Here is a 57,671-nt window from a genome sequence, read left to right on the forward strand (position 1 = left end):
TCCGACGGATCGCCCCACGGTAGCGAGATGTCCCGGGACGCAAGGAAATCGGCCACGCCGCGGTAGCGCGGTTTGCCGTCGACGTAGCGCAGGTAGTCGTCGTGGGTGAACGGGGTGAGCCGTTCACCCCGGGCACCGGCGCGCCGGGCGAGGAAGTCGTCGAAGAGCTCGGTCCAGGCCGCGGCGTGCATCGACGCGCTGTCGGTGACGACCCCGTCCATATCGAAGAGCACAGCGTCGTGGCGGCGCGCATCGATCAGCGCTGCGGTATCGGCGTACACACCTCCCAGGTTGGCTGGCGCGGGGATTGTCCAGCAAGAGAACAAAGTCCCCGCACCCTCGGGGGGTGCGGTACCCGGTGGTTCGGGACCTAGGACTCGTTACACCGTCGCCACGCGCGCCTACCGTGAGCGCTATGACCGTTCTGCCCACCGGCGTCACCATCGAGAAGGCCGTGCTGCTGGCCGGTCGTGCGCCGTCGCTGCACAACAGCCAGCCGTGGCGGTGGACCTTCGACGGGGCCGCGCTGCGCCTGTTCGCGGCTCCGGAGCGGCTGCTGCCCGCCACCGATCCGTGCCGCCGCCAGTTGCTGATCAGCTGCGGCGTCACGCTCGGCCACCTGCGTGTCGCCATGGCGGCGGCGGGGTGGCGCTGCACCGTGGCGCACTTCCCCGACCCGAACAATCACGATCACCTCGCCACCGTCACCTTCCGTCCCGCTCGGATCGTCACCGACGCCGATCGGGAACGGGCCGACGCCATCGTCCGGCGGCACACCGATCGGCTGCCGTTCGCCGCGCCGAGGAGATGGGACGAACTCGAGACCGTGCTACGCACGGTGGTAGATCCCGAGGACGCGGTCGTGAGCGTGCTCGGTCCGGAAAGTCGCGCCCGACTGGCGCACGCCTCCGGCCTCACCGCCGCCGTGCGCCGCTACGATGCCGGGTACCAGGCCGAATTACGCTGGTGGACCGGGCATTCCGCAGCGGCGGGCGGCGTGCCCCGGACAGCGCTGGCCAATCCGGAGGAGCAGGCGCGCGTGGGTATCGGCCGAGCCTTCCCCGCCGCCGCGACGGCCTCGCGCCGCGCCGAACTCGATACCGACCATGCGGCCGTCCTGGTGCTGTCCACCCTCGGCGACACACCCGAGGAACTGCTGCGCTGCGGTACCGCCCTCTCCACGGTGCTGCTGGAATGCACCGTCGCCGGATCGGCGACCTGTCCGCTGACCCACCTCACCGAGGATCCACGCGGCCGGGCCGTGGTCCGGGAACTCACCGGGCGGGGCGACCTGCCGCAGGTGCTGGTTCGGGTGGGTACGGCACCGGAGCCGGAATCGGAAACCGTCTCGGAGACCGAGACGGTCACGCCGCGCCGCCCCCTGGCCGACATCTTGGCCATGCCGAGATGAGCACGCCCGAGAAGGAGAGCCCGATGAAACACCGGGTCAGCATCTGCCGCACGCCCCCGCAAACCATGCTGTGCCTGCCGCGTGCGATCAGAGCGGACCGGGTGGGCACGGATATCGCGGAGGGAATGCGCGAACTGGTGACCACCGCGCAGCGCGCCGAACTCACCACCATCGGCGCGTCGACCATCACTTTCCGCGAGCCACCGGCCGCGGACGGCTCCACCGTCGTCGACTTCGGCGTCGTGGTGGAACCCGCGCCCAAACTCGGTCCCGCGTCGGGTGCGACGCTGCTGCTGGAACCGGACCGCATGGTGGCCCGGATCTGTTACCGCGGCGGCTACCGGGAGCTGGAAGCCGTGCACAGATCGCTGCGGGCGTGGTTGCGCGACAACGGTTATCGTGCGGCCGGACCCGCACGGGAAGCCTATCTCGTCGGCCCGGACGAGGTGTCCGACCCCCGGGAACTACTCACCGAGATCACCATCCCGGTCGTTCCCGCGCCGAGTATCGCGCTGCTGCTGGACGAACCGTTCGCGACGGCGCTCGACTGGACCCGGAAAGTACTGCGGGAGTACGACTTCGAAGTGGTCGGCGATCTCGATGTGCGGGCGCTGCTGCACGCTCGGCTGGGCGAGCCCGTCGAAGACTACACGATCCTCAGCGCCTGCCATCCGGGGCTGGCCCAACGGGCGTTGGCGGCCGACCGCGAGGCCGGACTGCTGCTGCCCTGCACCGTGGTGGTGCGCGCGGTCGAGGGCGGCACCCAGGTGGAAGTCGCCGATCCCGAGGTGCTGGCGGCCGCCCTGCCGCTGGCGGACCTGCTGCCGGTGGCCGCCGAGACCCGGCGGCTGCTCATCGCGGCGCTGACGGCGGCGCGCGAGACCGATCAGGTCACCACCAGTGCGGTGACCCCGAGGTAGATCACGATCGACAGCAGATCCTGGATCACGGTGGCCAGCGGCCCCGACCCGAACGCGGGGTCGATGCCCAGGCGCGACAGCGCCCACGGCAGCACCATGGCCACCACCGCCGCCACCGAACAGGCGGCCAGCAGCGCGATGGCCACGGCGGCGGAAACCTCCGCATCGCCCCAGACCGCCAGGGTGAACGCATACGATACGACCGCGACCAGCAGACCGATCACTGCGCCGGTCACGGTTTCACGCACCACGATCCCGCGGATGCCGACCCCCACCGACAACCCGCGGACCACCAACGCCACCGTCTGGGTGCCGACCGCGTCGGCCAGATACACCACGCCCGGAATGAAGAAGGCGATCAACACCTCCCGCTCGAGCTGCCCCCGAAACGCGTCGACCACGCCCGCGGCCAGCATCGCGCCCACGAAACCCACCGCGAGCCAGGGCAATCGGTGCCACAGTCGCCGGGCCACCGGCTCGGTGGTGGCCGTGCGCGCCGTGGATGTCGAGGCCAGATAGCCCGACAGCCGGGCCACGTCCTCATCGTGCTCCGCCAGCAGCAGTCCCAGCAGCCGTTGCGGCGGGATCACCCCGAGCCACCTGCCGTCCGCGTCGACGACGGCGAGGCCGGGCTCGTCGTGGCGCAGCGCCTCCCAGACCGCCGCTTCCTGATCGTGGTGCCCCGCCACCGTCGGCGGGTCCGTGTCCATCACCTCACCGACCGGGCTGTCCGGCGGCGCGGCGAGCAGCCGTTCGATGGTGACCAGTCCGGCAAGGTAGCCGTCCCGGCAGACCACCACCACCGCCGCACTGGCGAACCGCCGGCCCCGCATCCCCGCGAGCGCCGCCCGCACCGTCTCCGCCGGTTCGACGACCGGGACGTCCCGCGTCGCGTGCGCGGCCGCGGTATCGAGGACATCGGCGGCGATCATCCTGCTCTCCACAGCCGAACGCTAGCCCCCGGCACCCCCGCACGCCAGCGCTCGCCTCCTACCGCTCCCGCGCGCATACGCCCGACCGACTTCGCGCCCGCGAAAGGACCGCCGAAATACCTGCGGCCGCCTGCCTTTCGGCCCTGGGCCGCGAGTCGCGACCGGAGTGGAATCGAGCACGAGGAGGTTCGTCATGATTGTGGATACCGTTCTGGTGGCCTACGGATCCAAGCGCGGCGGCACCGCTGAGATCGCCGAGTGGATCGGTGACACGTTGCGCGCCGAACACGTCACCGCCGAGGTCCGATCCGCCGCCGAGGTGCGTTCCCTCGAACGCTACGGCGCGATCGTGCTGGGCGGGGCGCTGTACGCGGGCCGCTGGCATCGCCACGCCCGCGGCTTCGTCCGTCGCTTCCATCGCACCCTCCCGGACCATCCGGTATGGATGTTCGGCAGTGGGCCGCTGGATGATTCGGCCGACCGGGTGGACCCGGACGAGATCTTCGGCGCCCGTGCCGTCCGCAAGGCCGCCGCACGGGTGAACGCCCGCGGCTACACGATCTTCGGCGGGCGACTGCTCCCGGACGCACGCGGCTTCCCGGCGTCGGCGATGGCCAAGAACTCCGCCGGTGATTTCCGCGACCGTGCACGCATCCGAGCCTGGGCCGCCGCGATCGCCACCGACCTGTCCACACCGCCCGCGCGGTGAAGCCCACGTCGGCGGCAGCGGTGTTCGGGGTCGGTGCGGCGGTTCGGTTCGTCACGGCATTGGCGGGCGATACGGTGCGTGCGGTACGCAACGAGGCCGCCGGGCGACAGATCTGGGCGCGCGACGGTCGCGCCCACATCGAGGCCCGCGGGGTGCATCACGTCGACGCGCCCGCGGACTATCCCGCCGCACTGCGCAGCGCGGTGGGCGCACTCGACGGGGTGCGCTGGGTGGCGGTCAACGGGATCCTCGGCGACGTGATCGTCGACTTCGATCCCGAGCGGGTCAATGTGGCGCGTCTGAGCGAGACCGTCGCCCACGTGGAGCACGAGTACGCCATGACCGGTCGGCCTCGGGACAGACCGCTGCATCCGGCCAGCTTCGAACCGATCTTCGATGAATTGGTCGCGCTCGGCGGCGATCTGGCCGGAGCCGTGGTCGGACTGGTGGGACGGCTTGCACCCACGCTGTCTCTTCCGCCCGAGTCGATCGCCGCCGTGCACGCGGTCGATCTGATTCCCGGCTTGCGCACGGAACTCGACAGCCGATTCGGAGCGGTGCGGGTCGATGCCGTGCTGTCGCTGGCCGGTTCGGTCGTCTCGGCGGCCAGCCGCAATCCGCTCTCGGCGCTGGCCGATGCCGGGCTGCGCGCGGTGGAACTCCCCGCCGCCCTGGCCCGCCGCCACGCCTGGGAACGGCGGGCGGCAGAGCTCACCGCTACCGCCCGCGCGGCGGCCGCACAGGCACAGCCAGCACCCGACGCCCGTCCGACACCCCTGCCGCCGGGTCCCGTCCAGCGGTACGAGCGGAAAGCGGGTGCGGTCACGGTGAGTGCGGCGGCCCTGCTCCTTCCCGTCGCCGGGCTCACCCGCGCCGCACGGGCCATTGTGATCGGTGCGCCACGCGCCGCCGATATGGGTGCTGCCGCCTATACGGCCGCGCTCGCCCGCACCCTGTGCGATCGTGGTGTGCTGGTTCGTGATCCGGCCGCGCTGGCATTGCTCGACCGCATCGACACCGTGGTGATCGACGCGCAGGTGCTCGTCGACGCCGAGGGCAGACTCGATCCACTCACCGACGCGGTGATGGCCGCCGCCCACCGCGTCGGCCGCGTCGTCGTCGCACCCCGCAGTTCCGGGCTGGCCGAGCGAGTCGGCGCCGATGACAGTCTGGGCGGCGGACCCCACCTGGCCGCGTCGGTGCGGGAACTCCAGGCGCAGGGACATACGGTCGCCTTGATCGCGGGGCACAATGCCCCCGGATTGGCCGCCGCCGACTGCGCCATCGGCATCCTCACCGACGGCCGTACCCCACCGTGGGCGGCCGATATCCTGTGTGGCCCCGGCCTTTCCGAGGCATGGCTGCTGCTGCGCGGCTGCGGTGCGGCCGGAGGCAACAGCGCGCGTGGGGTGCGACTGGCCCTGCTCGGCTCGATATCCGGGGCGGTGCTGGGTCTGCTCGGCCCGCAACGCGGGGCCTGCCAGCGCGGCACCTTCCCGGTCGGACTGGCCGCGTTGGCGGCCGTCGCGACCGGCATCTGGTCGGTCGGCGCACTGGCCCGGCAAGCCCCACCCGCGCCGAGCGACAGCACGCCCTGGCATGCCATGCCCGTGGACGAGGCGCTCGCCGCCCTCGGCACCGGTCTGCCAGGATTGACCGATCAACAGGCGGCCCAGCGGCGCATCGCGCCCACGGATATCGCAGAACCCGCTGAAACCCTGTGGCGGGCAACACTGTCCGAACTCGACACCCCGCTCACCGCACCGCTGGCCGCGGGTGCGGGTGTGTCGGCGGCCAGCGGATCGGTGTTCGACGCCGGACTGGTCTTCCTCGTGATGATGGGCAACGCGCTGCTGGGCGCGGTGCAGCGGACGGCGGCCGGTCGCGCGGTGCGCCGCCTCGCCGAGATCGGTTCCCTGCAGGCCCGGCTGCGGCGACAGGAGCGGGAAAGCATCACGCCCGCCAGCGAACTCGTGGTCGGCGATATCGTGGTGCTGCGAGCGGGTGATGCCGTACCCGCCGACTGCCGCCTGCTCGACGCGGACCATCTCGAGGTGGACGAATCCAGTCTGACCGGTGAATCGCTGCCGGTGCCCAAGGATCCCGCACCCGTCGACGCCGCCGAGGTGGCCGACCGCGCCAGCATGCTGTACGCGGGCACCGATGTGGTGGCCGGCAGCGGCACCGCCGTGGTGGTGGCCGTCGGCACGGAGACCGAGACCGGCCGCAGCGGGCGGCTCGCCGACAGCGGCGAGTCCGCCAGCGGGGTCGCGGCCCGCCTCGACGACCTCACCCGGCTCTCCATGCGCGTCTCGGTGGGCGCGGCCACCGCCGTTCTCGGTATCGGGCTGCTGCGCGGACGGCTGTCCGCCGCTGTGGGTTCCGCGGTCGCGCTGGGGGTGGCCGCGGTGCCCGAGGGGCTGCCGTTCGTGGCGACCGTGGCCCAACTGGCGGCGGCGCGACGGCTGTCGACGCGCAATGTGCTGGTGCGCACGCCCCGCACCCTGGAAGCGCTGGGCCGCGTGGACACGGTCTGCTTCGACAAGACCGGCACGCTCACCGAGGGGCATATCCGCCTGCGCCGGGTCGGTGACGGCACGGTGGACGAGGCGGTCGACACGCTCACCGGTGCGCGACGCGACGTGCTGGCCGCCGCGCTGCGTGCCACCCCCGTCGGCCCGGAGGGGCAGCCCCTCCCGCATCCCACCGACCGCGCGGTGGTGCGGGGCGCGGCTGTCGCCGCTATCGAGCGAGACCATGCCGAGCCGGACTGGATCATGGTGCAGGAGTTGCCGTTCGAACCCGGTCGAGGGTTCCACGCGGTGCTCGGCCGCACCGACGGCCGCCACCTGCTCAGCGTGAAGGGCGCACCGGAGATCATCCTGCCGCGCTGTATCGGCCGCCGCCGCGGCGATACGGTCGCCCCGCTCACCGATGCCGACCTCGACGAATTGCGGGTCACCGTGGAACAGCTCGCCGAGCGGGGCTTCCGGGTGCTGGCGGTGGCCGAGCGCGCCGCTTCCCAGCGCGGCGAACTCGACAGCGACCGCATCGAACGCCTGGTGTTCGCCGGTCTGCTCTGCCTGGCCGACCCGGTGCGGCCCACCGCCGCCGTGGCGGTGCGCGATCTGCGCGCCGCGGGCGTGGACGCCGTCATGCTCACCGGTGACCATCCGCGCACCGCGCTCGGTATCGCCACCGAACTCGGGCTGCGCACCGGCGGCCGGGTCATCACCGGTGCGGAGGTCGAGACCCGAACCGAGGCCGAACTGGCCGAACTCGTCGCCGAGACAGCGGTATTCGCGCGCGTCTCACCGGTGCACAAGGCCGCCATCGTGGGCGCGCTGCGCCGTGCGGGTCACACCGTCGCGGTGACCGGCGACGGCGCCAACGACGCTCCGGCCATCCGATTGGCGGATGTCGGCATCGCGCTGGGCCCGCGCAGCACACCGGCCGCGAAACAGGCCGCCGATATCGTCGTCACCGACGAACACATCGAGACCATCGTGGACGCCGTCATCGAGAGCCGCGCCATGTGGCGTTCTGTGCGCGACAGCGTCTCCATGCTGGTCGGCGGCAATTTCGGCGAGATCGCCTTCACCGTCGGCTCGGCACTGCTGGACCGGAGTCCGGCGCTCAACGCCCGCCAGCTGCTGGCGGTCAATCTGCTCACGGACCTGCTGCCCGCCCTGGTGGTGGCCGCCCGTCCACCGCGCGGCATCACCCCGGCCATGCTGTTGTCCGAGGGGCCGGATTCGGCGGTAGGCACGGCATTGCGGCGCGATGTCACCGCCCGTGCGATGGCGACCGGTACCGCGGCCGCGGCCGGTTGGCTGACCGCGCGGCTGCTCTGCCCGCCCCGGCAGGCCGGGACCGTCGGGTTCGCCGCTCTGGTCGGCACCCAGTTGACCCAGACCGCCCGCGATTCGCACGGCGACCCCCTGGTGCTCGCGGCCGCCCTGGGTTCCGCCGCGGCGCTCTTCGCACTCGTTCAGTTTCCGCCGACCAGCTATTTCTTCGGCTGCCGCCCGCTCGGGCCGCTCGGGTGGGGTATCGCCACCGTGGCGAGTGTCGGCACCGCGGTCGCCGCCCACCGCCAACGTTGATCCAACGCCACGTCGGCACGCGGACCGAGCGGTCGATGCGCTGTCGCGCTCCCACGCGACCATCGTCCCCACATCCCGGGACCGTGGCCCCTACATCGGTCCGTTCGGCGCTGATCGAATGGACCGAACAGCTCGACGTAGAAGGAGAACCACCGTGACACGCAAAGGTATTCGTCGTGGAGGCCGGGTATGACGCCGAATCGGCGGACCCGGGCACTGTGGTTCGGCGTCGTCGCGGCCGCGATCGTCGGGCTGATCGACGCCGCGACCGGGCGCACCTGGGATCTGGTGACGGTATTCGGCATCATCGGGCTGCTCGGTGTGCTGGGGCTGGTGCGGTTCGGAGGTCGAGCCACGCTGTCCGTGCGGACCGATCTGGCGCGCTGGCTGGCACAGCGGGCCGCCGAGGGCGGGGAGCCCGTGCACCGGGTGACCGACCGCGCGGTCGCCGCGTACCGGGCGGGCATCGTCGGCGACGACGAGAGGCAGCCGTGACGCGCACGGCCGATCGCGGCGATGTCCGCGCCACGGCCGCCGATACGGTGCGGGTGCTCGATGGCAGCGGTGCGGGCGGGGAGGAGGTCGGCGGTAAGGCCGCCGCCTTCGACCGGCTGGTCAGGTGGGGAATTCCGGTGCCGGCCGCCGCCTGTGTCACCGCCGCCGCCTATCGAGCGGTCGCGCGACGGCCCGAGGTCGCGGCCGTGCTGGCGCGGCTGGCGGATGGCGAGCAGGTCGAGACCGCGGCCGTGGACGCGGCATTCCAGCAGGCCGGACTGCCCGGCGACATCGCCGCGGCGGTGCGCGATATCGTCGCGCGGATCGGCGACGGCCGACCGGTGGCCATTCGCTCGTCGGCGACGGTGGAGGATATGGCCGCGTCCTCGTTCGCCGGACAGTACGACTCGGTGCTGGATGTGGACCCGCACGACGGCGCAGCGGTGGAACACGCCGTGTTGACCGTGTTCTCGTCACTGCACCACCCGGCCCCGCGGGCCTACCGCGCCGCACTCGGCATTCCGGAGGACGGGGTGGCGATGGCCGCGCTCGTCATGCCGATGGTCCCGGCGCGGCGCAGCGGCGTGCTGTTCACCCAGGATCCGACCGCTCCGCCCGGAACCGTGCGCATCGAAACCGTCACCGGTCTCGCCGACGTGCTGGTCTCCGGTAAGCAGACGCCGCGGGTGCTGCGGCTCGACCACGGCACCGTACCCGCCGACGCCGCCCCCGAGATCGCCCCGCTGCTCGCCGCGGCGCGCGAGATCGAACGGCGCGCGGGCTGCCCGCAGGATGTGGAATGGGCGTGGGACGGCACCCGGATCTGGATCGTGCAGGCCCGGCCGATCACGGTGACCACCGCCGCGGACGATCCGTTCGACAGTCCGCCTCCGGATCCGGCCGACCGCGAACTGACCACCGCGGGCATCGCCGAGATGCTGCCCGGCGTCCTGCCGCCGCTGCGCTGGGAGGTGTGCTCCTTCCTGGTCGAGGAGGCGCTGCGCACCCTCCTGGACGGTCTCGGCGCACTGCCGGCCGCCACGCCGACCACCGCGCACGGGCTGCTGCGGCGGGTGCACGGCCGCGCCGCCCTGGACGCCGCCGCCACCGGCGTCGCCCAGGGCGTGTCCGGGTTGCCCACGCACTCCGGCGCGGCGGCGGTGCGCCACCGGCTGCGGGCCGCGGCGGTGCGTCGGCATGCCCGCTTCGACGCCGATGTGGCGATCCAGGCGAGCGGTGAGATCGATGCCCGCGCCAGGATTCTCGACTGTCTGCCGCCGCACGAGCTGCTGCGCTACCAGCTGGCGCTGATCGACCTCGCCACCCGCGCCATGGCCGCCGAGATCAGCGTGGCCGCCGACGCCGGGGCCATTCACACCGGGCTGCGGGCGGTGCTGCGCCGCTACGTCCCCGCGGAGCGGGCCCGGCGGCTCGCGCACGCCCTGGTGGTTCCGGAACGGGTCATCAGCGCGTCACCGCGGGCGTCGGCGGCGATCCCGGCCGGCCCCACCTGGTTGGAGCTGGGTCGAAAACCCCTCTCCCCCACCACGGTCGGTGACCGTGCCGCCGCCTTCGACCAGGTCATGACGACGCTCGAGCAGACCGAACGCTGGCCGAGTGCCGCGGTGCCGCGCTGGCTGCGCCACCGGCAGATCCAGCGGCTCGCCCACGAGGCCGCCGAACAGCTCGAACGCCGGGAGCGCGCCAAGAAGGCGATCCTGTTGCTGGGCGGGGAGATTCGGCGCGTGCACCTGGAGATCGGCCGCCGCCTCACCGCGCGCGGCACACTGGCCGAACCGGCGGAGGTGGAATTGCTGCGGGTGCGGGAACTGCGTCCCGCGCTCGTCGACGGCGCACCGCCCGCCCCGGCCACGCTCGCGCACCGTCGCCGCTGGCTGGCCCGCCAGGAACAGCGCGATCCGCTGCCGCAGCACTTCCGCGGCGTTCCCGGCCCCACCGCGACCGCGGTGCCGACCGGACGGCGACTCACCGGTTGGGCGGCGGGCAGCGGCCGATTCCGCGGCACCGCACGGCATCTCGACGCACCCGAGCAGTCGATCGGCACCGACGAGGTGCTGGTGGCGGTGACCACCGACCCGTCCTGGGCGCCGCTGCTCATGCGCTGCGGCGCGATGGTCATCGAACAGGGCGGCCCGCTCTCGCACGCGGCGATCCTGGCCCGCGAGTTCGGTGTACCCGCCGTCTTCAACCTGCCCGGTGCGGCGCGCGCCCTCGACGGCCGCCCGGTGGAGGTCGACGGCGACACCGGCATCGTGACCCTGCTCGACGAAGGACCCCCCGATGCGCACCCACGCTGACGACCGCCGCCGCGCCGAACTGTTCGGCGGCACCGGCTCCCACATCTTCGTCCCCGCCATCATGGGTGTGGGACTGCTGTTCTGGCTCGCCAGTGAACTCCGCGAACTCGTGCGCACCAGCGGCGATGCCTCGCGGGCCAAGCGCGCGGGCATCGACGGGCACGCCGTCGCCCGCTTCACCATGGGCCCCGGCACCCCGGATTCGGCCGCGCGCCGCGGTCTGCGCCCGCGTCCGGTGTATCTGCTGATCGCGATCACGCTGCTGGGCGGGGCGCTGTACGTGACCATCGGTTCGATCGCCAACTTCTTCCAGCAGCCCGGGTGGGTGGCCGATATCGCCTGGCTGCTGATCGTCTCGCTCGCGGTGGCGGGCGCGGCGGTGTACTACGGCGTGATCGCGGCGATCGTCTTCGCCCGCTATCCGCGCCCGCCCGCCCGGTGGAGCCGGGCACTCACCAATTCGCTGCTGACCACCCGGCCGGTGGACGGTGACGAGTGGCTGGGGCGCCCCGGCTGGCGTCTCGGCGCGGGCTTTATGGCCGCCACGGCCGCGGCGGCGCTGCTCTCGCTCATCCTCGGCGCGTCCCCGTACGTGGTCGAGGGATTCGACGCCTACGTCGAGAACTGGTTCGCTGGACTGTCGATCCCGTTCTGGACCGACTTCACCGATCGGGCCTTCGCCACCCCGACGGTCCTGGTGTATGTCGTCCTGGTCGGCTTGGCGGCCATGCGCTGCCGCGCCCTGGCGGTGGCCTACGCCGCCGCGACCGGTTTCGGTCTGCTCGCCAGCGTGACCTTGCGCGTCCTCGTCGACCGGCCGCGCCCGCTGGACGGACCGATGGCCGGAGCACTGGATTCGTATCCCTCTGGGCATGTGATCCAGGCGGTGATCGTGGCCGGACTGGTGCCGCTCGCGGTGGCGACGCTGCTCGATCGGCGCGGCGTCGTCACACCGCTCACGCTGATCTTCGGCACGGTCGCCGTCGGCGCGGCGGTGAGCCGGGTCGCCGACGGCTGGCATTGGCCCACCGATGTGCTGGGCGGCGCGGCCGTCGGTCTGGCGCTGGTGTTCGGGGCGCGCTGGCTGATCGCCATGCCGCGCGCCCACGTGGCCTGCCGGGGCTGTCCGTGGTCGCCGGTGCAGCATCGGCACCCACCGCGCGGAGTCGTTCACCTGACCATGCCCGCCGCCTCGGTGGTCCGCATGCTCGCGCACGTCTCGGCCGCGGCCGTGGCGGTGACGCTGGCCGTGCTCACCGTGACCGTCGGCATACCGGCCAGCGAGGAGGGTTTCGTCTTCGGCTCGGCCGTCGAGAAGCCCGCGCAGCTGGCACTCGCGGGCGTGGTGTCGGTGGGAGCGTTGCTCGCGTGGCGGTGGGAGGCGATCGGCGCGGTGCTCATCGCCTTCGCGGCCACCTGTCTGGGTATCTTCGCCGCCATCGAGTACCAGCCGAGCTACGCCATGGCGTTGACGGCCGGGGCCATGGTACCCGCCGTGCTGCTGTGGCTGAGCTGGCAGCATCGGCGCACCGCCGGGGAGCTGGTGGCGCTCGCGCTGGTCACCGTGCTGCTGTTGGCGACCACCTGGTTCGGGGCGAATCGGGTGTACGCCATCCAGTTCGGGCCGACGCATCCGGACAGTTCCGCGCCCGCGCTGGCGGTGGACCGGGTGGACTGGGTGTGGTCGGGTGCGCTGCGCGCGGACGGCATCGCCGTCACCGCACGCCTGGCCGACGGATATCGGACGGCCGGGCTGCGGATCACCGCCGCGGACGGCTCCGGGACCGTCGACACCGCGGCCGTGGCCGCGGGGGCACACCGCGTCGTGCGCATGGATGCCGCGGGGCTACGACCCGATACGTCCTACCGGTACACGGTGGTGGTGGACGGCGAACCCGACACCTCCCGTGGCACAGGCCGTTTCACCACGCCGTCGGTGGGCCCGATGTCATTCCGGTTCACCGCCGGGGCCTGCGCCCGGGTGGGCTCCAACGGCGCCGTGTTCGACGCGCTCAACGCCGAGAATCCGCTGTTCCACCTCGCTCTCGGCGATCTGCACTACGGAAATATCGAAAGCACCGAAACCGGACCGTTCTTCGACGCCTATGACCGGCTGCTCACCCAACCGGGCCAGGCCGCCTTCTACCGCAGCGCCCCGATCGCCTACGTCTGGGACGACCACGACTACGGGCCCAACGACGCCGGAGCCGAGGCCCCCGGCCGCGACGCCGCCCGCACGGCCTTCGGCACCACGGTCCCGCACTACGCGTTCCCGTCCCCCGGCGGCACCATCAACCAGGCGTTCACGCTGGGGCGCGTCCGTTTCCTCCTCACCGACACCCGTTCCGCGGAAACCGACACCACCATGCTCGGCGCCGAACAACTGGCCTGGCTCATCGACGAGATCGTGCGGTCCAGCCGCACCCACGCCCTGGTGGTGTGGGGCAATTCGATGCCGTGGATCGGCGCCGCCGAACCCGGATCCGACAGTTGGGCCGGACATCCGGACGAGCGAGCCCGCATCGCCGACGCCATCGCGGCCGCCGGGGTGCGCAATCTGCTCATGGTGGCGGGTGACGCCCATATGGTCGCCATCGACGACGGCACCAACAGCGACTACTCGACGACGGCCGGTCACGGTTTCCCGGTCCTGCACGCCGCGGCCCTGGACCGGCCCGGCAATGTGAAGGGCGGGCCCTACAGCGAGGGCGCGTACCCGGGCGGCGGGCAGTACGGGGTGGTGGACGTCGCCGACGACGGCCGCACGGTGACCGTCACGCTCACGGGGAAGCGTTGGGATGGAACGGTTCTGGTCGACTACGAGTTCACGGTGAGCGCTGGCGCGGCGTAGCGGGTGGAACCGCGACGGGCAGATGCGGCGCCGTCCGCGTCGCTGTGGGTCCGCGCCGTACAAGGTCCCCCGACGTTGTGGCTGGGCGGCATGGTGGGGCCGCGCCGCTCAGGGCGCGATGAGGCGTACTCCGGAGACCAGGGTGGGTTCGATGATGATCACGGTATCCATGACGCGGTCGACCCACGGGCGTAGCAGCCGCTCGTAGCGTTCGATTCGATCCGGATCGGTGAGGACGCGGGCGAAACCGGTGACGACGACGGACCAGCCCGCGCGGCGAATCGGATCGATGTCGTCGGCCTCGAAGGCGACGACCGTGTTCTGGCGGGCGCGCACGGTGGCGCTCAGGCCGGAGTCGACCCGGGTGCGCAGCACCACGATCTCCCCGTCACCGACCAGATGGTTGACCGGGCGAATGGCGGGCAGCGCATTGCGGGTGAACACCACACGGCCGAACGGCACCGAGGCGAGCAGACTCATCGCCTCGGCTCGGTCCAACTCCACCAACTGGTGTTCCTGCTCGGTGGAAAACACGCGGCGGTCGCCTCCCTGTTACCTCTACTCGTCAACAGTCATCCATCACACCAACCGCCGCGAGTTCGCGACAGGGGAAAAAGTCCTCTCCGCACAGTTCGAGACCCGACTCACGCACCACGTCCCATTCGGTCGAGCACGATGACCGGAACAACGCCTCGACCTCGTCGTCGCGACACCCGATCATCCGAACGACGCCGTTGTCGTCCGCCTCGCCCGAGGCACCGGATCGATCCTTCGCATATCTCAATGGTCCGCCGGTCGCCCGGCTCGCCGTAGGAGCGATGGTCACCGGCGGCGCCGCCCTTCGGCGACGCTTCGGACCGGTCGCGTCCTCGCCGGGTGGGGACCTTGGTCCCATCGCGAGCGGACGACGATCAGACCGGGCTGGGGCTGTGCCGACGCACCCGCGCCAGCAGGGTCCGGAACTCCGCTTCGACGGCCTCCGCCAGCACGGAGAGGTCCGCGGTGCTGTCGTAGTCGCCGGTGATGCCGAAGTTCAGCTGGTCGTCGTAGCTGAGAATGGCGATGCCGGTGCGCACGCGCAGCGCGATCGGCACCGCGGGCAGCAGTTCCAGGACCCGCCTGCCGTACATGGTCAGCGGCCGACGCGGACCGGGCACATTGGTCGCGACCGCACCCACTCCGCGCTGGGGCAGATGTCCGAGCAGTCGCACGCCCCAGGCGACGGGCGCGAAGGGCAGCCAGTCCGCCAGCGCCAGCAGCGACTTCTCGGCGTGCGGCGCACCGCTGGCCTTGTGTCGCGCGAGGTGTTCGTGAATGGTGGTCAACCGTTGCACCGGATCGGCGAGATCGAGCGGAAGCAGCGGCAGCATGGCCGACACCCGGTTGTCGGGAACGTATTTGGCGGTGTCGGGGCGCATGGAGACCGGCACCAGGACGCGCAGTGTCTGCGCGGTGGGCTGTTCGCCCCGGCGCAGCAGCAGGGTGCGGTAGGCGGCGGTGACCGCGGCCAGCACCACATCGTTGACGGTCGCGCCGAATGCCGCGCCGATCTCGCGGGCCTCGCTCAGCCTGGTGCGGGCGATGGCGTAGCGGCGCTGGCGGCCGATGGCCCCGATCAGCGACGACGGCGGCGCGGGCGTGACGGCGGCGTAGGCCACCGGAAGCAGACCGGTCACCAGGCCGAGCAGCTGCCCGGGCAGCTCCAACGGCAGTCGCGCACCCTGGCGCAGGGCGTCGATCCAGCTCGCACCGGCGGACTCGGCGGCCGTCGCCGCCGATCCAGCGGGCTCGGCGGCCGCGGGCGCGCCCGGCTCCGAGGCGGCCGTCTCGTCGCACAGGCTCTCGAACAGCGATACGCCCGAAACCCCGTCCACCAGGCTGTGATGCGCCTTGATGAGCAGGGCCCAGCGCTCGTTAGCCAGCCGTTCCACCACGACGCACTGCCACAGCGGGTGATCGCGGTCGAGCCGCTCCGCCAATTCGGTCGCGACGAATTCGCACAGGGCCGCGTCATCCCCCGGATCCGGCAGCGCGGTCCATCGGATATGGTGCGCCACATCGAAATCCGGGTCGTCCTCCCAGACGGGGGCGACCAGGTCGAGGGGTCCGCGCCGGACCCGCTGCCGCAACCGCGGCTGCCTCGCCAGCCGACCCGTGATGGCCGCGACGACTTCCGTACGCGTCGGCGGCGGACCCGAGAGGATCGCCACCGCGCCGATACCGAGGCTGACATGCCGGTCGGCGTCCTCGAGCTCCATGAAACTGGAATCCAGCGGGTGTAGTTCGGTCATCGTGCGGGCCTGTCCTGCGAAGTGGGCCACCGGTTTTCCGGCATAGTCCAGCGTCGCGCAGTCAGTCACCGCGCACACGGGTCGAACGCAGGACATCGTGGGGACCTTCGTCCATCCCCGCGCCCGCGGTGAGCTCCCGATACAGGTCCAGAATGCGGCAGCGCGACCCCGGCTGCGAGCCCGGCGTCCCCAATGCCGCTGTGGCCGCCGCGATTCCGAGCCGCACCGCGTCATCGAGTCGATAGCCGCGAACCAGACCGACGGTGGTGCCGCCCACCATGGCGTCACCGGCCCCGATACCGCTGCGCACGCCCACCTGTATCGGCGCGTACCACCGCTCGGTATCCCGGGTGACCGCGAACGCGCCCGACGCGCCCAGCGATACCAGCACGATCTCGCTGACGCCGCTGTCCACGAGGCCGCGTGCCGCCGCCACCTGGTCGGCGCGCCCGATGAGCGGGCGTCCGACATGGTCGGACAGTTCCCGCACACTCGGTTTCATCAGATGCACGCCGCCGCGCATCGCCCGCAGCGGCGCGCCCGAGGTGTCGAGCACCAGGCGCACGTCGAGATCGGACAGGATATCGGCGAGCCACTGGTAGAAGTCGGCCGGAACGCCCGGCGGCAGCGTGCCGCTGGCAATGACGTAGCGGGCATTGCGGGCCAGCTTCTCCACCGCCGCCAGGCAGCGGTGCTGTTCGCGGTTGGTCAGGCGGGGCCCGGGGAATACGAAACGGTACTGCTCGCGCGTGTTCTCGTCGGTGACGGCGAGATTCTCCCGGGTGTGTCCGGCCACCGGAACCTTCCGGTAGGCGACTCCGGCGTCGCGCACCAGTTCCTCGAACTGCGCACCCGCCGGGCCACCCGTCGGGAAGACGGCGGTGACCGGCACATCCAGCGCCGCGACCGTGCGCGCGGCGTTGACGCCGCCGCCACCGGGATCGAATCGCGGTGGCGTACAGCGCATCTTGTCGGTCGCCACGAGACGTTCGGTGCCGGTCGCGATATCGATCGCGGGGTTCATCGTCAGCGTGACGACCGACATGGTTCACCTACTCGCCGGATTTGACTTCGATCGACTTCGCCTGCGACTGCGGCTCGGCCATGGGCACCGTGACGGTCAGTATGCCCTTCGCGTAGGTGGCGTCGATGGCGTCCTCCTGCGCACCCGGCGGCAGTGCGACGGTACGTACGAAGGAACCGTACCGGAATTCCGAGCGGCCCTTGTCCTCTTTGCGTTCGGTGCGCTCGGCCTTGATGGTGAGCTGACCGTTCTGCACGGACACCTGGGCGTCGGCGGGGTCGATGCCGGGGATCTCGGCGCGAATGACGTAGCGGCCGTCCTCGACGGTGTCCTCGACCCGCAGCAGGTGCGCGCCGAACATCGGGACATCCGGCGGCAGTACGGAATTCCACAGATCGGCGACATCGGGCAGCAGCGAACCCGGGTGACGGTGTACGGACAACAGACTCATTTTCTCTCCTCGGTGAACGACCGCAGGGCTACCGCGGTGACCTTGTACTCCGGACAATCGGTGACCTCGTCGGCGGACCGCGAGGTGAGCTCGTTGGTAGGGGCCTGCGGGAAGTGGAAGGCGGTGAAGACCTGTCCGGGCGCGACCTCGTCGGTGGGGCGCGCCGACAGCACCATCCGGCCGCGGCGGCTGCGGATCTCCACGGGATCACCCGCCGCCACCCCGAGCGCTGCCGCGTCATCGGGTGCGATGTCCAGGGTTTCGCCCGCGAGCAGTTCGGCGTTGGGGGTGCGCCGGGTCATGGATCCGGTGTTGTAGTGCGCCAGTCGGCGACCCGTCACCAGGACGAACGGATACTCCGCGTCCGGCTCCTCGCCCGGCGGCAGATATGGCCGCGCCGCGAGCGCCGCACGGCCGTCGGCGGTGGCGAAGCGGTCCAGGTGCAGGACGGGGGTGCCGGGGTGGCCGGGGTCCGGGCACGGCCAGTGCAGCGGTCCGACCCGGTCCAGCCGATCGTGCGAGATCCCGCCGAAAGCCGGTGTGAGGCGAGCACATTCGTCCAGCGCCGCCGCGGGGGTCGGGCACCCGGGATCGGCTCCCAGGGCGGACGCCACCGCGCGCAGGATGTCGAAGTCGGTGCGCACCCCGCCCGGTGGGTCGAGTGCCGGGCGGACGCGTTGGAAGCGGCGATCGAAATTCACGAAGGTGCCGTCCTTCTCGAGGAACGACGCGGCCGGGAGCACCACGTCCGCCAGTTCGGCGGTGCGCGAAAGGAAGACGTCCTGGCTGATGACGAGTTCACAGGCGGCCAGGGCGGCCCGCACATGCCCGGCGTCGGGGTCGGAGCTGACCAGGTCCTCACCGATGACGTAGAGCGCCCGCAGGCCGCCGTCTAGTGCCGCGCCGAACATGGCGGGGATGCGCAGGCCCGGCCGCTCCGGTATCGGCACTCCCCACCCGCGGGAGAACCGCTCGCGCACGGCGGGATCGGCGAGCCGCTGATAGCCGGGCAGCACATCTGGCAGCGCACCCATATCCGATGCGCCCTGCACATTGTTCTGCCCGCGCAGGGGCAGCACCCCGCAGCCGTCCGCAGTGCCGACGGTCCCCCGCAACAGCGCCAGATTGGCCAGGGTGCGCACCCCGTCGGTGCCGTGGGCGTGTTCGGTGATGCCCAGGCCGTACAGGATCACCGGATGTCGCGCGCTGCCGAACAGGCGGGCGGCATCGGCCAGCGCCGCCGCGGGCACGCCCGCGACAGCGGCCACCCGCTCGGCGGAGTAGTCGGCGAGCAGGGCCGTCAGTTCGTCGAGTCCGGTGGTGCGGTCACGCAGATAGTCGTGGTCCACCTGGCCGGAGTCGAGCAGCAGGCGAGCCAGCGCGTTGAAGACGGCCACATTCGACCCCGGCACGCCCCGCAGGTGCACATCCGCCAGGTCCGCCAGTTCGGTCCGGCGCGGATCCACCACCACCAGGCGCGCCCCGGCGTGCACCCGGTGCACGATCCGGGAACCGACCACCGGATGCGCTTCGGTGGGATTGGCCCCCGCGACCAGAATGCAGTCGGCGCGGTCGAGGTCGTCGAAGGAGTTGGTACCGCCCGCGAACCCGAACGACGCGGTGAGCCCGGCCGCGGTCGGTGCGTGGCACAGCCGGGAGCAGTTGTCGATATTGTTGGTGCGCAGGACCGTTCGGGCGATCTTCTGCGCGAGGTAGTTCTCCTCGTTGGTGGCGCGCGCGGAACAGATCATGCCGATGGCGTCGCCGCCGTGGGTATCGCGCACCCGGGTCAGCTCCCGCGCGATGTGCGCGAGGGCCTCCTCCCAGGTGGCTGGTCGCAGTGGCGATCCACGCCCCGCCGCGCGCAGCAGCGGTTGGGTGAGGCGGTCACCGGATGTCACGAACCCGTGGGCGAAACGCCCCTTCACACAGGCGTGTCCGCGATTGACCGGTGCGTGATGGGTCGGGGTCACGGCCACGATGCCCGCCGCGTCGGTGTGCACGTCGAGTGCGCAGCCGACACCGCAGTAGCCGCAGGTCGTGGTGGTCGTCGCGGTCGCGGTGCGGCCCACGGCGTGCTTGTCGTAGAGCGCGCCGGTCGGACAGGAGTCGACACAGCCACCGCACGACACACACGGCGACTGCGCCCACGTGCCGCCGTCCCCCGCGGTGACGACGGTGTCGAAGCCTCGACCGGCCAACTCGAGTGCGAAGGTGCCCTGGACATCGGCGCACATGGCGACACAGCGGCCACAGGCGATGCAGAGGTCCCGGTCGACGCCGATATAGGGATGCGAATCGTCGGTGCCGCTGGTGTGCACGGCACCGGTGAACGCACCCCGCTCGACGCCGACGCTCGCACAGACGCGCACCAGTTCACTGCGCTCAGGCGGTATGCCGAGTGCACGGGCGGGCAGTTCGGAGACGATCAACTCGAGGGTGCCGCGGGCAGCGGCACGGGCCACCGGATCGCCGGGGTCGATCATCATGCCGTCATGGACCGGTGTGGTGCAGGCCGCGACCGCGCGTCGGTCCGCGGCGACCAGGCAGATACGGCAGGAACCGCGCGGTAGCAGCCGATCGTCGTGGCACAGGGTGGGCAGTTCACGGCCGGACGCCCGGATGGCGTCCAGCACCGTCGCGGCGGCGGCGGTCTCGACCGGCGTGCCGGCCACGTACACACGTACCATCACGGTCACCCCCGGTCGTGGATTCCATAGACGCGCAACAGGCTTCGGACCGCCGCCGCCACCCCGGTGCCGAACGCGCACATGCTGCCGGTGCGCATGATGTCGAGCAGTCGCCGCATCGTCGCGTCGGCGGCGGGCTCTGCGGCGTCCATGCGCTCGGCCAGCTCCTGTCCGCGCCGGGTGCCCACCCGGCACGGGGCGCAGGCGCCGCAGCTCTCCCGGGCGGCGAAGGTCCACAGCTGCCGCAGCAGATCCACCGCGCCGACGGTGTCCGGCACCGCGACCAGGCTGCCGTGTCCGAGGCTCACGCCCCGCTCGGCCAGGTCCGCGGTGGCCAGTCCGGTATCGAGTTCGTCGGGGGCGAGGAATCCACCCAGGGGGCCGCCGACCTGGAGGGCCCGCAGCCGATGTCCGTCGCGCAGCCCACCGCCGAGGTCCTCGACGATCCAGCGCAGCGAGGCGCCGAACTCCACCTCGTACACGCCGGGGCGGGTGAATTCGGAGTTCAGGCAGACGAGTTTGGTGCCCGTCTCCTCGGGCCGCCCCAGCTTCGCATACGACTCGCCGCAGTTGCGCACGATCCACGGCACCGCCGCGAGGGTCTCGACATTCTGCAGCACGGTCGGACGGCCACCGTAGCCGCATTCGGTCGGGTAGGGCGGTCGGGTCTGCACCGTGCCGCGCAAACCCTCCAGGGAGCGCAGCAGCGCGGTCTCCTCACCGGCCACATACGCGCCCGCGCCGACCTGCACGGTCACGTCGAAGTCGAGTCCGGACCCGTGGATGTCGCGGCCCAGCTGCCCCGATGCGCGGGCCTGGTCGATGGCGGCGCGCATCGTCCGCGCCGCCACCGGATACTCCGAACGGACCAGGACGATTCCTCGGTCGGCCCCCACCGCCGCGGCGCACAGCGCCATCCCCTCCAGCACCCGGTGCGGGTCGTATTCCATGAGCAGCCGGTCGCAGTACGAGCCCGGATCGCCCTCGTCGCCATTGGCGACCACATAGCGGGGGGCCGGATTCCGGACGGCCGCACGCCATTTGGCGCTCACCACGTATTCGGCGCCGCCCCGGCCGCGCAGCCCCGACCGCACCACCTCGTGCCAGATCTCGTGCTGGCGGCGGGTCTCGACCACCTCGGCCCACACCTGCCAGGGCTGCGCGTCACCGACCAGTCCGGCGAGCACCACCGGCTCCGCGGCGCGGCAAGCGTAGGGAATCGGCGGTGCGGGCGTGCGCTCCGAACCGCTCAGCAATGTCTCGCCGTGCAGTTCCGCTGGTGCGGCATGACAGCTTCCCAGGCAATAGACCGATCGCTCGTCCGGGCCCGGTGCCGCCGGGTAGCCGCCGCGCGCGACGAAACATCCGGTGCCGTCGCACACGCTGATCGGTCGCGGCTCGGTCAGATCCGCGTAGAACGACGCGGAGCCGGCCACCGTGGCCTGGGGCAGATGTGCCGCCGTGGCGATGGCGTCGATATCGCCGCGCCGGATCTCACCGTGCGCATCGGCCGCGTTCCGCAACCAGCCGGTCACGTGCGTGGCGGATGCGGTGACGCGGTGCGCCCGAACCGCCATCCAATCGCGGGGTCGACTCTCCATCGCCTCTCCCTCTGCCCCGGCTCTGCGGTGGCCGGCACCGACTACTCTGCGCTCGGACACGTCGGTGCCGGGAGGGCCGCCCAGCCCACTCCCGCAAGGTCTTTGGTCCCAGCCGCGACGGGCGCGCCGCCTCTACACACGTGGTCGCCGAGCACAGAAGCTGAGACCATGGACCCGAAGACCCCGCAACGACGCCCCGGCCCGCCCCACGGTGCCGACCGACAGCCACCCGTCGTCGTCGGAGTCGACGGCTCCGCCGCCGCGTTGCGCGCGGTCGAATGGGCGGCCGCGGCGGCGCTGTCCCGTTCCGCGCCGCTGCGCCTGGTCTACGTGCTCCCACCCCTGGACCGTCCCCAGTACCGGCCCGGGGGCAGCCGTCATCGGCAGGCCGCCGCCGCGCTCGACAGCGCCCGGCGCACCGCGCTCCGGTCCACGGCGGAGCTGGAGTCGACCGCTCCCCTCGACATAGTTGTCGACATCCGGCACGGCCACGCCGATCGGGAGCTGCTGGAACTGTCCCGGTCCGCCGATCTGATCGCTGCTCGGCGCCGCCGATATCGGCCTCTTCGCACATATGGTGCTGGGTTCGACCGCACTGCCCCGCACGTCGGCCGCGACGCAGCACCGCACGCCGTGACGGACCCGGCAGCAGCTGCCGCCCGCTGTCCGAAGGTCAGCTGCCCGAAGGTCATTCGGTGCGGGCGCGCAACGCGCGAACGATCAGCACCACACACACCGCAACGGACAGCGCCGCAACGGCCGTGAGGGCCAGACGGGAGCCATCGTGCGAGGCAGGTCCCGGAGTGGGGCGCGTCCGAGTCAGCGAACGGGGCACCGCCGCGGTGCCGACGGTGAGGGCGAGCGGGGCCGCGCCCGCCATCGGACTCGAACCCGAGCTCCCGACCCCCAGATGCCACAACCTGTAGTCATCGGGAGCCGAGACAGCTTGTCCGGGGGCGAGATTCGCCCACGGTCGGCGTGGCTCGATCCGCACCACATGCGTCATGCCGTCGGGTACCGGGGGATCGTCGGGCACGGTGGGAATGACCACCTCGCCAGTCCTCGTCAGCAGGCACAGCATGGGAGTGGCCGGACCGTCGTCGACCGAGACGTCCGCGACATAGGCCGTCATCGGCCGCTCCTCCCCCGCGGGCGCATACTGTTCCTCCGTAGCGGCGCTGTTCATGGCACACCCCTGATATCGAAAAACACTCCTGTAAACGAGGATTCGGCAGACAGAGCGAATCCGACAGAGTAGTTCGGCACTCGATTCCGGCGCACCAACGCCGCGCAGGGCCGAAAGTCCCGCCCGCACCCCCGTTTCGGCCCTGTCCCACCGCCGATGCGGCGGCGGACACTCACGCCATGAGGCATAAACGAGTCGCGGACGTCATGACCCAGGACGTGATCACGGTGCCGGTGGACATGCCCTTCCACGGCATCGTTCGCACCATGGCCGAACACGCCGTCAGCGGTGTCCCGGTCATCGACGCGCACCGCCGGGTGGTCGGCATCGTCACCGAGGCCGATCTGCTCGGCCGCCGAGCGGGCGTGGCACCCGTCTCCGCCTGGCAGGCCCTGCGCCGCAGACTGTTCACGCAACGCGGCACCGGACGCACGGCCGCGGACCTGATGAGCGCGCCCGTGGTAGCGGTGGACGCCGGGGCCCGGCTCACCACGGCGGCCGCCCTCATGGCCCGCCAACACGTGAAGCGCCTACCCGTACTCGGCCCCGACCGGGTGCTGCGCGGCATCGTCAGCCGCAAGGACCTGCTCAGCGTGTACCGCCGCCCCGACTCGGAACTCGCCGCGGAAGTCCGTGACGAGGTGCTGCGCCGCGCGATGTCCGTACCCCACTCCGCGGTTTCCGTCACGGTCGACCAGGGTGTGGTCACCCTGAGCGGAACGGTGGAGCGCGGCAGCATGATCGAGATCATCAGGGTGCTCACCGCCGCCGTCGACGGCGTGGTGGACGTCGTCACCGATCTCACCACGGAGATCGACGAAACCCGACCGGAAACCACGATGGAGAGCACCGGCCCCGACGGCACCCTCACCCGTAACCCCTGACCACCGCGGTGACGGGCATCGGCACGGCCCCGCCCGCCACCGGGCGCCGTCAGCGCGACGGCACGATCACGCCGTAGTGGCCGTCGTAGCGGTGGTAGACGACGCAGCCGCGGCCGAGGTCGGGGTCGCGGTAGAAGACGAACGGCCAGCCGGTGACCTCCAGGCGGTCGATGGCGCCGGGGAGGTCGGTGACGATCGCGGGGGCCAGGCTGATCATGACCGGGGTGTTGCCGCGGGCGACGTCGTCGGGGCGGGGATCCAGCTGGGCCAGGCGGAAACCGGCGTCGTCGGCGTGGTAGAGCACGCTGTCCTGGCCGGTGCCGGATTCGACGAAGAGGTGGAAATCGTAGTCCAGCAGGTCCATCTCGGCGGCGGCCCCGTCGCAGGTTTCGGTGCCGAGGGCATAGGACTTGCGGCGCAGCACCTCTCGCTCCTCCACCGGGCGCGGGAAATAGGGCAGCGGGGTCCGCGCGGACGCGCCGTGTCGCCACTCGTGCGGCCGGGTGGGCGTCCGGCGGTGGCGCACCGCCTCCCAGTTCCGGGTCAGGCGCAGCAGCCGGGCACGCAGCCGATCCGCCAGCAGGTCCACCGCCTCCCGGGTCGACGCCGCCCGCACCTGGACCCGGACCGGGCGGCCCTGCATATTCACATTCGCCTGTGCCACCACCGCTTCCGACACCGCCGGATCTCGGTGGCCGGTGAGCCGCACCCGCGCGGCGAGTACCGGTTCGGGCGCGAACGTCAGGGCGTGCCCGACCTTCTCCCGGGCGTAGGCCGCCCCCGCGGCCGAGACGTGGTGACCGACCGACACCGTCAGCATCGACTCCGGCTCCGTTGAACGCTGCAGCAACATCGCAGAACCTCCTTGTCAGGCACTGTGCCATCGCGATCGGCACCTGCGGAGGGCCTTTGGTCACCAGGCGGCGACCCGTTCGACCATCCCCGCCGCACGGCGCGCCCCCGGCGCGACTGCTGACCGAGGACCCGCCGCGCGATTCCGATATCCCCTATCGCGATGACGTCGCGGCGGGCGAGCGTGGAGGTGCCGACGACGGAAGGCGGAGTCATGGCGCGATCGTCACATGTGGGCATTCGGGCGCGGGTCGCCCGCGCATCACAGATCGGCCGGGTGCTGTGGAGCAGCGAAACCAGCTGGCTCGGAGACGCTTTGACGGTCCGCGAATGCGGGTCGCTGCGCTGCCGACTGCACTGCGCGGCCGGACTCGACCAGTGCCCACATCACCAGGCTCTGGAACACCCACTGCCGGAACGCATTCGCGAAGTGCTAGAACAACTCGGTCCCACCTTCGTCAAGCTCGGGCAGATGCTGGCGCTGCGCCCCGACTACCTCCCGCTCCCCTACGCCCAGGCCCTGCAACGCCTGCACACGCACGCGGTGCCCTTCGACGCCGCCGCGGCCCGGCAGACGGTCGAACTCGAACTGCGCGCCCCGCTGCGTCGGCTCTTCCGCGACTTCGAACCCGAACCGTTCGCCGCGGCCTCCCTCTCCCAGGTCCACCGCGCCACGCTGCCAGGCGGCAGGCGGGTGGCGGTGAAGGTGCAGCGGCCCGGGGTGAACGAACTGGTCGCCCGCGACCTGGCCCTGCTGCGGTGGATGGCCGGATCCATCGAACGCCATCGCCCCGGCGCACTGGCCTTCCGCCCCACCGACGCGGTCGACGAGCTGGCCGCCTACACCACCCGGGAGCTCGACTTCCGCCGCGAGGCAATGGTTTCCGAGCAGATCCGCCGCAACAGCGCCGCCGACCACCGGTTCGTGGTGCCCGCGGTGCACCGGCAGCTCAGTACCTCGCGAGTGCTGACCACCGACCTCATCGACGGTCTGGAACCCGCACCCGCCGCGGAACTGACGGCGGCGGGCATCGATCCGGAGAAGGTGTTGGCCGCCGGGGCCAGCTGGATGGTGCGGCAGCTGTTCACCGACGGGCTGTTCCACGCCGATCCGCATCCCGGCAATATCCTGCTGCTGCCCGACAACCGCGTGTGCCTGCTCGATTTCGGCATGTTCGGCCGCCTCGACCGTGTGCAGCGCCGCCGCATGGGACTCATGCTGCTGGCCCTCATCGGTGGCGACTACGCCTCGGTCGGCACCCAACTGCTGCGCATGTCCACCCTGCGCCCCGGCGCGGATCCGCGCGGCTTCCGCGATGCCGTGGCCGATCTGGTGGAGGACTGGTATGAGGCGGAGACCGGCATGACCGCGGCCCAACTGCTGCTGCGAGATCTGGGACTCGGCGGCAGTTTCGGCATCGTCTTCCCGCGCGAACTCATGCTGCTGTGCCGATCGCTGGTCACCCTGGAGTCGACGGCACGGGTGATCCGCCCCGATCTCGACCTGTCGACGCTGCTGCGGCCCCTGCTGCCGCAACTGCTGCTGGCGCTGCTGCCCACCCCGGCCAATCTCTGGGCCACGCTGCGCGAACAGCGCATCGACTATCTCGCCCTCGCCCTCGATATGCCCGATCTGCTCGTCGACCTCGCCGATACGCTGCGGCACCGAGGAGTGCTGGATCAGCTCACCGCCGCGGTCGCGCCTCCGCCGCCGCGTAGCTGGCTGCCCGCCGTCGCGACGCTGGCGGGCGGCGGCTGGCTGCTGCGCGGAGTGCGGCCGCATTGAGAACAGCCGCGTCGAGAACGGCAGTACCGAGAACGGCAGCACCGAGAACGGCAGCGGTGAGCACAACCGCGGTGAGAACGGCAGCGGTGAGCACAACCGCAGTGAGCACAACCGCACCGAGAACGCCCGTACGCGAACGGGATCCGCGCCGTTCGGGGACGCCGTTCGGGGACGCCGTTCGGGGACATTGGTCCCGGTCGGCGCGGGCAGGACGCCTCTCCCGAGTGCGCCGCCCACGCGCGACGCTGTTCCCATGGCAAGTCGAACACCGCGTATCGCGATTCTGTACGCAACCGCAGCGGGTTCCACCCGTGGGGTCGCCGAATTCCTCGGCGCGCACCTGTCCGCGCGCGGAGCCGCGGTCGAAGTCACCTCCGTGACGCAGGCGCCCGAGCTGGCCCATTTCGACGCCGTCGTGCTGGGCAGTGCCGTGCGCAATACGGATCTGCTGCCGACGATGCACGAGTACGCGCGCACTCATCGGGACGCGCTGGAGAGCCGCCCGACGTGGCTGTTCGCCGTGGGTCTCGCCCCGGCGCTGCGCGGTCCCGTCGGACGCTGGTTCGCCGGACAGTGGGCGGGCAAGCTGGCCTCGATCGGCACCTCGATGGGTGTCGTGGGCAGCCGCACCTTCGCCGGTCGGATGGACCGCGACGGCGTGCCGCTGTGGGTCCACCTCATCTATCTGGCGATGGGCGGCGGCCGCTACGGCGATCTGCGCGACTGGGACGACATCCGCCGCTGGGCCGACACCATCGCCGATTCCCTTCGGCTGCCGTCGATTTCCGCCAACCCGACACACCAGTGAGATGATCACCATGTACGCACGCGATATCCTCACCCGCCCGGTCGTCACCGTCGGACCGCAGGTCACCGTCCGCGCGGCGGTCGCCCTGCTCACCGGCCACGGCTTCGCCGCACTACCCGTCGTCGACGACGAGGGCCGAGTGGTGGGCATGTTCTCCGAATCCGACGCACTGGGTGTCACCTCGCATCTGGACACCGCCATCGTCGAGGCCGTCATGGCGGTACCCGCCGAGGTCGTCACGCCCGGCACCGATATCTCCGCCATCGCGTCGCGCATGCTCAGCGGGCAGTTGCGGTCCATGCCGGTGGTCGAGCACGGCCTGCTGGTCGGCATCGTCGCCCGCAGCGATCTACTGCGCGCGCTCATTCGTGACGAGACCACCGTCGAGGCGCGCGTGCGCGCCCTGCTCGACGACTACGCGGGCAGCCGCCGCGCCTGGTCCATCGAGGTCACCGACGGTCAGGTGGTCATCCGCGGACTGTTCGCCGACGCCAGCGAGCAGAGTGTGGTGGCGGCCCTGGCGCGCACCGTCGCGGGGGTGGACCGGGTGGAGTTGATCGACGACGCGGCCGTGGTCACCGATCGCTGAACCGGTCGCCGCCGACCGCACCGACCGTTCGAGGCCGCCGAGTCGCCGCCCTCGTGGCCCCGGCACACACCGGCCGAACGGTGCCGGTCGTCGGCACCAATAGTCGTCGGCCCAATAGTCGTCGGCGCCAATACTCGGTACCGAAGGACCGGGCAGCGAAAGACTATTCGGCCGACAAACCCCGATCCGGACAGTTCCCCGAGCCATCGTGAGGTGCGAGCCATCGTGGGGTGCCATCGTGAGGTGCCATCGTGCGGTCCGGGCGACTCCCGAGCCATCGTGAGGTCTGTGTGTGTGAGGTCCGTCAGCCAGCGTGAGCCCGTCAGCATGAGCCCGTCAGCATGAGGTCTGTCAGCGTGTGGTCTGTCAGCGTGCGATCTGTCAGCATGCGATCTGTCAGCGTGCGATCTGTCAGTGGAAAGTCAGGGTTTCGGTCAGCGGTCGCCGCGCGGTCAGCGGCGGACGCTCCCCCTCGGCGACGCTGCCCACTCGGATCACCACCTGCGGCAGGGCCGAATGCGGCAGCAGGTCGGCGATGGCCCGGCGCGCGGCGGGCAGTTCGGTCACGTGCGTGAGGGCACAGGTCGCCAGGTCGTGCGCGGTGCACTCCAGCAGCACGGCCGAGAGCGCCTCCCCGGTGTGCAGCCAGCGCAGCAGGGTGTCGTCGTGGGAGCTCAGCACCACCAGTCGCGCGTGGTCGATGGCGGTGCGGCGCGGTGCGTGCTCGGGATGCCGGAACGACCGCGCGACGCCGACGCGGGCCTCTTCGCCCACGGTGGGCAACGCCTCCGGCGGAACGCCCGACGACATACCGGAATGCCCGGCCCACCAATCCAGTTCCGACCGGTACTGCATGTCGTAGCGGCGGGCGGCGGTGGCGTGCCGGGACAGTTCGATCAGCTGGGAGCGGGCGTTCTCGTCCAGCACGTCCAGGGCGAGATCGTGCGGGGAGGCCAGGCCGCGCAGGGTGGGCGACAGGGCGACCCACCCCTGCGGCTCGGCCAGCGGTAGCCGATCGGTGTAGCGGCGGGCCATGGCCTCCGCCCGCGCCGTCACCGCCACGGGCGGATCCGGCCAGGCGTGGAAGCGCAGCGTGGCCAGCCGCTCCGGATGTTCGGTCTCCGGGAGCCGGACCACATCGGTGTGCCAGCCGCGGGCGGCGAAGGCGAGCCGGGCGTGATGCAACTCGGCGCCGCAGCTCATCGCCCACTGGCGATGGTGCGGATCGGTGGCTGGCAGGCGGCGGTCGACATCGCCGTACAGGTGCAGATTGTGCCCGTCGAAGATCCAGCGCCAGGGCTGGGTGTTGTGGACGGACGGGGCGCGAGCGGCGAGCTCCAGCGCCGCTGTCACCGTCGACCGATCGGGAACGGTTGCCGTCGTGGGGAAATCGCTGCTGCTCATAATGGTGAGTCTGGTCGCCTCCGGGAGCGGTCGGTACCGCCCTTCCGCCCCCAGCGGTGGGTCCATGGTCACTTCACGAGATCACGACTTGCCATTGCGCGCCGCGATCATGGTGGTCACGATCGCGGTGATGGCGATGAGCAGTGCGATGAGCACCGCCGCGGTGGGCCAGTCCATTGTCTCACTCCTTTCGAGGGCGGTAGTCGGATCCGGCGAAACCCGTTGGCCGCCTACCGTTCACCATGCGCCACCGCCCCGGTCGACAGCAGGGCCGAACGGCACCGCCGCGAGTGACTTCAGCGGGCTGTGCGCATCTCCTCCGATCGGATGGGCACCTCGCCGTCGGCGCCGAAGGTGCGGCCGTGCTTGTGGGCGTTGCGTTCGAAGAGTCGGAAGAGGGGGGTGGTGGCGAAGGTGGTGACGAGGGCCATGAGGGCGAGGATGGTGTAGAGGGCGGGGGTGATGAGGCCCGCGGTGAGGCCGATATTCAGCAGAATGAGTTCCATCAGGCCGCGGGCGTTGGCGAGCGCGCCCATCGAACCGGCTTCGCGCCAGCTCATGCCCTGGTAGCGGGCGGCCAGGGTGACCGCGCCGAATTTGCCGCCGAACGAGACCACCAGTACGGCGACGGCCGTCAGCAGGACCGATGGCTCGAGGATCAGGCTCAGTTCGGTATTGAGGCCGGAGAAGATGAAGAACGCGGGTAGCAGCAGATACGACACCAGCGGTTCGGTGCGGGCGCGCACCTGATCGAGCAGGCGGCCGCGCGGCATGGCGATACCGGCGACGAACGCTCCGAACACCGAGTACACGCCGACCAGGTCGGTGAACCAGGCGCACAGCAGCACCACCGTGAGCATGACGATCAGCGGTGCGGTCGCCACGGCGTCGCCGTGCGGGTCGCGGTCCGCCCAGCCGTTGAGCGGTGCCAGCGCACGCCTGCCGACGGTCAGCATGAACACCACGAACCCCACGCCGCCGCCCACCGCGATCAGCGCACCCGCCGCATCACCCCGGGTACTGGCCACGACCGCGGCCAGCAGCACCCACGCGCAGGCGTCGTCGGAGGCGGCGCAGGCCAGCGCCATGGTGCCGATGCGCGTGCGGTGCAGCCCGGAATCGTGAATGATCCACGCCAGCATCGGAAACGCGGTGATGGCGACCGCGGCGGCCAGGAACAGCGCCGCCTGCCAGGATGCGATCTCGTCGGTGAAGTAACCGCCACGGGCGGCCAGCACCAGTCCCGTCGCCCCGCCCAGCAGCATCGGCACCGCCACCCCGGCGGTGGCGGTGGCCCCCGCCACTCGGACGTGCGCGCCGAGAATGTCGGTCTGGAAGGCCGAGCCGACCAGGAACATGTACAGCACCAGCCCGAGCTGCCCGACGACGTAGATGACGCCGAGCGACGGATGGGTCACGGTCTCGCCGCCGATGGCGATGGTGGTGGGGAACAGCCACCGCTGCGCGGCGGGCCACACCGCGCCGAGCACCGAAGGGCCGAGCAGGAATCCGGCGGCCATGATGGCGACCACCTGCACCTGTCCCAGCGGTCGGCACACCAGCCACACCAGCCGGTACACCACCAGAATGACGGCCATCTGCACGAAGAAGTGCATGGACAGCTCCAGCAGGGAGGGCATGACCGGGCTGTCCTTCACTCGAATTCGGCGGCGTCGCCGCGGGTGAGCAGTACGGTATCGGGGGCGACGCGCGTACAGCGCAGTCCCGCCCGCCGCGCCTCGGCACGCAGGGCGGCCAGGTCGTAGTCCGCCCACGGCATGGGGGTCTGCACCGTCCGCAGCACCGTGTTCCGGTGCAGCAGCCGGTAGGTCAGCGTCCACCGCGCCGGGCCGCCCGGCTGCCGCGACGGTTCGTCCTCGCTACCGCGGCTCCAGACTTCGATGTGGTTCTCCCCCACCGGAACTCGCGCGATCCGGGTCAGGGCGGGAGTGGGCGGCGCGGTCTCGTCGAGCAGTTCGACGACGGCGGGAGCTCCGGGAGCCAGCCGCTCACCGAGCGTGGTCAGCAGCCGGGTCCGATCGGCGGCGGGCAGGTGGCCGAGTACGCCGTAGACGACGGCCCCGCCCAGCCGGACCGGAAAGGCCAGCGCGCTCACCGGATCGGCCACGATGGTGACGCGATCGGTCAGTCCGCGCACCGCGATCCGGGTGGCCAGCGCGATCCGCATGGCCGCCGACGGCTCCACCGCGATGACCTTCGCGTCCGGCACCGCGTCGGCGACCGCCGCGGTGGACAGCCCGGTGCCCGCGCCGATGTCCAGGATCGGGCCCAGGTCGGGCCGGGCCCGCCGCAGCGCGGCCGCCAGCACCGGCCCCTTGCGCGCCCACAGCGGCGCCGCGACCAGGTCGTAGAACTCGGCGGTGGCGGCATAGGGGTCGATCACCGCGCGTACTCCATCAGCCAGACCGGGGTCGGTCCCGGCAGAGTGCGGGCGGACAGCCGCCGCAGCCCGGCCGCCGCCGCCAGTTCGTCGAGCTGTTCGCTGGTGCGTTCGCGCCCGCCGAACAGGACCAGCAGGCGCAGATCCATGGCGGTGGTGATCTCCGGCCGCACACCGCTGTCCAGGTTCTCCACCACGAGAACGCGACCGTGCGGGCCCGCGGCCTCGGCGCACCGCCGCAGAATGCGTGCGGCGTCGGCGTCGGGCCAGTCGTGCAGCACCCAGGTCAGCAGGTAGGCGTCCGCGCCCGCGGGCAGCGGTTCGAAGAAGTCGCCCGCCCGGGCGGTGCACCGCTCGCCCAGCCCGGCTCGCTCGAAGGCGCGGGCGGCGGCATCGGCGGCATCGGGCAGATCCACCAGGGTGCCGGTCAGCCGGGGATGCGCCGACGCGAGTGCGCTGAGCACCGCACCGGAGCCGCCGCCGACATCGACCACCGAGCGCACCCGGTCCCAGGCGTAGGCGTCGGTGAGGGTGGGCACGGTGAAGCGGGTGTGCTTGCTCATGAGTTCGTTGTAGGAGGCGTCGGTGTCGTCCCACAGCGATCGACCGTGCACCACCGGATAGCCGGGCTCACCGGTGCGCACCACCTCGAGCAGTGCGCCGAACGCGCGGTCCATGCGACCGCCCGCCCCGTCCAGGTCGAACCAATCCCGCATGGCGAGTGGGTGATCCGAGCACAGCAGCCGCGCGGAGTCGGTGAGTCCGAAGCGGCCGGGCGCGGTTTCGGTGAACACGCCACGGCAGGCGAGGTAGCGCAGCAAACGGTGCAGCGCATCGGCATTCGCCCCGGCCTTGCGGGCCAACTCGTGCGCGTCGTCGACACCGTCGGCGATCAGATCGGCGATGCGCAGGGTCGCCGCGACCCGAATCGCCCAGGGCGTCACCAGATCCGATTGATCCATCAGGGACACGGCAACCTCCGTACCGGTAGCGTGGCGGGACCGCGACTCATCAGGTCGCCGGTCGATCGATAGCTGAATCCGTCCGCCAGCCGCAGGCGCGGTGCGGTCTCGGCCAGCACGCGCAGATAGATCTGGGCTTGCAGGCGGGTGAATGTCGCGCCGAGGCAGGCGTGCGGCCCGGTGCCGAAGCTGAGGTGGCCCGCCGCGCCCGGCCGATGCAACCGGAACTCGTCGGGGTCCGGCCAGCGTCGGGGATCGCGGTTGGCTCCGGCGGTGACGACGAAGATCCGCTCCCCCGCCGCGACCGGTGTGTCGCCGACCGGGCAGGGGCGCGTCGCCGTGCGCATACTCCACAGCGCGGGTGGCTCGTGCCGCAGCGACTCCTCGACGGCCGCGCCGAGGTGCTCGGCGGGCAGCGGCCACATCCGCGAGATCAGCAGGCGGTGCAGCAGATTGCCGATCAGGTGGGTGACATTGCGGACACCGGCGACGACGAGGAAGTGCACGAGCATCCGCCGCTCCGGCGCGGTGAGGTCGGGGAAGCGCCGCAGCCGCAGGCCGCCGACGTGGTCGCGGAACTCCGACCAGCCGGGCGCGGTCTCGTAGCCGACCAGGGTGGTGAACTCCGACACCCACCGTCGCACCAGATCGCTTGGCAGTTCCAGGAATTCGGCGAGGGCGAGGGCGGGCAGCGGTTCGGCGAAGTCGGTCACCAGATCCTCGGCGGCCGCGGCGTGCGTGCGAGCGTGTGCCGCCAGGACGGGTTCCAGGTCGGCCAGTGCCTTGGCGGTGAACTGTCCGCGTATCAGCGCGCGCAGCCGGGTGTGCTCGGGTGCGTCGAGTTGGGACAGCGCCGGCACCTTCTCCGGCGCGGTCGCCTGTGCGGCGACGGTGTTGTTCGCCTGGCTCGAGAAGCTCGCTGCGTCCCGCAGCACGGTGCGCGACACCGCGTCGGACACCACGACCCGGAATCCGGAGAACGGGCAGGCCACCGGCGGGTGGTCGCGCAGCAGCGGATACGGATCGCGGATGTGCCGGGAGTCGAGCGGATTGAAGACGGTGTCGCCGGTGGACGTGTCGGTGGTGCCCGTGGACATCTCAGCTCCTCTCCGGCAGCAGTTCGTCGATCCGCACGGCGGGCGCGGGCGCCCGCCGCACCGGCAGCGGGTAGCCCAGTCCGCGGGTGAGCTCCGACCACAGCCGCGACAGCGTCAGGTGGTACTGCCCCGCCGCGAGGGGGTCGACGCCGTCGGCGATGGCCTGCCGCATGGTCAGCAGCGAATGTCGCACTCCGTCCGGCCACACCTGGTCGAAGACGTCCCGCACGCCGGGCGCGGTGGACGGCCCCAGGCACGCCACCGTCGGGGTGGCGTCCACTCCGTCGAGGGCGAAGGTGCCGCTGTCCTTGGGCACGTGGACGGCGGGACACCACAGCACCGGCCCGTGGGTGCTGGCCAGCACCAGGGTGCCCGCCTCGGTGCCGAGGGTGACCTGGTGCCGCAGATGCGTTGGATGGTCGAGATCATCGGGTACGACCTGGTTGTTCACCCGCAGGGTGACCGGCACCCCCGCGATGACCGCGTTGACGCACCGGTCGGTGAACGCCGACCGGGCCAGGCCGTGCAGTCGTTGCGAGATCTCCGACGGTTCCAGCGCCCACGGGCTCAGTCCGCCCAGGGTCTGCCCGATGATGTCGAGCAGATCGTAGGACACCTGGACCGCGCAGCTGGCGTCCACGAAGGTCGCCGGGTGGGTGCGCAGCAGTCGGTGCGCCGCGTCCAGGAACCGACGCACCGGCTCCAGATGCAGGTAGAAGGTGTTGACGCCGAACATGACTCGTCGCCGCGCGGCGACCCGCAGGCAGTCGGCGAGTTCGTCGGCGCGCACCGGATGTTCGAGCAGTACCGGGATGTCGCGCGCCAGGAACGCCTGGGCGAGTTCGGCTCCGGGGCCGCCGCCGACGCCGCTGGGCACCACCACACAGGCCAGATCCACACCGTCGGGGACCTGGTCGGGCGCGGTGTGCAGCGGCACCCCGTACTCCCGCGCGCAGGCGCGGGAGCGTTCGCCGCCCCGGGCGAGAATGCCGGTGAGCTGGAACGGTTCTCGTTCCAGGGCGCGCAGGTACACCCGGCCGAAGCCGGTACCGCACACGAGGACTTTCACAGTGTTCCTTCCTCGCCGAGCAATGGCGGAATCACCCGGAGCGGGTCGAGCACATCGTCGGCGCTGTGGCTGCCGGGCGGGATCTCGCCGTCCAGGACGGCGCGGGCGGTGGTGGCCGCGATGGTGGCGGTGAGGTCGGACCCGGCACGCAGCCGCGCGCGGTGGACCGTGCCGTCCACATCGGTCAATTCCGCTGTGATGACCAGATATTCGGTTCGGCCCGCGGTATCCGCGGCGGCTGCCGCCAAGAGCTGTTCGACCGTCGGCGCACCGCCGCGCAGCAGGCGCCGCACGCAGTCGCCGTCGAAGCGGGTGCTCCAGTCGGAGCCGGTGAGCCCCAGTGCCCGATCGACGCGGGCCGCCTGCTCCCGCCATCCGTCGGAGGTCGCGAGGAACTCCCGTGCCGCCGCGGGGGTGAACCGGTACAGGCCGCCCGCGGTCACCGATAGCCGCGCGGGCCGCACCCCGCGGGCGGCGGCCAGGTAGCGCGGCAGCAATCCGGCCGCCCCGGGCATGGCACCGGCGTCGTAGACGGCGATCCGCTCGTCCCGGCCCGGGCCTGCTGGACCCCCGGGCCGTGCGGCCTGACCAACGAGCCGTGCAACCGGATCGCCGGGTCGTGTGGCCGGATCGCTGGGCCGTGCGGCCAAGTCGCCGGGCCGCGCAGCCAACTCGCCGGGCCGCGCAGCCAACTCGCCGGGCCGCGCAGCCAACTCGCCGGGCCGCGCGGCCGGGTCGACGTAATCGGCTCCGGCACTGTGTATCCGGTCCGCGACGGGCACGCCGGTGCAGTTCACGACCACCGCGCAGCCGGTGGCCCAGTGCCGCAGGTCGGTGAAATCCGCTCGGGTGCCCGGCCGCACGGCGTGATCGGAGAGCATGCCGAGCAGGGCCGACCCGACGGCTCCGGTCGCGCCGAGCACTCCGATGACGGGACCGGCCGTCACAGCCGCGCGGTGAGGTCGTGGGCCAGGCAGGTGAAGTGGTTGCCGGGAATCTCCACGACATCGAGCCGACCCAGGCACACCGTGGACCAGTAGTCGGTGAGATCGCCGGACATGCCGGAGACCAACCGCATCCCCTCGCGCGGTCGCAGCAGGGTGATGTCACCGGCGTACAGCGGCGGCGCGTGCCGACTGGCCGCTTGGAAGCTGTTGCGGAACACCGCGAACTGGTGCGGGTCGGTGGTGATCCGCGCGATCCGCTCCTCCGGTGACAACTCCGCGAGGCCGCCGAAATCGAGTGATCCGGCGGGTATCCGGCCCGGTGTGGCGGCCAGGATACCGGCGAGGGCGCGACCCAGTTCCTCGGTGTCGCCCGGATATCCCAGTGTCGCGGGGTCGGCTCCGAGCGCCTGCGCGAAAGTGCCCTCCAGCACCATGGGCTCCTCCACCTCGAATTCCGGTGGGTAGCTGCTGATCACGGTGAGCCGGTCCACGCTGCCGCCGCGTTCGGTGAAGGTCCGGGCCACCTCGGTGGCGAGCAGGCCGCCCAGGCAGTAGCCGACCAGGCGGATGGTGGTGTGCCCGGCCGCGAGCAGCGCGTCGGCGTAGTCCGCGGCGAGGCGGTCGATGAGGACCTCCGGGGCGATCTCGGCGAAGGCGCGGGGGTCGGGCACCGCCAGGCCGAGCACCCGCCGGGTCGCCGACAGGCGCGCGGCCAGCCGTTGATAGGGGGCCATGGTGCCCAGCCCCTCGTGCACCAGGACGATGACCGGGTGCGGGTCGCTGGGCGGGCCGCCCAGGTCCACCAGCGGCGTTGCGGGAGCGGCGGATTCGGGGTCACCGGCCGCACGCAGGTGACCGGCCAGGTCGGCGAGGGTGGGCTGATGGAGGAGCTGGCGCAGGATGCTGTCGAAGTAGAGCGGGTGCGCGAGGGTCACCTCCTGCTGCACCCGGCCCGCGATCTGGCTCAGCATGACCGAATCCGCGCCGAGCCCGAACAGATTGGCGGTGCGCGGAATATGGCGGCGGCGCACCACATCCGCGATGATGCCCGCGAGTTGACGCTCGAGTTCGTCGCGGGGTTCGTCGTCCGTTCCGGTCGCCCGATCCGCCGCGGCGGTGCGGATATCGGCCAGCGCCGCCAGGGCGCGCCGGTCCACCTTGCCGTTGTCGGTGAGCGGCAGTGCGGGCAGGGTTTCGATCACGGCGGGAACCATGTAGTCGGGCAGGGTGGCGCGCAGCCGATCGGTGATCGAGGGGCAGGCGACGAAAACGTGCTGCCCCAGCGGTTCCAGAGGGTGTCCCGGTTCCGGAAGGCAGGTCACCTGTCCGAACGGCTCGAGTTCGGACAGCCATTCCTCGCGGGTCAGGAAGGTGCGCCCGGTGTCGGCGCGCTGGTCCTCCGGCGCGGTCATCATGAACGCCTGCGAGGCCAGCACCTCGTGATGTTCCCGGGTGGGCTCGGTGATCACCAGGGTGCCGCCGGGTGCGAGGAGTTCACGCAGCCAGCCCAGGGTGCGGCCGGTGTGCCGGGCGTTGTTGAGCACGCCCGCGCACAGGATGAGGTCGAAGGACTCCGGTGCGAAGCCCTGCTCGCGGGGCGGGACGTCGATGTCGTAGCGGGCGAAGGTCAATCCGGGAAAGCGGGCGCGTCCGTGCTCGAGCAGGTACGGCGACACATCGGTGTAGACGTAGTCGCGGGTCGGCGCGTATCCGGCGGCGAGCACCTCCGCCGTCGTCGCGCCCACCCCCGCACCGACCTCGAGCACCCGGCGCGGCGCACGCCGCCGCACCGCCTCGGCCGCGACGGCATTGAGGTACCGGGTCATGATGTTGGTCCGGTAGGCGGCCTCGGCCACCGCCATCCCCCCGTCGGGGAACATGAGCGTCATGGGATCCAGCTCACCGCGCAACACCTCGGGCATGGACTGCGCGCAGGTGTGCAGATAGTCGATCAGCCGCTCGTCACACAGGTCCGGCACGGTCAGTTCCCGCACTCGCCCCCAGACACCGGTCGCGCCGCGATCGGCGACCGAGGCAGCGGCGGCGGTGCGGGCGTCGGTAGGTTCAGGGGACGGGTTGTCCCGCAGCACGTTTCGCCAGCGGCGCAGCAGCTCACGGTGGCGGGGGGCGACCTCGTGATCGGCCACCGCGTCGACGGCGGCGCGGGCGTCGGCCAGGACGGCCGCGTCCAGCGCGTGCGCGAAGTCGGCGATTCGCTCGGCCTCGACTTCTCCCGATGGCGCACCGGCGGCGGACTTCCGCAGGACCTCGGCACCGGCCTGGTGCAGCGCGGACTCGGTGAAGGCCACCAGCCGCCGCGCGGTACCCTCACCCTGGACCACCACTGCTGCCGCCGCGACCTCCGGGTGCGCCGCCAGTGCCGCCTCGACCTCGGCGAGTTCGATACGATGCCCGCGCACCTTCACCTGATTGTCAGCGCGGCCGAGGAATTCGATGGTCCCGTCGGGCAGATAGCGCCCGAGATCGCCGGTGCGGTACCAGCCGTCGCCGAACTTCCGTTCGGTCAACCCATCATCATCACGGTACCCGAGCGCCACTCCCGCGCCGCCGATCCACAGTTCACCCGGCACCCAGTCCGGGCAGTCCCGGCCGAGCGCGTCGACAATGCGGAAACGCTGATTGGCCAAGGGTTTTCCATAGGGCACACTGGTCGCCCCCGGTGCCAGGTCTTCGATCTCGTGGCCGATGGACCAGATCGACGCCTCCGTCGCGCCGCCCAGGCTGATCAGCCGCGCCTTCGGCAGCCGCTCCCGCAGCTGCGCGGGCAGCGCCACCGGGATCCAGTCGCCGGACAGCAACGCCACCCGCACCGAGGGCGCGTCGCCGGGCAGATAGTCGGCGAGCATCTGCGCTTGGGCCGGAACGGAATTCCAGATGGTCACGCCGTGGCCGGTGATGAGTTCGGCCCAGTGCGACGGATCGGCGCGCCGGTCCGGATCGGGCAGGACGAGGCAGCCGCCCGCGCCCAGCACGCCGAAGATGTCGTACACGGACAGGTCGAATCCGAGTTGGGCCAGCCCCAGCACCCGGTCGTGCTCGGTGACCTCGAATCGGGAGTTGATGTCCTCGATGGTGTTGCGCGCGGCCGCGTGCGAGATCATCACACCCTTCGGGGTGCCGGTGGACCCGGAGGTGTAGATCACGTACGCGAGCGCGTCCGGGTCGATTCCGGGTGACGGCGGCTCGGCGACATCCGCGCCGGTCTCCGGGATCTCGGTGAGCACGTGGTCGATTCCGTCGAGCATCGCGGCGCGGCGCGGGGCGGGCTGATTGGTGTCGACCGGAACGTACGCGGCCCCGGCGAGCACGACGCCCAGCACCGCGGCGATCTGGTCGAGGCCCTTGTCCATGGTGACGGCCACCAGATCGCCCGGCCGCACCTCGGCGCGCAGCGACGCGGCGACTCGCCGGGCGCGCATGAGCAGTTCGGCGTGGCTGAGCACCCGGCCCCCGGCGATGACGGCCGGGCGGTCGCCGTGGCGGCGCGCCGCCGCGAGCCAGGGTTCGTGCAGCAGGCCGGTGGGCAGGTCGGCGCGAGTGTCGTTGACCGCCTGCCGGATTCGCTCCTGATCGGCGGGCAGCGGATACGGCGGGCCGATGTCGGCGGGTCCGGTCAGCAGTGCCGCGAACATGTCGAACGCGGCCTCGGCGAGTCCGTCCGGGAACACCCCCTCGCGGACATCCCAGCTGACGAGCATGGTGTCGTCCTGCTCCACGGCCTGGCAGTCGATCCACACCTGCGGGGTCTGGCTGATGCCGTACCGCACCTCGGTACCGCCGCCCAGCACACCCGTGAAAACCACCGGCATGAGTGCCCGCCCGCTGTCGGTGGCGTCGCTGGCCGCCCGGCGGCCGAGTTCGCGCAGCACCTCCACCCCGGAGTAGAGCCGGTGGTCGATATCGGACAGCAGCCTGGCGCCCAGTCGGCGCGCCCGTTCGACCAGCGGCACCGGCTCGGTGAGATCGACCTCCAGCAGGTTGACCGAGGTGAAGTCACCGACCAGGGCGCAGACCTGCTCGTGCAGGGCAAGGCGGTTCTGCAACGGCATATTGATGGTGAAGCGCGGGTTGCGGCTCCACCGTCCGATGGCTTCGGCGTACGCGGCGAGCACCAGGGCCGAGGTCGTGACGCCGTGCGCGGCCGCACTGTCGCGAACCGTAGGGATTCGCCGCTGGAGCCGGTGGAAGCGGACGGAGGACTCGGATCCTCCACCATCGGCGGCCAGCGGCAGTTCCGGGGCGGGCGGCAGGTCGGCGAGCCGGTCCAGCCAGTAGTCGCGGTGCTCGGCGTAGTCGGGACCGTCCCGCAGGGCGCGCTGGGCGAGTACGTAGTCGCGGAACGAGATATCGATCGGCGGCAGCGGCTCACCGCGCAGCAGGGCCAGCAGTTCGCCCACCAGCAGTTGCACACTCGCGAAATCGGCGATGAGCAGATCGACCGAGATGTGCAGCAGCCAGCCCGGGGTCAGGCACAGTGTGTGCAGCGGCCAGTGCGCGGCGTCGTAGCGGGCGTGGCTCAGTTCGGCGCGTACCCCTTCCGCCGAGTCGTCGCGGCGCACCCGCACCGGCGGCACCTCGGGCAGGACCCGCTGGGTTCCGGTGGTCGGGTCGACGACCGCGCGCAGCATATCGTGGCGGCGAACGAGTTCGGCCCAGGCCGCCTGGACCGCCTCCGGATCCACGTCGCCGAGCCAGACTTCGAGGTAGCCGTGGCAGGAGACGCCGCCGTACTCGAACGCGTCCGTCTGGCCGAGCAGGTAGGCCGACTGCACATCGGTGAGCGGGAACGGTTCGAAGCGCTGCTCCGGGGCGGGTGTCAGGGTGCGCTGCGCGGACAGCAGGGCGATGACCTCGTCACGGTGCCGTTTCAATGTCTGCTTGTCCGCGTCGGTGAAGACTCCGGCCGGGGCGCGGTAGCGCAGTGCGCCCTCCTCGGTCCACAATTCGATGCCGAGGCGGCGCAGGCGCGCGATCAGCTGGGCCGGATCGGCTTCGGCCGCAACGGTATCGGCGGGATGGGTGTCGGTTGGGCTGTTCACAGCTCCCCTTCCTCGATTCGCCGGGTGTCGATGAACCCCGCGAGGTCGGCAATGGTCGGCGCGGAGAACACTTCGCGCAGGGTCAGTCGAATGCCGTGCTCTCGGCGCAGGCGTTCGGTGAGGCGGGTGACGATGAGGCTGTCGCAGCCGAGTGCGAAGAAGTTGTCGTCGCGGCCCGGTGTCACCCGCAGCAGTTCGCCGAGCAGTGCGGCGAGCAGTGTCTCGGTGGGGCCGGTCGGCGGGTCCACGGTGATCTCGTGATCGAAGTCCGCGAGCGCCCGCCGGTCGACCTTGCCGTTGGCGGTCAGCGGCAGCGCGTCCAGCACCGCGAGCGCGTGCGGCACCGCGTACGCCGGCAGCAGGCCGCGCAGATGTTCGCGCAGCGCATCGGTGTCCGGCGCCGGGCCGTCGGGGTGGGGTACGACGAATCCGGCCAATCGCCGCCGCGTCCGCGCACCCGTCGCCACGGCGACACCGTCGGCGACGCCGGGGTACGACACCAAGGCCGATTCGATCTCGCCGAGTTCGATGCGGTGACCACGGATCTTGACCTGGTGGTCGGTGCGGCCGAGGAATTCGAGGGTGCCGTCGGCCCAGAACCGGCCCCGGTCCCCCGTCCGGTACCAGCGCACACCGTCGTGCGGGACGAACTTCGCGGCGGTCAGCTCCGGGTCGCCCCGGTAGCCGCGCGCCACGCCCGCCCCGCCGATCCACAGTTCGCCCGCGACCCAGTCCGGGCAGTCGCGGCCGAGGTCGTCCACGACGCGATAGCGCTGTCCGCGCAGCGCGTGACCGTAGGGGATCGAGGTCCAGTGCTCCGGAACCTCGTGCACCTCACAGGCATTGGACCAGATGGCGGCCTCGGTCGCGCCACCGAGGGCGACGAATCGGCAGTCGGGTGCGACGGCGTGCAGCCGGGCGGGTGAGTCCAGGTTCACCCAGTCGCCGGACACCAGGACCAGCCGCAGTGACAACGTCGCCGTGTCGGTGGCGGCCAGCAGCATGTCCAGCAGGGTCGGGACGGTGTTCCACACGGTGACGCGGTGCTCGCTCACCAGCCGCGACCAGGTCCGTGCGTCGCGGCGCGCGTCCTCGTCGATCAGCACCAGTGTGCCGCCGACCGACAGCAGACCGAAGATGTCGTACACCGACAGGTCGAAATCGAGTGCGGAGACGGCGAGTACGCGGTCGCGGGAGTCCACGCCGTAGCGTTCGTTGATATCGGTGACGGTGTTGTACGCGGCGGCGTGGGTGATCTCCACGCCCTTCGGCTCCCCGGTCGAACCGGAGGTGTAGATGACATAGGCCAGCGCGTCGGGCGCGGTCGGCACCGGTGCCGCCGCGGGCGCGGGGGCGGGGGCGAGGAACCGTTCGATATCGTCGATCACGATATCGGCACCGGCGGCGGTGAGCACCCGCTCCCGTCGCGCCGCGGGCTGGTCGACGCCGATCGGCAGGTAGGCCGAACCGGCCGCGAGAACACCGAGTACCGCGGCGATCTGATCGGGGCCCTTCGGCAGCGATATGGCGATCACCTGGTGCGGCGGCAGCGTCGCGGCGATGCGCAGGGCGCGGTCGGTCAGCTCGCCGTAGGTGACCTTGCCGCCCTCGTGGACGAGCGCCACGGCGTCCGGCCGTTGCGCGAAGCAGGCATCGTGCAGGAGGCCGTGCCGTGCTCGTCCGGTGCCGATGCCGCGGTCGGGCGCGACGGGCGACGAGACCGTGGTCGCGGCCCGGTCGCCCAGCTCCCGCACCAGCTCTTCGAACGCCTGGAACAACGCGGGAACCGTTCCCTCGCAGAACAGTTCGTCCACCGTATCGAGGGCGTACGCCAGCCCGCCGTCCGCCTCGTGGACCTGGAGGTCCATCCAGACCTGCGGCGTCTGCGAGATCGCCCACACCTTCTCGCCGAAGCCGGAGGGGTCCAGCGACAGCCCGTCCTCGGCCACCCCGAGCGCACTGGTGAACACGACCGGGAAACCGACCTGTTCACCGTGATGGCGGGCGAGTTCACGCAGCACCCACATGGGTGAGACGTCGCGGTGGTCGAGATCGGACCACATGCGCTCGTGCAGCCGCCTGGCGGAGTCGAGAATCGTGGCCGCGCTGCGGAATTCGGTGAACAGCAGGGAGGTGAAATCGCCCAGCACCCGATTGATGTGCGGGTGCGCCGCGACGCGGTCGAACAGGGTGACATTGACGGTGATGTCGGGACGGCCCGACCATCGGGCCAGCACCTCGCCGTAGCAGGCGAGCAGCAGCGTCGTCGGGGTGAGACCCTCCGCGCGGGCCGTGCGCCGCAGCCTGTCCCACGCGTCGGCCGACAGCCGACCGGAGCGGCGCACGAAGCGCGGCACGCCCACGGTGGCCGGATCCACCCGCAGCGGCGGGCTCGGTGCGGGCGGCAGTTGGGGAATCCGGTCCAGCCAGTACCGGCGGGACTCCTCTCCCGCCGCGGGCCGGATCTGGATCATGTAGTCGCGGAAGGAGACCTCGATCGGCGCGAGTTCGACGTCCGGATTCCGGTAGAGCAGATCCAGTTCGGAGAACAGGATCATCATGCTCAGCCCGTCCAGCACGATATTGTCCAGGCTGATGCCGACGCGGCCGTCGGAGCCCAGTCGCACGTCGAACAGCGGCCAGGTGTGCGGATCGAGCACCTGATGGGACATGAGTGCGCGAATATCGCCGTCCGCCCGCCGCATTCGCCACTCCGGCAGGTCGGCGACCCGCAGGATCCGCTGATTGCCGTCGGCGTCGAAGACCGCCCGCAGCATCTCGTGGCGGGCGATCAGCGCCCGCCACGCCCGCTCGAACCGCTCCGCATCCAGGTCGGGGCAGTCGAATTCGCTGTAGTAGTGGGTGCCGACACCGCCGAGGGCCGCTCCGCTGCCGCGCCCGATCCAGTACGCGCGCTGGATATCGGAGGCGGGGAACGGTTCGTACCGCGCCGCGAGATCCGCGGTCACGGTACGAACGCCAGCCGCGTCGTCGGCACGCAGCCGGGCGGCGAAACTCGCTACGGTGCGGTGCGTGTAGAGCTCGGCGAGTTTCATTCCGGTGAAACGGCCCACCATCCGGGTGGCGAGCAGGGAGTCGCCGCCGAGGGCGAAGAAGTCGTGTTCGCGGCCGATGCCGTTGACGCCCAGCACTTCCGACCACACCGCCGCGACCCGCTGTTCCGCGGCCGTGGCCGGAGGCGTCACCGCGACGGTCGGTTCGGGCGCGGCGAGCAGCGCGGTGAGCGCGGCCCGGTCGATCTTGCCGTTGGCGGACAGCGGCAGCCGAGGCAGCACCCGAATGGTGTCGGGCCGCATCGGTTCGGGCAGCCGCTCGGCCAGGAAGGCCGCCAGATCGGCGGTATCCACCGGGACTCCGGTCCAGGCGGCCGTCAGGCTGAACAGGCTGCCGTGCGCGGCGGCCTGCTCGACGGCGAATCCGCTCGCGGCCAGCAGTTCCTGCCAGCGCCGGGGTGCGAGCATCGGATCGCCGCCCGGGAAGCCGCCCTCGAGGAGCGCTGCCGAGAGCAGTCCCAGCGGGGGCAGTTCGGGCTGTTCGACCAGCACCAGCGCGCCCTTGGGGCGCAGCAGATACGCCGCGGCCGACAACCCGGCGGCCGGATCGGGATAGGTGTGCAGGGTGGCGAAGGCGAGCACCAGATCGCACTGCCCGTACAAGGTTTCGGGGATCTGCCCGGTGCGCGGGAGGCGCGTGTACTCGATGGCGTCGGCCGCCAGCGCGGGGTCCTGGTCGATCGCGGCCAGCAGGCGGTCACCGAGGTTGTCACCCAGTTCGGCGACGCGCACCGGCCGTGCGGTCCGGCCCGACAGGTGGCGCACCACATCCAGGACCGCGTCCAGGGCCATCGTGGTCTCCGGCAGCGACCACAGCAGCGTCGTGGGCGCTAGCACGGGGTGGTCGAGCAGCGTGAGCGGGTCGCATTCCCCCGACAGCACGCGCGCCAACGGTTCGACCGGGAGCGGTTCCGCCGGAAGCACACTCGCCGGAACCGAACCCACCGGAAGCACGTCGACTGGCAGCGAATCCGCCGAGAGCGGCTCGACAGACCCGTCCGCCCGGTCCAGCGCCGCCCGACCGGTGTGCGCGGTGACGGTCGAGACCCGTGCCCCGTTGTCGCGCAGCCACTCCCGCCACCGTTCCACCAGCGGTTCGAAGCGCCCGGCAATGTGGTTCGCGTCATCGAGCAGCCGCGTGAGCGTGGCGTGCACGACCGGTACCTGATCCGTGGCCGCCGCGCAGGGTGGGTCGAAGGCGGTCCCATCGACCGGTTCGCTCACCGGTGTGACGGCCGCGGCCAGCCGGGTACCGGCGAGCACCGTGACCGCGCGGCCCACCGCGGGGTGCGCGAGCAGTGCGGCGTCGATCTCCCCGGGCTCGATGCGGTGGCCGCGCACCTTGACCTGATGGTCCATGCGGCCGAGGAATTCCAGGGTGCCGTCCGGTCGGTGGCGGGCGAGATCGCCGGTGCGATACCAGCCGTCGACGAAGCGCTCCCGGGTGCGGTCCGGATCGCCGAGGTAGCCGCGCGCCACCCCGGCACCGCCGATCAGCAGTTCACCGGCCACCCAGTCCGGCCGGTCGCGGCCGAGCGGGTCGACCACCCGGCAGGCCACCTCGCGCAGCGGCGTGCCGTAGGGAATCGAGCCCCATCCGGCGGCGGGATCGCGGAAGTCGTGCGCCGCCTCGGGTGTCACGAGCTGGACGGTGGAGTGGATGGCCGTCTCGGTGGTGCCGCCGAGGGCGGCGAAGACACAGTCGGGGGCGGCCGCGTGCAGGCGGGCGGGCAGGTCGACGCCCACCCGGTCACCGCCGACCAGCACCGTCCGCAGCGGCAGTTCCCGGGCGGTCGACACCAGCATGTCCAGCACGGCCGGAACGCAGTTGAGGACCGTCACGCCGTGCCGGATGACCAGCTCGGCCCACGCCGCCGGATCACGCCGCTGCTCCTCCCCCACCAGCACCACCGTGCCACCCGTGCGCAGCGGGGCGAAGATATCGAAGACCGACAGGTCGAAGTCCAGCGCCGACACCGCCAGCGTGCGGTCCCGGCTCGTCAGGGCGAAGCGCTCGGTGAGATCGTCGATGGTGTTGACGGCGGCGCTGTGCGGAATCCGCACGCCCTTGGGATCTCCGGTGGATCCGGAGGTGAAGATGACATAGGCCAACCCCTCCGCCTCGTCCGCGGGCAGCGGTCCGGCATGCCGGAGTATCCGCTCGCGCCGATGCGCGGGCTGATCGACGCCGACCGGCACATAGGCCGACCCGGCCGCGAGAATCCCCAGCACCGTGGCGATCTGATCCGGCCCCTTCGGCAGCCGCACCGGCAGCAGCTGCCCGGCCGGGAGGTCCGCGGCGATCGCCCGCGCCCGCCGCGCCAGCTCACCGTAGGTGAGACAGCCGTCCTCACCCCACAGCACAGCGGGTGCGCCGGGCCTGCTGTCGGCCAGCGCGAAGAACGGCTCGTGTAGCGTCGCGCCGACCGAATCCGGCAGCCCGCCAGCATCATTCGAGCCAGTACCCGAAGTGGTGGCGTTCACCGCGTCGCGGACGGCGCGCTGCTCGGTGGGCAGCAGCCTCGGCACCGGGCGGTCCCAGGCGGTGGCGTCGGTGACGAGCAGGTCGAGCAGATTCGTGTAGGCGGTGAACATGGCGTCCAGGACACCGGGGGCGAAGGCGTCGCGGCGGGCGTCCCAGTTGACGAGCAGGCCGCCGTCGAACTCGGTGACCTGCGCGTCCAGGGTGACCTGCGGTCCCTGCGAGATGATCCAGACCGGATCGCCGAAGCACGCGCGCACCTGCGGCGCGAACAGTTCACCCAAGCCGAGGGCGCTGGTGTAGACGACCGACGCGAGCTGGGCGTCCCCGTGGTGGCGGCTCAGATCGCGGAGCACGTCCACGCCGGGATAGTCGGCGTGCGCGGCGTCGGCGCGGAACCGCCGTTGCAGGGCCGACGCGCGCTCGGCGAAGGTACCCGGCACCGCCGTGTCCACCGCCACCAACACCGACGAGGTGAAGTCGCCCACCAACCCGGCGACATCCGGGTGCAGGGGCTCACGGTCGAACAGCGGCACATTCAGCAGAAAGGACGGCTGCGCACTCCACGCGCCGACGACCTCGGCGAACACCGCGGCAATGGCCACGGCCGGGGTGATCCCCCGCTGTCGAGCCCCCAACTCGAGCCGCCCGCGCGCATCGGGCGACAACCGATGATGCTTGCGAACCACCCGAGTCTCGTCCCGCCCCGAGACCGAAGCGACCGACGCTGGAGCACTCGGCGCTGAGGCGGGCGGTGCGGAAACAATCGGGGGCGGAAGACTGGGCGCGCCGGGAAGTTCGGGTAGCCGCCCGCGCCAGTATTCCTGCGCCGCGCGGTATTCCGGCCGATTGCGCACTAGCTCGCGATGCTCGGCGAGGTAGCGGCGATAGCTGTAGCGCAGTTCGGGCAGCGGCGCTCGCGGGTCGCGGTACAGGGCGGCCAGGTCGGAGAACAAGATGCGCAGGCTCTGGGCGTCGGCGGCGAGCATATCCAGGTTGACGTGTACGCGCGTGCCGTCGGGAGTCAGCGAGAGCTGGATGTCGAACACCTCGCCGCGCGCGACGTCCAGCTGCCGATGCGAGAGCTCCGCTCGCAGTCGTTCGAGCCCGGCCGGATCGGACCGGAAGTCGTTCACTCGCAAGCCGTTCCACGGACTGCGCGCAAGCACGCGCTGGCGTCCGTCGGCGTCGAAGCTGGCGCGCAGCATGTCATGGCGCGCCAGCAGCGCCGTCACCGCGGCCTCCAATCGGCCCGGATCCACGTCCCGACCGTCGAATTCGTTGTAGAAGTGGGCCGCGACTCCGCCGAGGCGCTGGCCGGGCTGCCGACCGACCCAGTAGGCGTGCTGCATGGTCGCCAAGTCGAACGGTTCGTCGACGGCCGACTCGTGGTTCGACGCGGGCAGTACACCCGCGCCGGAATCCGGCCGGAACGCGCGCCCCGATTCCGGTGCGTCGGCGGCCTCGGCAGCCGCATCGCGCTGGCCCGCCGCACGCTCGGCGACCATCTCCACCCAGGCCGAGAGCCGCGGCCGCTCGAGCAGGTCGACGAAGCGCACCCCCGATCCGGCGCGCCGCCACCGCCCGGCCAGCGCCATGGCGCTGATCGAGTCGAGGCCACGCTGCAGCAGATCCTCCTCGGGATCGAGTGTTGTCGGTGGTACATCGAGAACCGTTGCGACGGCAACGATTACATCGGAGGCCGATAACGACATCGGCGGCCCTCCTCACTGGAAAGTGGTGCGCGCACAGGCTAGCCTAAACGGCAATGATTTTCATTAACAGTAGTATCAGAGTTCGACGGACCGAACCACTGCGCTCGGCCGACCGTCGAATCGGCGCGATGAACCAGGAGGCCCAGCGGGTGGGAGACCGACGATGCGTGAACTGATACAGCCCGGCCGGACCCGGCTGCTGGCGGCGATCGGCTGCCAGCTACTCGCCGCGGTCGCGGGCGTGGTGCCCTTCGTGGCGGTCGCGGAACTGGGGCGCAGGCTGCTGGCCGCGGAATCGCCCTGGCCACCGGTGATCGCGGCCGCGATCGCCCTGGCCGCGCGGCTCGGCCTGTCCCTGCTCGCCGCATCGCTCACGCACTACGCGGACAATGACATTCAGCTCTCGATCCGGCGCTCGATCGCCCGGCACCTGGGCCGGGTGCCGCTCGGCTGGTTCGACGACCGCGGCGCGGGTGACGTGCGCAAGGCCGTCGGCGACGACGTGACCGCCCTGCACCACCTGGTCGCGCACACCGCCCTGGAGATCGTCAATGCCCTGGTGGTTCCGCTGGTCTGCCTGGTCTACCTGTTCTGGGTCGACTGGCGCATGGCTGTGATCACACTCATCCCGCTCGTCATCGGCATCGAGTTGTACCGGCGCACCATGGCGGGATTCGGGGCGGGCATGCGCGCCTACAACGACGCCATGGCGGCCATCAGCACGAGCGCGGTCGAATTCGTCCAGGGGATCGCGGTGGTGAAGGCATTCGGCCAGACCGGGCGCGCGCATCGGCGCTACCGGCAGGCCACCGACGAGTTCTGTGACTTCTTCATCGCCTGGATGCGCCGGGTCAGCTCGGTATCGGCGGCGGCCAATCTGGCCCTGTCACCGGTGAGCATGCTCGCGGTCATCCTCGTCGGCGGTACGGTCCTGGTGACGACCGGACACCTGGACGCGGTGGATCTGCTGCCGTTCGCACTGCTCGGGCTGGCGTTGTCGGCTCCGCTGCAAACCCTCAGCCAGAGTGGACAAGCCGTGCAGACGGGCATGCGGGCCGCCACCGATATCCGGGCGCTGCTGGCGACGCCCACGCTGCCCTACGGCACCGCCGCCCCGTCCGCGCACCGCAACGGCACCGGCGGCGTTCTCCGGTTCGAGAACGTCGGCTTCAGCTACGACGGCGAGACCGCGGCCCTGTCGGATATCGACCTCGAACTGCGGCCCGGCACCGTCACCGCCGTCGTGGGGGCCTCGGGGTCGGGCAAGAGCACACTGGCCGGGCTGATTCCGCGATTCCACGATCCGGATACGGGGCGAATAACGCTCGACGGCACGGATATCCGTGAGCTCTCCGAGGAAACGCTCTACCGCAGCGTGGGTTTCGTCTTCCAGGAGGTGCGATTGCTGCGCATGAGCGTGCGCGACAACATCGCCCTGCCGCGGCCGACGGCCACGCTCGCCGAAGTCGCCGACGCGGCGCGAGCGGCGGCCATCGACGAACGCATCCGCGCCCTGCCCGACGGTTACGACACCCGGGACGCGGCGTTCTCCGGCGGTGAGGCGCAGCGTGTTTCCATCGCCCGCGCACTACTGGCCGATGCCCCGATCCTGGTGCTCGACGAGGCCACGGCGGCGGTCGACCCCGAATCGGAGACCGCCATCCAGCAGGGCCTGTCCCGGCTCGCCGCCGGGCGCACCGTCCTGGTAGTGGCCCACCGGCTGGGCACCATCACCGAGGCCGACCAGATCGTCGTGCTCGACCGCGGCCGGGTCGCCGAGCGCGGCACCCATGCCGAACTGCTGCAACGAGATGGCCGGTACGCGGCCATGTGGGCGACGTGGAAGGGAGCCGACGCATGATCGGCCTACTGGTGAAGACCATGTCCGAGCGGGGCACCGACAGCACACCGGCGGTGAGCCTGACGCTGCTGCGCCGCACCCTGATCACCACCGTGCTCACCGCGGTCGCCCAGGGCATCGCGTTCGCCCTGCTGGTGCCGGTGCTGCGCGCACTGCTCGGCCCGGAGCCCGGCGACGCCCGACCCTGGTTGGTGGCCTTCGCGATCACGGCCGTCGGGTACGGCGTGCTGTTCCTGTACGGCGCGCGATCCGGTTACGAACTGGGCGGAGCGGTGCTGCGGACGCTGCACCACCGACTCGGCGACCACCTCGCCACGCTGCCGCTGGGTTGGTTCGGGGCGCAGCGTGTCGGTGAACTCGGCACCCTGGCCAGCGAGGGCGTACTCCAGGTGGCCAACGCCACCGCCAATCTGGTCCGGCCACTCGTGGCCGCGGTCGTCACCCCCGCCACGGTGGTCCTGCTCATGTTCGTCTTCGACTGGCGGATCGCGCTCGCCGTCCTCGCCATGACCCCGCTGATCGTGCTGGCGTACCGGCTCACCGGCCGACTGGTGGAGCGCGCCGAGAACGGCGCGCACGCCGCCACCGCCGCCGCGGGCACCCGCGTGGTGGAATACGCGCAGGCGCAACGGGTGCTGCGGTCGTGCGGCCAGACCGTGCGCGGGTTCTCGGCGCTCGACGACGCCCTCACCGCCCAACGCGATGCCGGCCGCCGGCTGGTCACCGCCGCCGTCCCCGGCCTGGTGAGCTTCACCCTCGTGGTGCAGGCGGTGTTCACGGTGGTGCTCTGGTACGGCACCTACCTGGCCGTGGGCGGATCCCTGGACACGCCGACACTGCTGGCCCTGCTGGTGCTCGCGGTCCGGTTCGTGGAACCGATGATCGCCGCCGCCGAACTCGGCAGCGCGTTGAAGGTGGCCCGCAACCACCTACTGCGCATACGCGAGGTACTCGATACCCGACCGCTGCCCGAACCGGCCGCACCGCTGCGTCCGCAGCGCACCGACATCGACTTCGACGGCGTCAGCTTCGGATACGGCGGCGCGGGCACGAATCCGCCGGTGCTCGACGATGTCTCGTTCACCATCCCGGCCGGGAAGCTCACCGCGTTGGCCGGTCCCTCCGGTGCCGGTAAAACCACCGTCACGCGGCTCATCGCCCGCTTCTTCGACACCGACGCGGGCGCGGTGCGGATCGGCGGGCACGATGTGCGCGACATCCCCACCGAGACCCTGATGTCCATGCTGTCGCTGGTGTTCCAGGACGTGTATCTCTTCGACGGCACCATCGCCGACAACATCCGGCTCGCCCGCCCCGACGCCACCGACGAGCAGGTGCGGGCGGCCGCCGCGGTGGCACGCGTGGACGAGATCGTCGCCCGGCTGCCGCAGGGCTGGGACACCCGGGTCGGCGAGGGCGGCGCGATCCTCTCCGGCGGTGAGCGGCAGCGGGTTTCGATCGCCCGCGCGGTGCTCAAGGACGCACCGATCGTGCTCGCCGACGAGCCGACCTCCGCGCTCGACCCGGAGAACGAGGCCGCCATCCGCGACGGTCTGCTCACGCTCGCCGAACACCGCACCGTGCTGGTCATCGCCCATCGGCCCGCCACCCTCGCCCGCGCCGACCAGGTGCTGTTCCTGTACGGCGGCACCGTCACCGAATCCGGCGGCCACCGGGAACTGCTCGCGGCGGGCGGGCGGTACGCGCGTTTCTGGCGCGACCGCGACCGCGCCCAGGGATGGCGTCTGGCCCCGGAACCCACCACCCCGTCGGACACCGGTGCCGCACTGGTGGAACAGGAGTCGTAAACCATGTCACCACACGACGATTCACGCTACGACGTCGCCATTGTGGGCGCGGGGGTCGCGGGCAGCACGCTCGGTGCGATCCTGGCCCGCCACGGTTTGGCGGTGCTGATCCTCGACGCGGGCACGCACCCCCGCTTCGTCCTCGGCGAATCGGTCATCCCCTACGCCTCGGTCATGATGAAGGTGCTGGCGGAACGCTACGACGTGCCCGAACTGGCGGCGCTGTCGAACTTCCGCGACACCACCGAGCGCGTCAGCACCATGTGCGGGCAGAAGCAGAACTTCGGATTCGTCTACCACCGCCACGGCCGGCGACCGGATCCGGCACTGGCCAACCAGATCGTGCTGCCGACCTGGTTCCGGAACGAATCCCATTGGTTCCGGCAGGATATCGACGCCTACCTGTTCACCACCGCCGTCCGCTACGGCGCCACCCACCGGTTGAACACCCGCGTCGCCGACATCCAGATCGACGCCGCCGACGGCGTCACCCTCGAATCCACCACCGGACAGCGGTTCCGGGCGCGATACCTGGTCGACGCCAGCGGGTTCAATTCGCTGGTCGCCGAGCGCTTCGGACTGCGCGAGCAGCCGACGCGGGCACGCACCCACTCCCGCACCCTGTTCACCCATATGGTCGGCGTCGCCCCGTTCGACGAGGTCTCCGACATCCGCTACGGACAACCCAATCCGTGGCACAACGGCACCCTGCACCACGTCTTCGAGGGCGGCTGGCTGTGGGTCATCCCGTTCGACAACCACGATCGGTCCCGGAATCCGCTGTGCAGTGTGGGGCTGACGCTGCTCGACCGCACCGACCCCGAACAACGCCCGGCGCCCGAGCGGGAGTTCGAGGACTTCCTGCGCCGCTTCCCCGCCGTGGCGCGGCAGTTCCGCGACGCCCGGACCGTTCGGCCGTGGGTGAGCACCGGACGCCTGCAGAATTCGGTGTCACGCACGGTGGGCGACCGCTACTGCCTGACCGCGACCGCCGCCGGCACCGTCGACGCCCTCTTCTCTCGCGGTATCGCCAACTCGTTCGAGATCGTGAACGCACTCGCTCGGCGGATCATCGACGCGGCGAGCGAGAACGACTGGGCCACGGCACGATTCGCCGACATCGACAGCATGCAGCAGCGCCTGTTCGATGCCCACGACGATCTCGTCTATGCCTCGTACGTGGCCTTCCGCGACTACGAGCTGTGGAACGCCATGATCCGGGTGTGGGACACCTACAGCTTCTACGCGGCCGCCAGCCTGGAGCATATCCTCGGCAAGTACGTGATCAGCCGGGACGACAGCCTGTTCCGCGGTCGCGAGGGCGGCGACTCCGCGCTCGCGCGGGGGCTGCGGGAACTGCTGGTGACGGCGCGGACGATCTGCGGGGCCGTCGAGCGCGGTGAACTCGACGCGCGCGTCGCCGCGGGCAAACTCATCGATCACCTCAACGCGGAACGCTTCTGGCCCGACTACATGCCGCACGGCAAACCCGAGATCAAGTTCTTCGATATGAACCAGGAGCTGGCGATGCGGGTGATGCACTGGTCACGCACCGAAGCGCCGCACCGGATCAGAGAGTCGTTCGCCTGATGACCCGCACCGGCAGTGCACACAGTCATATCCGGGGCCGCTTCGATCCGGCGGCGGTCGCGGCCGCCATCGCCGGATCCGGGCTGCTGCGCGACTATGTGGTCTACGAGCGCGCGGGACGCTGGCTCATCGGCGGCAATCCCGTCGGAGCGGTCACGGTCGGCCCCGGCTGGCTGTACTCGACGGTGGGCGGCGAGTTCACCGAGAGTTGGACCGGATCTCCGTGGCCGCGGGTCCACACCGCTCTGCGCCGCTGCCCGCATCCACGGTGGCGCGCGCTCGGCTGGGCCAGTTTCGAACTGGCGCATCCGACCACGGCCGATACCGCCGAGGTGCTGGCCCACGTGATGGTGCCCGGTATCGAGATCGAGGTGACCGCGGACGCGGTGCGCGTCCACACCCACGACGGGTCACCGGAACCGATGCTCGCGGACCTGGTCGCGGGCCTGCCCGACGCTGCGACGACCCCGATCGCCGTCGACGCGCTCGACCCGGACTATCTGCACCGGGTCGAGCGGGCGGTGGCGCGCATCCGCGGCGGTGAGCTGGAGAAGGTGATCCTGTCGCGGACCGTGGAGGTGCCCTTCCCGGTGGATATGCCCGCGACCTACGTCGCGGGTCGCCGCGCCAACACGCCTGCCCGCTCCTTCCTGCTGGACCTCGGCGGGTGGCAGGCCGCCGGATTCAGTCCGGAAACCGTGCTGGAGGCGGACGCCTCCGGACGTGCGGCCACCCAACCGCTCGCGGGCACCCGGGCCCGGACCGGCGCGCACCGGTCCGATGAGCTGCTGCGCACGGAACTGCTGGGCGATCCGAAAGAGGTGTTCGAACATGCCATCTCGGTGAAACTGGCATTCGAGGAGATGGCCGGGGTCGGACGGCCCGGCGCGACCCGGGTGAGCGAATTCCTCACCGTCAAGGATCGTGGCAGCGTGCAACATCTGGGCTCGCGCGTGGAAACCTCACTGGCCCACTCGCGGACCGCCTGGGACGCGCTCACCACGGTCTTTCCGGCCATCACCGCCTCCGGCATCCCGAAGGCGGCGGCGTGCGCGGTGATCGACGCGCTCGAACCCGAGCCGCGCGGGCTCTACAGCGGTGCGGTGCTGCTCGCCGACAGCACCGGCGCGCTCGACGCCGCCCTGGTCCTGCGCGCGGTCTATCAGCGCGCGGGACGGGCCTGGTTGCGCGCGGGCGCGGGGATCGTCGCGGCGTCCACACCGGAGCGTGAGCACGAGGAGACCCGCGAGAAGCTGGCCAGCGTCGCACCGTACGTCGTTCCGGCGCACTCCGCGCCGCGATCACCCGAGGAGGGTGGCGGTCGGCCCGCGGTCGCCGCGCCTACCGTTCGGTGAGGAAGTCCACGCAGGAGCGGATGGTCGCCAGCCGCGGGTAGTCGTCCTCCTCGATGCGGGCGCCGCGTGCGGCGGACAGCCGTTCGATGAAGGTCAGGTAGTCGATGGAGTCGAGTTCGAGGGTGGCGCGCAGGGAGTCGTCCTCGGACACGGCCCGCAGATAGGACTCGGGGGCGAAGCCGCGCAGTGCGGTGCGGACCGTGGTCTCGGCGGTGTCGCGGGACATGGCGGCGGTCATGGGATCACAGCTCCTCGGGATGCTGGAGAAGTTCGGACAGGGTGTGCAGGAAGCGAGCGCCGACCGCGCCGTCGGAGGCGCGGTGGTCGGCGGAGAGGGTGGCGGTCACCTGGGACCGGACGCCGAGCAGGCCGTCCACGGCGCACGGGCGCTCGGTGATCGCGCCGAAGCCGACAATGGCGACCTGGGGCGGCGGGATGACACCGAAGACCGAATCCACGCCCAGATCACCGAGATTCGTGACGGTGAGGGTGGCGGGGGTGGCATCGGCCGCACGCAGCTGACCGTCACGGGACCGGGCGACGATGCCGCGCACCGCCGCCATGATCGCGGGCACCGAGAGGGTGTCGGCACGCGGCACGGTGGGCACGATGATGCCCCCGCCCCGCAGCGACACCACCACCCCCAGATCCACCCGCTCGGCGGGTTCGAACCGGCCGTCGACCCAGAACCCGTTGACATCCGGCACCTTCCGCGCCGCCAACGCGGTAGCGCGCAACAGCAGCGCCGCGGGCAGCACCCGCTCGCTCACGGCCAGCCGCCGATTCGTCGCCCGCAACCACCCCACGGCAGCCGCCATATCGATGGTGCTCGACAGATAATAGTGTGGCACAGTCTGTTTCGACCGCGTCATCGCCGCCGCGATCATCGTCCGCACCGCCCCCGCGTCACGCGTATGCCCGGCAGCCCCCGGCCCCACAGCCGCGGCGCCCGGAACCCCCACACCAGCGCCACCCGACGTACTCGTGATTCCCACGGAACCATCCGGAATACTGGCGAACTCTGCGGCGTCGCCCGGAGTACCCACATGGCGTATCGATTCCCGATGTGCCGCACGGATATCGGCGGCACGCAGGGCCCCGCCGGGACCGGTGCCGGTCACCTCGGCGAGATCGACGGCCAGTTCACGTGCGACACGCCGGGCATAGCCCGATGCCCGCACATGAAGTCGGTAGTCCGCGCGACCCGTTTCGGCGGTCTCCGCCTGCCCACTGCCACGCTCCGCCGCTACGACATCCACGCCTGGCTCGGAAGGAGCGGCCGGTCCCGCATCGGGGCGGATCAGGTCGCTCTCGCCCCGCCCCGCGACGTGCTTCGATCGAGACGTGGCCTTCATCGACTGGGCCGCAAGCTTCTTCGGCGGCACGATATCGTCCGGCCGACGGTCGCCCGTGTTCGGCCGACCGAGATCCCTTCGGGGGCCTGTGTCACTCGCCGATCGCGCGGGATACGGCTGCCCTGTCTCCGCCTGCGTCGAGGCTCCCGCATCGCCCGCGCGATCCACGGCGTTGTCGAGTCCAGTGGCTGGCGACGTACCGGTGCGCTCCGCCGCGACCCGCTCGATATCGGCGCGCACGATACGGCCGTCGGGACCCGACCCGGCGACGGTCGCGAGATCGATTCCGGCCTCCACGGCCAATCTGCGCACCAACGGCGTCACGCGAATCTCGCGGAGCGCCATACCGTTTCCGGTGTCGTCGGCGGACGACCGCAATCCGGGGGCGGATCCCACCGCACCACGCTCGCGGGACTCCGAACCGGACGACGGCGACGATACCTCCGCGACAACCCGCGGCGGGAGTTCGCTGTCCGCAACGGCCGACGGGAAGAACGCGGTCTCCGCAACGGCGGACGAGAACTCGGTCTCGGCGTCACCCCGCGGTGCTGCCCCCAACTCCGCCACTGCCCTCGGTGCTGCCCCCGACTCCACCACAGTCCCCCGTGCTGCCTCCGGTGCTGCCCCGGTCTCCGCGACACGCTGCCTGTCCGCGAGAGACTGCAACCCGGGGGCGGCCGCAGCGGTCGCCCCCCGCCGGGGTTCGGGTTCCCCGGTGCTCGCCGATGGGTTCACAGCGCCCGCCGGTGAGTCCCCAGCGCTCGGCGGTGAGTTGCCAGCGCCCGCCGTTGCGTTCACAGCGCCCGCCGCGTCGGGCGGGGGCGGCGTGGAACCGGTCGCCGGTTCGATGGTGGCCAGGACCGCGCCGACCGGGACGGTTTCCCCTGCGGGGACCAGGATCGTCCCGATGACACCGTCGTCGAAGCATTCGATCTCGATGGCGGCCTTGGTGGTGTCCACCTCGGCGATGACATCGCCCGCGTGCACCGTCTCGCCGGGGTGCACCATCCAGTGCAGCAGGGTGCCCTCGGTCATGTCGGCCCCGAGGGAGGGCATGCGGAATTCGGGCATTCATCTCACCGCTTTCCGGACGGCGTCGACCACCGCGTCCACCCGGGGCAGCGCCGCCTCCTCCAGGTGCCGGGCGTACGGGATGGGCACCTCGGCGGTGCAGACCCGTGCGGCGGGGGCGTCGAGATCCCAGTAGGCGTGTTCGGCGGCGCGGGCGACGATCTCGGCGGCGATGCCGACGCTGCGCCAGCCCTCGTCGACCACGACCAGACGGTGGGTGCGCGACACCGATTCCAGCAGGGTGGTCTCGTCCAGCGGGCGCAGGGTGCGCAGATCGAGCACCTCCGCCGCGATGCCCTCGGCCGCCAGTTCCTCGGCGGCGGCCAGCGCGGTGCGCAGGGTGCCGCCGTAGGCGACGACGGTGGCGTCGGTGCCGGGGCGGCGGATGGCCGCCCGCTCGATATTCACCGCTCCGGCGTCGGCGGGCAGCTCGTCCTCGATGTTGTAGAGCGCGATGGGTTCGAAGATCAGCACCGGATCGGGATCCCGCAGCGCTGTCCAGAGCATGCCGCGAGC

General features: G+C 71.4%; 39 protein-coding genes (2 of these 39 only partly in view). 16 read left to right on the forward strand and 23 right to left on the reverse strand.

All coding sequences use genetic code 11. The annotated features are described in order from the left end of the window. Positions 1 to 281, reverse strand: partial view of a trehalose-phosphatase gene (gene otsB / locus QJS31_RS00840; RefSeq protein WP_306355717.1) — the beginning only. Its footprint begins 3,679 nt before the window's first position; only the first 281 of its 3,960 coding nucleotides appear in the window; it begins with the start codon at positions 279 to 281; its stop codon lies beyond the left edge, outside the window. A gap of 134 nt (positions 282 to 415) precedes the next feature. On the opposite strand from otsB, the gene QJS31_RS00845 reads away from it, so the two are divergent. Beyond that, on the forward strand, positions 416 to 1,411 hold the full coding sequence (locus tag QJS31_RS00845; RefSeq protein ID WP_306355718.1) for an NAD(P)H nitroreductase: 996 nt from the start codon (positions 416 to 418) through the stop codon (positions 1,409 to 1,411). A gap of 23 nt (positions 1,412 to 1,434) precedes the next feature. Beyond that, positions 1,435 to 2,331 carry a DUF302 domain-containing protein gene (locus QJS31_RS00850; RefSeq protein WP_306355719.1) on the forward strand — a complete coding sequence of 299 codons (897 nt, stop codon included), beginning with the start codon at positions 1,435 to 1,437 and terminating at the stop codon, positions 2,329 to 2,331. Here QJS31_RS00850 and QJS31_RS00855 read toward each other — a convergent pair. Next, on the reverse strand, positions 2,298 to 3,275 hold the full coding sequence (locus tag QJS31_RS00855) for a magnesium transporter (RefSeq protein ID WP_282781763.1): 978 nt from the start codon (positions 3,273 to 3,275) through the stop codon (positions 2,298 to 2,300). The two genes, QJS31_RS00850 and QJS31_RS00855, sit on opposite strands and share 34 nt — an antisense overlap. Positions 3,276 to 3,456: 181 nt before the next feature. On the opposite strand from QJS31_RS00855, the gene QJS31_RS00860 reads away from it, so the two are divergent. The 5 genes from QJS31_RS00860 (at position 3,457) to QJS31_RS00880 (ending at position 13,742) form a co-directional block, all read left to right on the forward strand. After that, positions 3,457 to 3,972, forward strand: coding sequence for a flavodoxin domain-containing protein (locus QJS31_RS00860; RefSeq protein WP_306355720.1), 516 nt, complete (start codon positions 3,457 to 3,459; stop codon positions 3,970 to 3,972). Further along, a complete protein-coding gene (locus tag QJS31_RS00865) occupies positions 3,969 to 8,078 on the forward strand; it encodes an HAD-IC family P-type ATPase (protein ID WP_282781759.1) in 4,110 nt (1,369 codons plus the stop codon). The genes QJS31_RS00860 and QJS31_RS00865 overlap by 4 nt, the downstream gene beginning before the upstream one ends. Positions 8,079 to 8,267: 189 nt before the next feature. Then, entirely contained in the window at positions 8,268 to 8,573 is a 306-nt protein-coding gene (locus tag QJS31_RS00870; RefSeq protein ID WP_282781757.1) for a hypothetical protein, read from the forward strand. Continuing rightward, positions 8,570 to 10,891: a PEP/pyruvate-binding domain-containing protein gene (locus QJS31_RS00875; protein ID WP_306355721.1), complete on the forward strand. Its 2,322-nt coding sequence runs from the start codon at positions 8,570 to 8,572 to the stop codon at positions 10,889 to 10,891. Before QJS31_RS00870 ends, QJS31_RS00875 begins: the two co-directional genes overlap by 4 nt. Beyond that, complete coding sequence (locus tag QJS31_RS00880; protein ID WP_306355722.1) at positions 10,875 to 13,742, forward strand: alkaline phosphatase D family protein; 2,868 nt, start codon at positions 10,875 to 10,877, stop codon at positions 13,740 to 13,742. Before QJS31_RS00875 ends, QJS31_RS00880 begins: the two co-directional genes overlap by 17 nt. Positions 13,743 to 13,850: 108 nt before the next feature. Here the strand turns inward: QJS31_RS00880 and QJS31_RS00885 are convergent, their stop codons facing one another. From QJS31_RS00885 to QJS31_RS00915, 7 genes are all read right to left on the reverse strand, one after another. After that, positions 13,851 to 14,276, reverse strand: a complete 426-nt coding sequence (locus QJS31_RS00885) for a pyridoxamine 5'-phosphate oxidase family protein (protein WP_282783155.1) — start codon at positions 14,274 to 14,276, stop codon at positions 13,851 to 13,853. A gap of 31 nt (positions 14,277 to 14,307) precedes the next feature. Beyond that, positions 14,308 to 14,568: a hypothetical protein gene (locus tag QJS31_RS00890; protein WP_282783153.1), complete on the reverse strand. Its 261-nt coding sequence runs from the start codon at positions 14,566 to 14,568 to the stop codon at positions 14,308 to 14,310. Between the two features lie 85 nt (positions 14,569 to 14,653). Next, entirely contained in the window at positions 14,654 to 16,033 is a 1,380-nt protein-coding gene (locus QJS31_RS00895; protein ID WP_306355723.1) for a wax ester/triacylglycerol synthase family O-acyltransferase, read from the reverse strand. Positions 16,034 to 16,094: 61 nt separating this feature from the next. Further along, on the reverse strand, positions 16,095 to 17,078 hold the full coding sequence (locus QJS31_RS00900) for a 1-phosphofructokinase family hexose kinase (RefSeq protein ID WP_282783149.1): 984 nt from the start codon (positions 17,076 to 17,078) through the stop codon (positions 16,095 to 16,097). Between the two features lie 7 nt (positions 17,079 to 17,085). Next, a complete protein-coding gene (locus QJS31_RS00905; protein ID WP_282783147.1) occupies positions 17,086 to 17,508 on the reverse strand; it encodes an Hsp20/alpha crystallin family protein in 423 nt (140 codons plus the stop codon). Continuing rightward, complete coding sequence (fdhF, locus tag QJS31_RS00910; RefSeq protein ID WP_282783145.1) at positions 17,505 to 20,198, reverse strand: formate dehydrogenase subunit alpha; 2,694 nt, start codon at positions 20,196 to 20,198, stop codon at positions 17,505 to 17,507. Before fdhF ends, QJS31_RS00905 begins: the two co-directional genes overlap by 4 nt. A 5-nt stretch (positions 20,199 to 20,203) precedes the next feature. Beyond that, entirely contained in the window at positions 20,204 to 21,799 is a 1,596-nt protein-coding gene (locus QJS31_RS00915; protein ID WP_282783143.1) for an NADH-ubiquinone oxidoreductase-F iron-sulfur binding region domain-containing protein, read from the reverse strand. A gap of 168 nt (positions 21,800 to 21,967) precedes the next feature. Between QJS31_RS00915 and QJS31_RS00920 the strand changes: the two genes are divergently transcribed. Continuing rightward, positions 21,968 to 22,564 carry a universal stress protein gene (locus QJS31_RS00920; RefSeq protein WP_306355724.1) on the forward strand — a complete coding sequence of 199 codons (597 nt, stop codon included), beginning with the start codon at positions 21,968 to 21,970 and terminating at the stop codon, positions 22,562 to 22,564. Here the strand turns inward: QJS31_RS00920 and QJS31_RS00925 are convergent. Beyond that, on the reverse strand, positions 22,488 to 22,931 hold the full coding sequence (locus QJS31_RS00925; RefSeq protein WP_306355725.1) for a hypothetical protein: 444 nt from the start codon (positions 22,929 to 22,931) through the stop codon (positions 22,488 to 22,490). The two genes, QJS31_RS00920 and QJS31_RS00925, sit on opposite strands and share 77 nt — an antisense overlap. A 233-nt stretch (positions 22,932 to 23,164) precedes the next feature. Here QJS31_RS00925 and QJS31_RS00930 point away from each other — a divergent pair, with 233 nt between their 5' ends. Then, the gene (locus tag QJS31_RS00930) at positions 23,165 to 23,869 is read left to right on the forward strand and encodes a CBS domain-containing protein (protein ID WP_306355726.1); all 705 of its coding nucleotides are present in this window, start codon (positions 23,165 to 23,167) and stop codon (positions 23,867 to 23,869) included. Between the two features lie 49 nt (positions 23,870 to 23,918). On the opposite strand, the gene QJS31_RS00935 is transcribed toward QJS31_RS00930, so the two are convergent. After that, a complete protein-coding gene (locus QJS31_RS00935) occupies positions 23,919 to 24,722 on the reverse strand; it encodes a sigma 54 modulation/S30EA ribosomal C-terminal domain-containing protein (RefSeq protein WP_282784252.1) in 804 nt (267 codons plus the stop codon). A 213-nt stretch (positions 24,723 to 24,935) separates the two neighbouring features. Here QJS31_RS00935 and QJS31_RS00940 point away from each other — a divergent pair, with 213 nt between their 5' ends. The 3 genes from QJS31_RS00940 to QJS31_RS00950 all read left to right on the forward strand — a co-directional run bounded on the left by QJS31_RS00940 (position 24,936) and on the right by QJS31_RS00950 (position 27,904). Beyond that, the gene (locus QJS31_RS00940) at positions 24,936 to 26,507 is read left to right on the forward strand and encodes an AarF/ABC1/UbiB kinase family protein (protein WP_282784250.1); all 1,572 of its coding nucleotides are present in this window, start codon (positions 24,936 to 24,938) and stop codon (positions 26,505 to 26,507) included. Positions 26,508 to 26,760: 253 nt separating this feature from the next. After that, entirely contained in the window at positions 26,761 to 27,315 is a 555-nt protein-coding gene (locus QJS31_RS00945; RefSeq protein ID WP_282784248.1) for a flavodoxin domain-containing protein, read from the forward strand. A gap of 1 nt (position 27,316) precedes the next feature. Next, positions 27,317 to 27,904, forward strand: coding sequence for an HPP family protein (locus QJS31_RS00950; protein WP_200881348.1), 588 nt, complete (start codon positions 27,317 to 27,319; stop codon positions 27,902 to 27,904). Positions 27,905 to 28,315: 411 nt separating this feature from the next. On the opposite strand, the gene QJS31_RS00955 is transcribed toward QJS31_RS00950, so the two are convergent. From QJS31_RS00955 to QJS31_RS00995, 9 genes are all read right to left on the reverse strand, one after another. Then, a complete protein-coding gene (locus tag QJS31_RS00955) occupies positions 28,316 to 29,308 on the reverse strand; it encodes a hypothetical protein (RefSeq protein ID WP_282784244.1) in 993 nt (330 codons plus the stop codon). Between the two features lie 296 nt (positions 29,309 to 29,604). After that, on the reverse strand, positions 29,605 to 30,948 hold the full coding sequence (locus tag QJS31_RS00960; protein ID WP_282784242.1) for a cation:proton antiporter: 1,344 nt from the start codon (positions 30,946 to 30,948) through the stop codon (positions 29,605 to 29,607). 14 nt (positions 30,949 to 30,962) lie between these two features. Beyond that, the gene (locus QJS31_RS00965; protein WP_282784240.1) at positions 30,963 to 31,712 is read right to left on the reverse strand and encodes a class I SAM-dependent methyltransferase; all 750 of its coding nucleotides are present in this window, start codon (positions 31,710 to 31,712) and stop codon (positions 30,963 to 30,965) included. Further along, positions 31,709 to 32,671 carry a methyltransferase gene (locus QJS31_RS00970; protein WP_306355903.1) on the reverse strand — a complete coding sequence of 321 codons (963 nt, stop codon included), beginning with the start codon at positions 32,669 to 32,671 and terminating at the stop codon, positions 31,709 to 31,711. The genes QJS31_RS00965 and QJS31_RS00970 overlap by 4 nt, the downstream gene beginning before the upstream one ends. Continuing rightward, positions 32,671 to 33,768 (reverse strand): cytochrome P450, encoded by a 1,098-nt coding sequence (locus QJS31_RS00975; RefSeq protein WP_282786148.1) that lies wholly within the window; start codon positions 33,766 to 33,768, stop codon positions 32,671 to 32,673. Before QJS31_RS00975 ends, QJS31_RS00970 begins: the two co-directional genes overlap by 1 nt. Position 33,769: 1 nt before the next feature. Beyond that, positions 33,770 to 34,837, reverse strand: coding sequence for a Gfo/Idh/MocA family oxidoreductase (locus tag QJS31_RS00980; RefSeq protein WP_282786147.1), 1,068 nt, complete (start codon positions 34,835 to 34,837; stop codon positions 33,770 to 33,772). After that, positions 34,834 to 35,784, reverse strand: a complete 951-nt coding sequence (locus QJS31_RS00985) for a hypothetical protein (RefSeq protein ID WP_306355727.1) — start codon at positions 35,782 to 35,784, stop codon at positions 34,834 to 34,836. Before QJS31_RS00985 ends, QJS31_RS00980 begins: the two co-directional genes overlap by 4 nt. Beyond that, on the reverse strand, positions 35,781 to 40,844 hold the full coding sequence (locus QJS31_RS00990) for a non-ribosomal peptide synthetase (RefSeq protein ID WP_306355728.1): 5,064 nt from the start codon (positions 40,842 to 40,844) through the stop codon (positions 35,781 to 35,783). The genes QJS31_RS00985 and QJS31_RS00990 overlap by 4 nt, the downstream gene beginning before the upstream one ends. Next, a complete protein-coding gene (locus QJS31_RS00995) occupies positions 40,841 to 48,115 on the reverse strand; it encodes a non-ribosomal peptide synthetase (protein WP_306355729.1) in 7,275 nt (2,424 codons plus the stop codon). Before QJS31_RS00995 ends, QJS31_RS00990 begins: the two co-directional genes overlap by 4 nt. 163 nt (positions 48,116 to 48,278) lie before the next feature. On the opposite strand from QJS31_RS00995, the gene QJS31_RS01000 reads away from it, so the two are divergent. From QJS31_RS01000 to QJS31_RS01015, 4 genes are read left to right on the forward strand one after another with little or no spacing between them, the layout of a single operon-like run. Further along, positions 48,279 to 49,976: an ABC transporter ATP-binding protein gene (locus QJS31_RS01000; protein WP_282785410.1), complete on the forward strand. Its 1,698-nt coding sequence runs from the start codon at positions 48,279 to 48,281 to the stop codon at positions 49,974 to 49,976. After that, entirely contained in the window at positions 49,973 to 51,784 is a 1,812-nt protein-coding gene (locus QJS31_RS01005; RefSeq protein ID WP_306355730.1) for an ABC transporter ATP-binding protein, read from the forward strand. The genes QJS31_RS01000 and QJS31_RS01005 overlap by 4 nt, the downstream gene beginning before the upstream one ends. A gap of 3 nt (positions 51,785 to 51,787) precedes the next feature. Continuing rightward, entirely contained in the window at positions 51,788 to 53,374 is a 1,587-nt protein-coding gene (locus tag QJS31_RS01010) for an NAD(P)/FAD-dependent oxidoreductase (protein WP_282780099.1), read from the forward strand. After that, positions 53,374 to 54,729, forward strand: coding sequence for a salicylate synthase (locus tag QJS31_RS01015; RefSeq protein WP_282780101.1), 1,356 nt, complete (start codon positions 53,374 to 53,376; stop codon positions 54,727 to 54,729). Before QJS31_RS01010 ends, QJS31_RS01015 begins: the two co-directional genes overlap by 1 nt. Here QJS31_RS01015 and QJS31_RS01020 read toward each other — a convergent pair. The 3 genes in view from QJS31_RS01020 to QJS31_RS01030 are tightly spaced (at most 4 nt apart) and all read right to left on the reverse strand, a layout consistent with a single transcriptional unit that may run on beyond the window. Beyond that, positions 54,716 to 54,967 carry an acyl carrier protein gene (locus QJS31_RS01020; RefSeq protein ID WP_039818864.1) on the reverse strand — a complete coding sequence of 84 codons (252 nt, stop codon included), beginning with the start codon at positions 54,965 to 54,967 and terminating at the stop codon, positions 54,716 to 54,718. The genes QJS31_RS01015 and QJS31_RS01020 overlap by 14 nt on opposite strands. A 4-nt stretch (positions 54,968 to 54,971) precedes the next feature. After that, the gene (locus tag QJS31_RS01025) at positions 54,972 to 57,155 is read right to left on the reverse strand and encodes a 2-oxo acid dehydrogenase subunit E2 (protein WP_282780104.1); all 2,184 of its coding nucleotides are present in this window, start codon (positions 57,153 to 57,155) and stop codon (positions 54,972 to 54,974) included. Then, positions 57,156 to 57,671 carry the 3' portion of an alpha-ketoacid dehydrogenase subunit beta gene (locus QJS31_RS01030; protein WP_306355904.1) on the reverse strand. 456 nt of this gene lie beyond the right edge of the window, so the window shows 516 of its 972 coding nt (coding positions 457–972); its start codon lies off the right edge, out of view — the gene reads right to left on this strand; the stop codon is at positions 57,156 to 57,158.

Source organism: Nocardia sp. CC213A, assembly GCF_030766805.1.
Taxonomy (GTDB): domain Bacteria; phylum Actinomycetota; class Actinomycetes; order Mycobacteriales; family Mycobacteriaceae; genus Nocardia; species Nocardia otitidiscaviarum.

Excerpts from the sequence above, each read along its gene's own strand:
- QJS31_RS00845 (WP_306355718.1), top strand. The coding sequence starts at position 416 with ATGACCGTTCTGCCCACCGGCGTCACCATCGAGAAGGCCGTGCTGCTG.
- QJS31_RS00850 (WP_306355719.1), top strand. The coding sequence starts at position 1,435 with ATGAAACACCGGGTCAGCATCTGCCGCACGCCCCCGCAAACCATGCTG.
- QJS31_RS00860 (WP_306355720.1), top strand. The coding sequence starts at position 3,457 with ATGATTGTGGATACCGTTCTGGTGGCCTACGGATCCAAGCGCGGCGGC.
- QJS31_RS00870 (WP_282781757.1), top strand. The coding sequence starts at position 8,268 with ATGACGCCGAATCGGCGGACCCGGGCACTGTGGTTCGGCGTCGTCGCG.
- QJS31_RS00880 (WP_306355722.1), top strand. The coding sequence starts at position 10,875 with ATGCGCACCCACGCTGACGACCGCCGCCGCGCCGAACTGTTCGGCGGC.
- QJS31_RS00895 (WP_306355723.1), bottom strand. The coding sequence starts at position 16,033 with ATGACCGAACTACACCCGCTGGATTCCAGTTTCATGGAGCTCGAGGAC.
- QJS31_RS00900 (WP_282783149.1), bottom strand. The coding sequence starts at position 17,078 with ATGTCGGTCGTCACGCTGACGATGAACCCCGCGATCGATATCGCGACC.
- QJS31_RS00905 (WP_282783147.1), bottom strand. The coding sequence starts at position 17,508 with ATGAGTCTGTTGTCCGTACACCGTCACCCGGGTTCGCTGCTGCCCGAT.
- fdhF (WP_282783145.1), bottom strand. The coding sequence starts at position 20,198 with ATGGTACGTGTGTACGTGGCCGGCACGCCGGTCGAGACCGCCGCCGCC.
- QJS31_RS00915 (WP_282783143.1), bottom strand. The coding sequence starts at position 21,799 with ATGGAGAGTCGACCCCGCGATTGGATGGCGGTTCGGGCGCACCGCGTC.
- QJS31_RS00920 (WP_306355724.1), top strand. The coding sequence starts at position 21,968 with ATGGACCCGAAGACCCCGCAACGACGCCCCGGCCCGCCCCACGGTGCC.
- QJS31_RS00925 (WP_306355725.1), bottom strand. The coding sequence starts at position 22,931 with ATGACGGCCTATGTCGCGGACGTCTCGGTCGACGACGGTCCGGCCACT.
- QJS31_RS00930 (WP_306355726.1), top strand. The coding sequence starts at position 23,165 with ATGAGGCATAAACGAGTCGCGGACGTCATGACCCAGGACGTGATCACG.
- QJS31_RS00935 (WP_282784252.1), bottom strand. The coding sequence starts at position 24,722 with ATGTTGCTGCAGCGTTCAACGGAGCCGGAGTCGATGCTGACGGTGTCG.
- QJS31_RS00940 (WP_282784250.1), top strand. The coding sequence starts at position 24,936 with ATGGCGCGATCGTCACATGTGGGCATTCGGGCGCGGGTCGCCCGCGCA.
- QJS31_RS00945 (WP_282784248.1), top strand. The coding sequence starts at position 26,761 with ATGGCAAGTCGAACACCGCGTATCGCGATTCTGTACGCAACCGCAGCG.
- QJS31_RS00950 (WP_200881348.1), top strand. The coding sequence starts at position 27,317 with ATGATCACCATGTACGCACGCGATATCCTCACCCGCCCGGTCGTCACC.
- QJS31_RS00955 (WP_282784244.1), bottom strand. The coding sequence starts at position 29,308 with ATGAGCAGCAGCGATTTCCCCACGACGGCAACCGTTCCCGATCGGTCG.
- QJS31_RS00960 (WP_282784242.1), bottom strand. The coding sequence starts at position 30,948 with ATGCCCTCCCTGCTGGAGCTGTCCATGCACTTCTTCGTGCAGATGGCC.
- QJS31_RS00970 (WP_306355903.1), bottom strand. The coding sequence starts at position 32,671 with ATGGATCAATCGGATCTGGTGACGCCCTGGGCGATTCGGGTCGCGGCG.
- QJS31_RS00975 (WP_282786148.1), bottom strand. The coding sequence starts at position 33,768 with ATGTCCACGGGCACCACCGACACGTCCACCGGCGACACCGTCTTCAAT.
- QJS31_RS00995 (WP_306355729.1), bottom strand. The coding sequence starts at position 48,115 with ATGTCGTTATCGGCCTCCGATGTAATCGTTGCCGTCGCAACGGTTCTC.
- QJS31_RS01000 (WP_282785410.1), top strand. The coding sequence starts at position 48,279 with ATGCGTGAACTGATACAGCCCGGCCGGACCCGGCTGCTGGCGGCGATC.
- QJS31_RS01005 (WP_306355730.1), top strand. The coding sequence starts at position 49,973 with ATGATCGGCCTACTGGTGAAGACCATGTCCGAGCGGGGCACCGACAGC.
- QJS31_RS01010 (WP_282780099.1), top strand. The coding sequence starts at position 51,788 with ATGTCACCACACGACGATTCACGCTACGACGTCGCCATTGTGGGCGCG.
- QJS31_RS01015 (WP_282780101.1), top strand. The coding sequence starts at position 53,374 with ATGACCCGCACCGGCAGTGCACACAGTCATATCCGGGGCCGCTTCGAT.
- QJS31_RS01020 (WP_039818864.1), bottom strand. The coding sequence starts at position 54,967 with ATGACCGCCGCCATGTCCCGCGACACCGCCGAGACCACGGTCCGCACC.
- QJS31_RS01025 (WP_282780104.1), bottom strand. The coding sequence starts at position 57,155 with ATGCCCGAATTCCGCATGCCCTCCCTCGGGGCCGACATGACCGAGGGC.